The organism is Pseudidiomarina aestuarii, from assembly GCF_048263735.1.
In the GTDB taxonomy this organism is placed as follows: domain Bacteria; phylum Pseudomonadota; class Gammaproteobacteria; order Enterobacterales; family Alteromonadaceae; genus Pseudidiomarina; species Pseudidiomarina aestuarii_B.
Window position 1 is genome coordinate 401700 of the sequence record NZ_JBLXDX010000003.1, and the last position, 55595, is coordinate 457294.

The window sequence follows — 55595 nt, forward strand, 5'->3', positions numbered from 1 at the left end:
AATATCCATCATGAGTCGTTGAAAACGTCGACGCGCAAGACCGCGCATACTTCCTACTACAAAGCGTGCGGCTAGCTGGTGCTGTAACTCTGTTGATTGATAGTTCATCGTTGTAAGCACCTCTTCAGACTTTCCAGACCTCTACGGATCCAACTCTTGACTGAGCCGAGCGCTTCACGTAAGTGACCACTCACTTCTTGGTGGCTTAACCCATACACGAAGGCAAGTTGAATGGCTTGTCGGGTGGTCGGTTGCAGCTCGTCCATACACACCCGGAGTTGCTTACTGTCTGCCAGGGAATCTAGGGAGGAATCCAAGGTATCGGCAGCAGGTATCTCATCAAAGTCGTCAGTTGAAAGCTCTTGGTTAGCGCGATTACGTAATAGATCAATCGACCGATAACGCACCATGCTAATTAGCCAGCTCATAACTGAGCCTTTCGCTACGGTATAATCCCCCGCTCGGTGCCAGACCTTAATGAATGTGTCTTGGAGTGCCTCTTCCGCCCAATCGGTACGTCGCACAATCGTCAAACTGACGGAGTACAGCTTCGCCGAGGTGGCCTCGTAGACACGCCGAAACGCGGCGGTATCGCCGAGCGCGATTTGTTGTAAATCACGCTCGAGTGTTTGTGGTGTCGTCATAACAGGGGATCCTTGTTGCTGCGGTTATATAAATATTCGTATAACTCGCGCTTTTGGATGCAAACATTCACAATTATTCTTGCACTGGCGGTTTGCGGACAAACCAAGCAACTACCGCAGATGTGATGATTCCCATAACGAAGGCGCCAACAACTGCTTGCAAGAGATAACTGTCTAACGAAAAGTAAGCGACAGCATCTGCTTGGCTCATTTTGTCGTTTGCTACGGCATAATCAATGGCATTGGTAAAAAAGTGCGGTGTAATGAATGTATGGGTCAGGTACTGTCCCAGCGGCGTTAATAGTGTCACTACTACGGTGATTATCAGGCCAGACAGGAACCCTTGCTGCCACGTCATCATGCCGTTTAATTGGCTGCGTTTTTGTCGCAGTGCGACTACATAGATAGATATCGCGATGATGGCAAATAAGTTGGTCCAGATAGGATGTTGGTCGATGTGGGTGCTGTGCAGACCTGCTACGCGCTCAATCAGCATCCAAAGCAGCATGGCGACCATAAAGAGGACGCCCCATTTGATTTCTAAAGCATAATTTTTCATGACTCAATACTCGCTTCTTGTTGTTGTTATTAGAGAAGATTCGAGCTTGAGTATAGCCAAAAACTACAAATTGCGTACTCGTGATTGAATGCGCTTAATGGCTTGGCTGTGTAATTGCGACACGCGCGATTCAGTCACGTCGAGTACCGCGCCGATCTCCTTCAAGTTGAGCTCTTCCTGGTAGTACAAAGTGATGACCAGCTGCTCTCGTTCTGGGAGGGTTTCGATGGCATTGATCAGTAATTGTTTAAGCTGAGCTTCCGTGACCTGCTCGGCGGGCGTATCCACACCTTCTTCGGTCGTGGTTTCGCCACCGGGAGCTTCTAGCACAACCTCGTCGTAGGAGAGCACCAAGCCGCTATTCGTATCTTGCAGCAACTGATGATAGTCCTCGATAGACATCTCAAGCTCAGCGGCTATCTCACGCTCTTCAGGGCTACGACCAAGCCGTTGCTCTAAACGCCGCATTGCTTGTTCAAGTTCGCGCCCGCTCCGCCGGACACTGCGTGGAATCCAATCGCGACTGCGCAGCTCATCAATCATCGCGCCTCGCACGCGTTGATGTGCAAAAGTCGAAAACGCCACACCTGCTTCAGGGTCAAACCGGTCGACACAATTCAGTAGGCCTTCCAGACCGGCCTGAATTAAATCATCGGTATCAACTCCAGCCGGCAATCTCACCTGTAACGCCAGCGCTTGGCGGCGCACCATAGGGTAATATTGTTCAACAATGGTGTTGCGGTTTATTTTGCCTTGAGACGTATACATATCGTCCTTTGCCTACCCGTCCTGCGGTTCACGAATAATCAATAATTCAATATCAAAATAGGTTTGAGCAATGTGTTGCACATTACTTAATAAACCTCTGCGAGACGTCATCGCCGGATGCACTGCCAACACTCGTTGGTGGCGCACACCCGCTGCTGAAAGAGCTCGCAACGCCTGATAAGCGCGATAAAAGCTATCAAGGTCTGTATCAATCCACAGCCCCAATCGAGGGTAACTCTGTACCACTTTATCTAACTGCGGGTAGTCAGTGGCTACCGGTATGATTCGCCAACGACTGGCATCGCCAACCCAACGCTTGCCAACTTGCTGCCAGCGTTCGAGCACGCCTTCAACGCGTTGCAGTTGTCCAGGTCCTAGCTGTGGCAAACCGATCACGACCAAGTCTTCTGGCTCACTCAGAAGCGCAGAACCATCGTCGCGCTCTTGTGCCCACTGTCGTAATCCTGCCGCTTGATCAGTCATGTTGCGACCAACCCCTCACTGATTCCGTTTGAATGCCTGCTGAGACTTCACGTAATGCCTGATGTGCAGATAATACTCGAATCATTCCACTCACTAGTTTACTACCATCAACTCGACCCCGTTTACCACTTAACGCCAGCAAATCAGCTCGCAATCGTGCCGCCTGGGGTTGTAACGAATATTCCAAATGAATGGCACTCGCTGCAATGGCTCCAGCTAACCAATGCCGTAGCTCGCTCGGTGCGCCATCAAGCTGCTGCCATGCAAACCGCTGCAGCCGGCCTAGCTCTTCTAGTTGTAAACTATACGTAGTCCGCGCAACCAAGTCATCCACGCTGGCCTGCGCATCGAGAATCCAGTAACGGCGTTGTACGGCTGCTTTGCCCTTGCCACCTTGCAATTCACCGTAACACAGCTGCCAAGGAGCGTCGCTAGCAACGCCATCAACCGCTGCAATTTTGAGCCTTAACGTCCGCGTTTCGCCGCGATAGATTAATTTTTCAGCACCTTGCTGAAGTGGCACGCCTTCGCGCTTAATGATATCGCTGGCCGATCGTACTTGCCCCTGCTGCGCCAACCGATGATTCACATTGACCGCCGCCAGCCACCCACGGCCGCGACTGGTTAACGAGGACAACTCAGTGACTTCCGGCAAATAGTCGAATAATTGTAAGTCCGCTGTCTGGAATTCAGGTACGTCATACCAACTGGCACTCAACATTGGCAAACCACCTTGCGACAACGCCACCGTAGCAGTGCGTTGAGACCAACCTTGCAACGGTTGTGGTGCAGCCCATCGAACTGCTGGCGGCGTGCGTTCCGTGCGTGGTGGTGGTACCTGTCCGTGTTGGTAGGCTTGGGTTACCAAATTGAAATCTGGAATCAACTGCTGGAGCCCAGCTAACGCTGATTGCAAACTTTGTCCCTGATCGACGAGCCGACTCGCATTCAACTGCTGCGGTAACTCCAACTGCCACGCTTGTTGCTCTAGCGCACTCGCTGTTGTTGCATCGCCTAACGCGCAGTTCAGCAAGCTCTCTAGATGAGGCGGCTCGAAATCCTCGGGCACCCGCTGACCACTAGAGATAGCTTGTACTTGAAACTGATGTCGACAAATCACGTCGAGGACACCACCACTATGCGTGCATTCATCGACTTTCGTAATAATACAGTCATTGATTTGGAGGTCACTTTCTTGCGCTATGCGTCGATAAATACGCGCCACCTCGTCCAGCGTCGTTGGTTGTGCAGCCGCATTGAGTAGTAACACTAACTGCGAGGACTGCGACTGTTGTAACGCCGCAATTTTACTCGGCAAGCGCTGATCGCGCTGGCTCATGCCAACCGTGTCCACCAAGATTAACCGCTTACCTTTCATCGGTTCAGCCAATGCTGACAACGAGTCACCGTCACGCAGCGGATGCATGTCGACATTCAAAATATCTGCGTAGACTTCTAACTGCTGTTGAGCACCGACGCGATAGCTATCGGTGGTGACCAACAACAAACTATCGGCACCATGACGCATCACGTACTGTGCTGCCAGCTTTGCTGTCGTCGTGGTTTTTCCCACGCCTGTTGGACCGACCAACGCCACCACACCCGTGGCATCGAGAATAGGCCAGTTCACCTCAGCTACAGCAATTCGTGCACTAATTTGTTCCCGAACCCAACGCTCGATATTAGCCTGAGTAGCACTCGCTACATTCAATGAACTGGGCATATGCGACACAATCTGTCGCGATAACTCATCACTGAAGCCACCGGTTCTTAAACGCCGATATAGGCGACTTCTCTGATCTTCTTGGGATGCCGTTTCGTGAGCGCCAATAGTCGTAGTTTCACGCAATTTAGCTACTTCCGCTCGCAACGCCTGCATTTCTGTCAGTAATTGCTGGGTAATCGAAGCAAAATCCAGTGGTGCAGCAGCCGTCTCTGGCGCGAGTTGATCTAAATCCGCTTCAAGTGCAGCAAGTACGAGCACTCCCTGAGCGTCCGGGCGCGTGCTGAGAATCACCGCATCGTCACCAAGCTTTTCACGAACTTGTCGCATGACATCACGCTGGTTGGCTGCGATAAACTTTTGCACCAAAGCCATTATTGACCACCGCCTTGATTCGCCTGCGCACCAATCACACTAATGACTTTAATAGTGCGGTCGTCTGGGATCTCCGCTTGTGATAACACCGCTAAATCCGGTAACTGGCGGCGCAAGAAATGCGCCAGCAAACCGCGTAAATGATGCGGAGCTACGAGAACTGTCGGAAGCCCCATAGTTTCGAGTCGCTGCATAGCTTGTTGCGTTTGCTGCGCCAATGTATGCGCGAGGCCTGGTTCCAACGAACTGTTTTGATTTAATGCTTGAGTCAACATTTGCTCCAGCTGCACGTCCAAGCCAATCACTTGCAGTTCCGAGGTGCCACCAAACCACTTCTGCGTAATGGCTCGACCTAAGGCCAAACGCACGCGTGCGGTAAGGTCATGCACGTCGGTTTGCTGGCCTTCAAACTCCGCAAGCGTGTCGAAAATGGTGCGTAAATCGCGAATCGAAACATCTTCATTCAGCAAATTCTGGAGCAGTCTTTGCAGCGTCGTTACCGTCACGCACTTCGGCACCACATCTTCTACTAAGGCTTTATTCTCTTCTGCTAGCTTATCAACCAATTGCTGCACTTCCTGACGGCCGAGCAAGTCAGCTGCATAGCGTTGCAACAAATGATTCAAATGGGTGGCAACGACCGTACTCGCATCCACGACGGTATACCCATAAATTTGTGCGTGCTCACGCTGGTCGGACTGAATCCATAGCGCTGGTAGGCCGAATGCAGGGTCTTTAGTGGCAATGCCCTCTACCGAGCCAGTGACCTGACCTGGGTTAATGGCTAACCAGCGGTCCGGCTGGATATCGGCACGGCCAACTTCGCCACCTTTCAAAGTAATGCAGTAGGTTGTCGGTGGTAGTTCCAAGTTATCGCGAATATGCACCACCGGCGGCAAGAAGCCGACCTCCTGGGCGAACTTCTTCCGAACACTTTTTATCCGCCCCAGCAATTCACCATGCTGGGTATCATCAACCAAGGTTATGAGGCGATGCCCTACTTCCATACCCAGCGTATCGACCAGTTGCACGTCCTGCCAGCTTGCCTCTGGCGAACTAAAACTTGGTGCTGGCGTCGCAGCTTCAGCCGCTTGTACCAGCGCTTGTTGCGCTTGATTCTTCTGCAAATACCAACCAATGCCACCTAATAGTGCGGCAAATAGCAGGAAGATAAAGTTTGGCATGCCAGGGATAGCACCCAGCAAACCAATGACGCCAGCAGCTAACCACAAAACTTTAGGGCTCACAAACAGCTGCTTTAAAAGTTGCTGCCCGACGTCTTGGTCGGTGTTCACTCGAGACACGGTAACACCGGCCGCTGTAGAGATAATCAGCGCTGGAATCTGTGCCACTAGACCATCACCAATGGTCAGCAAAATATAGACTTGAGCCGCGTCGCCGAAACCCATGCCGTGCTGCATGGTTCCGATCAAAAGACCACCGATGATATTCACAATCATGATGATCATGCCGGCGACAGCATCGCCACGGACGAACTTACTCGCACCGTCCATGGAACCGTAGAACTCAGCTTCCTGGCCAACCTCTTGACGCCGACGCCGTGCTTCATCCTCACCAATTAGTCCTGCATTCAAATCCGCATCAATGGCCATTTGTTTGCCCGGCATCGCATCCAAGGTAAACCGTGCGCCAACCTCTGCAATACGGCCCGCACCTTTGGTAATAACCATAAAGTTGATGATCACGAGAATCAGGAATACGACTAAACCAACCGCAAAGTTACCGCCAACAAGGAACTCACCAAACGCTTCGATCACTTTACCGGCCGCATCGCCGCCGTTGTGTCCTTCCATCAAGACCACACGCGTCGACGCAACGTTGAGTGACAAGCGCAACAATGTCGTAAAGAGCAAAATGGCTGGAAACGCTGCAAACTCGAGCGGCTTTTCGGTAAACATGCTGACCAACAGCACCATCAATGACAAGGCAATGTTGAAGGTGAACAGGAAGTCGAGAATGAAAGGCGGTAATGGCAGTACCATCATCGCCAAAATCATTAATATGAGTACTGGGCCAACCAAAACCTGCAGTTGGGTGCCATTGATTTTGCCCATGCTCGTTAAGAGGTTCATGAGGCCTCCACTTGCATGTTTTCAGGCACCAAGATGTTGCGCGGTGTCGGCGGGAAAACGCCATCGCCACGCGCTGCTTTCTTCAATTGGAACGCCCACGCCAATACCTCAGCAACGGCGGTGTATAGATCAGCTGGAATTTCACGTCCAATGTCCACATGACGATTCAATGCCCGTGCGAGTGGCGGAGCTTCTAACAACGGCACATCATGCTCGGCGGCTATTTCGCGAATACGTTGTGCAATTAAGTCGGTTCCTTTTGCCACCACTTTCGGTGCGCCACTACCAATTTCGTCATACTTGAGTGCCACAGCATAGTGTGTCGGGTTGGTCACAATCACATCCGCACTGGGCACATCGACCATCATACGGCGGCGCGCCATGGCTTGTTGTTGCTGCCGAATTTTCGCTTTTAGGTGCGGGTCACCCTCGGTTTCTTTGTTCTCACGCTTCACTTCGTCTTTGGTCATCCGCAGCTTTTTGTTGTGCGTAAAAATTTGATACGGAACGTCGAATAGCACCACAACCACCAGCACCATAACCATCAGTAAACACGCCAGTGCTGCCAGTTCCAGCGCGCTATACAGTGCCTCTCGAGTTGGCAAGGTCATTAATCCCATGAACGTTTCACGATTCGACCACAAGAACAGGCATAACACACCGCCGACCAAAATGGTCTTGGCGATAGCCTTACCTAATTCAGCAAGTGACTGGCTAGAGAAAATACGTTTGAGGCCTTTGGCTAAGCTGAGTTTATCGAGCTTTGGCTGCATTGATTTAGCGGAGATTAGCCAGCCACCCAACAATGCCGGAGCCACCAACGCCAGCACTACCATCACGACGAATAGCGGCAACAGCGCGAATAAAGCCTGCTCCGCAAGCCCTAAGGTGTTGGTCAGCATGGGACCGGGTTCTGTTACCGCTAGCCGCTCAAATAGAAAAGCTTGCTCCATGACTGTGCCCAGTCGAGCATAAATATCGGAGCTCATTCCCCACAACGCAATAAGCCCGCCGAACAGCAACACAAAAGTGGTCAGCTCGCGCGATCGCGCAACCTGACCTTCATCCCTCGACTTTTGTATTCGTCGGGGTGTGGGGTCTTCTGTTTTTTCCTGATCGCTTTGCTGTTGCTCGGCCATCTCACTTTTCCAACAGGGACAATTCGGGACTCTGTTGGCTAGTGTGCCGCATAGCAATTAAAAATGAATGGTGGAATAACGGTGTTTTGGCCGCTTATTTCAAGCTTTCTAGTTGGCTCCGGTCGGCGCAGTCATAGTGGGACCTGCTCCATCAGTCGGCTCACTCAAAATATCAAACTGATCGCCTTTGAAGAAGCCCTGTTGCTTGATGAACTCAGCAGATTCAGACGTGTGTACCACGAGTGTAATACGCCGATTCATAGGGTCGTTTGCTGCCACATCTTCCATCGGGATCCGATCCGCAACGCCCATCACCAGCAACAATTTCTCGGACATCAGTCCACCCTGAACCAGTTCGATTCGCGAGGCATTGGCTCGGTCCGACGATAGCTCCCAGTTGCTGTAACCGACTTCGCCACCCGAATAAGGAATACTGTCTGTGTGACCACTGATGGTCACTTCATTTGGAATTTCGTTCAATAACGGTGCAATCGTCCGCAACAACTGTCGCATGTAAGGTGCTACTTCATCACTGCCGAGTTCAAACATCGGTCGCTGTTCCGAATCGACTACCATAATGCGCAGGCCCTCACGGGTAATGTCGAAGCGCAACTGATCACGAATACTCCGCAGCTCAGGATCAGCATTCACTGCACGTTCGACGCGCTGGCGAAGGTTTTGAAAGTGACGGCGAACGTCAGATGGACGCGTCTCTCGACGCAAATCGATTCGGGCTTGCTCGCCTTCAGCATGAGACGGGTCCGCACCACCGCCCTGGATTGCTGATGCTGCCGCGGAATTTCGATCGCCACTACTCAAAGCGACGACTAATGGTGTGCGAAAATATTCAGAGATGCTCTGCCGATCTTTCTCGCTCGACATCGACAAAATCCACATCGTCAAAAACAACGCCATCAACGCGGTCATGAAGTCTGCAAGCGCAATCTTCCAACTACCGCCGTGGTGCTTCTTGACGATTTTTTTGCGTCGAATAATTATCGGGCGTTTGTCATCAGACATGGTTAGGCTTCCGCTTTCGCTCCGCGAACGTGATCTTCAAGCTCGTTGAAGGTTGGACGCTCGGCAGTGTGAAGTGCTTTACGACCAAACTCGACGGCTAGTTGTGGTGCATAGCCATGCATGCTTGCGAGTAATGTGACACGGATAGTCTGCAGTGCCTTCACGGCCTCTGCAATTTGGTGTTCGAGTCGACTCGCAGCTGGATTGATGAAGCCGTAACCCAACAAAATACCCAGGAACGTTCCGACCAATGCGTGCGCGATCATGGTCCCCATAACATCAGGTGGCACATCCGCAGCACTGAGCGCTCGGACTACACCAAGTACAGCTGCGACGATACCAAAGGCTGGCATCGCATCGCCGACCTTAGTCAGTGCCTCAGCAGGAATTTCTGCTTCTTGCTCAAAGGTTTCAATTTCATGCAGCATCAGCTCATCGAGCTCTTGCGGGTTCATGTTGCCGGAAATCATCAACCGCAGATAATCGTTGATAAAATTGAGCATCATCTCGTCTTCAAGAATATCTGGATGCTCAGTAAAAACGGTACTTTCTTGTGGATTCTCGATATCACGTTCAACGGCTAACATGCCGTCGCGACGCATTTTATTGAGGAGTTTATAGAGTACCGCTAGTAATTCGAGGTAGGTTTCGCTGTTGTATTTTGACACGCGCTTCAAACGACTAAAGGCCTTGAAGGTAGCCTTGATGGCTTTGCCATTGTTTGCCGCAACGAAAGCGCCAACGCCTGCACCACCTATGATCAGCAGTTCTAGCGGCTGGAACAGGGGACCTAAGCTGCCGCCTGCCATCGCAAAACCACCAAACACCGAAAATATAACGATGATAAAACCTATCGGTATCAGCACGAGCGTCTTCCTTAAGTAATGAAACGTCTTCTATGCTGTTTGTATCGGCGTACTAGCGAGAAACTTGAGCTTCTTTTACAGATTTTTCGCAGTCTTTGATAAGCGGCTTACCCGCTCGAGAGGGAGGTTGGCAGACACCACAGACGTAGTCGCTGTCCGGTGTATGCGCGTGATTCACAAAGTTGAGCTTACAACTGGTGCAAGTGGACAGTTGGAACATGTCGCTTTCAAAAAAGCGCACTAATGTCCACGCGCGAGTGAGCGCGAGTACTTCTTCACTGCCCGTGCCACGCAAGTGTTCTTGATACATGCGATAAGCCTTGATAAAGGCTTGCATGCGCTCCAACCCCTGCTGATTGTGGAAGCGATCATAAATCGTGTAGAAGAATGATGCGTGTATATTCGGCATCCAGGTTAAGAACCAATCGGTCGAAAACGGAAGCATTCCTTTCGGTGGCGACTTCCCAGCAACTTCTTTATACAACCTGACCAAACGGCCACGGTTTAAAGCAACTTCTGATTCAAGCACTTGAAGCCGCGCTCCCAATTCGATCAACTCGATTGCGAGCTGAACTTGGTTGAGTTCGTCTAAAAGTTTGGTACTGGATTGACTTGTCATGGTTACGCCGTTGCCATCAACATTGCTAAATGGGTTTCCTGTAAACCGGTATCCCGTTTATTTTCAAATACTGCACGCAATTGTTGGGCTGACGCTAACTGGGGGCGCAATACACTTTGTTGCTGACGAGCCAATAATGTCATCTCACGAACGGTCAGATTAGCGAGCAAATCGGCAAGATCAGCGTCTATTTTTAAGCGAAAAATCGCCGTTTCACGATCTTCTAAGATCAGTTTTTGTACTAACAGCAAGTAGCTCAGATTCAAATCTTGGAGTTCTTCGAGGGTTCGGCTCTGAGACATTGGTTAAAATTCCTACAATTAGACAGTTACATGATCTTACAGGATGACTTTTACCAAAGAATTACAATGTTGGTCAACCGTAAAGAGAAAAGAATTTTACGATCGTAATCATACTAAATACGATCAAAATTGTTGAATTGTAGGATTATGAAGATTAGGATATTTGATTTCTCTCGACATTTCGAACCCATACCAACAACTCCGAAACAATATCCCAGAGCATTTGCGGTACATAGTCATCTAAGTCGAGTTGACACAATAAATCGACCAACTCCGGGTCGTCATGAATAAAGACTCCATGAGCGTGAGCGGTTTCGATGATCTTTATAGCTAATTCCCCCTCGCCTTTTGCGATAACTCGCGGCGCTTGGTCGAATGCTTGGTAGCGCAAAGCGATTGCGCGCTGCTTACGTTGGTCTGAATCACTCATGCTCACCTCCTCCAGTCAGCGCTGAACCAGCCACAACCACTGGGTCCAGTTGCAATCCAAGATTCTTCAACCGCTGTTCCAATGATTCAAGCTCCGTTCGCAATGCACTGACATGTTCATCGGCAACTTGTAACTTCAATTGCAGATGTTGCGGCTGCCAACGAATCGATGCGCGCACTTCACCGAGTTGCGGCAGCGTAATTTTCAATTGCGTGGACCAAGTTGGTGTTTCTACCTCGGCATTATTCTCATTGCGTTCGCGCCAGCGTTTGATCAATGGATGCGGGTCCACCTGCACCGCCAATTGCAACAACGCATGTGGCCAAGGTTCAACATCCCAGCGCAGCACACCGTGTTGAACCAACTCCAGTTGTTGTTGCAGCAGTGGCTGATTTTGCGCAGCGGGTTGCTGCATTTGCGGTTGTCGCATCAATTGTGGCATGGGTAGTTTGCCCTGCTGCCATTGCTGCACTGCACGCTCGTAAAATAGCCCCGACTTTTCCATCGTCTGCCGAAGTTGCGACGATAGTCGTGGCGCATCCAGGTTTTCACTGGCAGGAAAAAGTGGTGTAGTTGGTTGTTGCGCTCGGGCGGAACCTGCTGAGGGTTGTTGTTGGTGATGTTGAACGAGCGTAAGAAAGCGGGCGAGTTGTTGGCCAGTGGCACTAAATTCAGTTGCTGTGCCTGTTGGTACCGCAGCTTGCACCGGCAACATTTGCCGCGGCATTAAAACGACTTCTGTACGTTGCTTCATCACTTGATGAACCAACGTATCGAGAAGTGGTGTGATGCTACTCAATTGCGATAACTATGCTCGAGCTTTTGCTTTTTCTGCATGCTGAGCAGAGTCTCTTCAAGTTTTGCACGGCGGGCAATCAAGCGTTCACGAATTTCGCGGTCTTGATCCATGATTTTATGTAGCAACTGCAATTTTTGAAGTTGCTGATCATCGTCCAACTGCACATGCGGCTCATGCTGGCTCAAACGTTCTACTTCACGAACGTAGTTGACTTCCGTTTCTATCAGCGCATCCCAATCTTCGTTGCGAACGTTCGCAAGCATTTGATTGGAATGTTCTAAGAGAGCCTGATACGACATAACAACCTCCATTGGCGTCATATATTTACATTGTACCTGCGGCTGCGCATTCATGAGCTTACGCGCCTTCTACCTCGGATCCGATCTCTTGCCAAGCGGAACCGATATCGTTTAAGAGACGCGCCGCCTCTTCTAATAACTGCGCATTATTGTGCAGGTTTGCACGCAACAATAAGTCACTGACGTAGTGATAAAGCTGCTCGAGTTGCAGGGCAATATCACCACCCTTTTCTTTATCTAATGCAGCGAGTAGGCCTTGATTGACAATATCTAAAGCCTTACCAATTGCTTTACCTTTTTCACTGGTATTGCCATTTTCTAGATGCAGTTGCGCTGCTTTGATTTGCTTTTGAGCTCCTTCGAACAACAACGCAATCAATTTGTGCGGGCTTGCTGAAAGCACATGACTTTCAACACCAACTCGACCGTATGCCGCTGCTCCACGCATTCCGTACATGAGAAGACCTCGCTCTTATCCTTTACCTAGCTGTGCATCCATTGCAGCAAACTGCTGCCCCAGGTACGCGCTGGTTGAATTCATACTGGCAATCAGACTATCCAGCTGCGCAAACTGTTTGCGATAACGCTCGACCGTAGTCGCAATCAAATCTTCTTCACGAATGAAGCGATCTTCAAGACGATCGATTTGGCTTTTGAAGCCTTCAGTACGAGTCGCTATTGGGCCATTGTCAGCCAACAGTTGCTCAAGTGCTGTCGACGTTTGCTTCGCAAAGCCATCTGCCGTTGCAGTACCTGCAAAGAATGTCGTTACCTTGGCTAAATCAGTGGTACTTAGTTCTGCTAATCGCGCTTCGTCCACTTCTAATTTGCCGCCTAATTGACGGGAAATGCCGAGGTCACTTAAACGGGAAAAATCACCCTCAGCTACCTGATTGCCGAGAATCGAACGCAGTGCGCTCTCTACAGATCGTAAGCCGCTATCGCCGAGTAATTGACCAGCAACACCGGTTTCAACATCAAAATTATTGAGCGACCCAATGGTGTCCTGCAGCTCGTTATAGGCATCAACAAATGCGCTGATCGAGCCTTGAATAGTTTCTTGGTCACGAACAACGTTTACGGTTCCCGTGCCTGCGGTGGTCAAACTCAACGCAACACCTTCAATCGCACCTTCCACTTGGTTGGTTTGGCTGGAGATGGTGATACCATTCACACTCAGTGAAGCATTTTGTGCAGTAATCTCGGTGCTTGCATCAGTCCCCATGGACAATGCTAAATCACCGGTATAGGCCAAGCTGGTAATGGCTGCGTCAGTACCCGTTTGAGCTGAACTCAACACTAAACGGTAAGGCGTGCCTGATCCGTCGTTGACGATGGATGCTCGAACGTCGGACTGCTGGGCATTGATGGCATCGCGTACATCAGCCAATGAACTCGAGGCTGCATCTACTGCAACGCTGAATGAGGTCCCATTACCCAAAGCAATATCAACTGAGCCAGCACCTAATTCTGCGGTGTCATCGGCGACACCAAAGCTCGCAATACTATAGTTGCGCGCTAAATTATTGACCGTGACAGCATAGCTGCCCGGAGCAGCAGTATTGTTTGCTGCTACGCTAATTCCATCAAATGAGGAGTTGCTGGTGGTTGCCGCGAAAGTCTCCGCAGTACTTAACTTAGTGGCCGCCTCTTGGAATGCCGACAGTGCACCCTCAAGCTTGCCGTAAGCAGAAATCTGCGCTTCGACACTACGCCGTTGTTGCGTGATCGGCTGCAGGCGTTGCCGTTCAGCTGCTTCAAGCTGATTCAGCAATCCGTTCAGGTCTAACCCCGAACCTACTCCCAGTGATGAAATTGAAGCCATAATTCATGTTCCTGTTTAACTGACTTGATGATGCCCGACTTTTGCACCATGCAAAGCCAATAAAAACCGCGTTAAAAATACGCATTTCAAGTTATCGACCAACTAAAGCAAAACTTTAGAAGTTTTTTGAAACACGTAGTCCATGTTTAAAACTAGTAATCAGGGGCAATCACATCGACGATGCGACCGACTTCTTGTAGCGACGCAAGCTCAACCGCATCGCCGAGCTTATCGTCTGGTGCGCCTTTGTGCGGCGTCAATCGAACGTGGGATATCCGTCGTTGCTTATCCAAGCCGACCACCCAAGCCAATTGCCCGTGTTCAAACTTAACCAAAGTACCGATCGGAATTCCACCAAAATGTTGTTGATACTTATGTATCCAATTCGCGTCAAATTCATCAGGCCTTGCGTCAACAAATTTCCATGCAGATACAGTTGACAGCCCCTTACGATCAGGACGTCCGCGTTGCAAGGCATCTATCACATCGACTACGGCAGCGGCGCGCGCTAATTGCCCCAGTTTGTCGCTCCGACTCTCCGCAGGATATCCAGAGCCATTGAGGCGCTCGTTAATCTGCTCGATTACATTAAATTGAATTACTGGCGACAACCACTTGCACGTAGTCATCTTGTCCATCAGCATCATGACGTGGGTTTGCATCTGCTCATAAACCTCTGTGCTCAGCGTTGTTGCACGCCATATTTCAGCAGGTAGTAAGCCCTTACCGATATCATGAATCATGGCGCACGCAGCCACGGCTTTACGAACATCTCGCGGTACCTTCGTCGCACTCAACAAATCGACCAAGCGCACAGCAACCGCTAGACCATGACGAATCCACCGTGACTCCCGGTGAATACAATGCACGGCAAACAGGGCTTCCTCGCGGCTATCATCAAGCATGTCGAGCAGGCGATCAGCGTGCTGTGACAGTTGACTGGAATTCATGGGTTGGCCTTGCCGCAACGAGACCATCTGACTGTCGAGGTACCCCGCAATTCGAGCTAACCGGCGTGCCATTGGGGTCGCATAGGCATGTCCTTGCCGGCGACCAAGCTTATTCTCATCACCTTCTTTAACTTGGAATAGCTCTGAGGGCTGCCGATTGTTATCACCCTCAATAGCATTGCGACTGGCCTCGCGTTCAATTTCGCGAACAAAATCCCAGAGCTGCCGTTCATCTGCTTTGCTGATGTTGTCGAATTCAAAGCCTACCGCTAACACTTGCCGATCATTGTCGGTGCGGATGTGCTTCACGACCGACTTCACTTCAAAACGTGATCCATTTGGGAAATACAGCTCGATTCCCGTTTCTAAATTAGGCAGTACTTTCGATACACCATCTTGAGCAAAGAACTCCGCCAAGCAACCGGTTGCTGACAAATCCTTTAGGTCACCTTGCAGCTCTACCTCTTCGCCCTGCTCGTTATCGCTACTCCGCAAGATAACGCCGACATCCATACCCATGCGCAGCGTTGCCCGGAAGCTAGCACGACGTTGTTGTACATTGATCTCGGTTGGCCAGTCCGCATAAGCAAACAACCGACCTTCTACGGTGGTTAATTCGCGCATCTTCATGGGATTTGAACGAACGAGGCCACCAGGGGTGTAGCCTTTCAAAAGAAACGTTACGCCACGCCGCAAAGGTGGAGCTAAATCGCGAACCGCGGTCAAGTCAAATAAGAGGTAATCCTCCTCTTCTTGCTCGAGCAAAATGACCGGGTGATCATCAGAGCCTTGTGTTGTGAGCTGAATCGACGCCACGCCCGGTTGGCTCAGCGCCTCATAATAAGTCGCGAGCTCAACCACACTATTAACGGGTGTAAATTCAATTTCAGTCACAATTCTTTTCCATTCAGGGTAGCGCTCAATATATCGGCTCATAGCGCAGAAACTTTAGAAAGCGCGTCGATTTAACCTGCTTCGTAAAATTTATTAAAGGTTTTTTTTGGCAGACCGATAACAGCGGATGACGGCAGGCCATTTTGGCAGCCCTCTTTTCGAAACAAAAGGAAACGACTATGTCAGTCATCAATACCAACATTACCTCGCTGATTGGTCAGCAGAATCTGCAGAAGTCGCAGTCATCGCTGCAAACTTCGATGGAGCGTCTGTCTTCGGGCCTGCGTATTAACAGCGCCAAAGACGATGCTGCTGGTCAAGCCATCGCGAACAAAATGACCGCGCAAATTCGTGGTCTATCTCAAGCACAACGAAATGCCAACGACGGTATTTCTTTGGCGCAAACCGCTGAAGGTTCATTGAACCAAATCAACGATAACTTGCAGCGTATTCGTGAGTTAACCGTGCAAGCACAAAACGGTACTAACTCTGCCGACGACGTGACTTCAATCCAAGCTGAAGTAGATGAGCGCTTAGCTGAAATCGCACGTGTAGTTGACGAATCTGAGTTCAATGGCAACGCATTGTTTGACCCAGCTGCAGACTTCGATATTCAAGTTGGCGCTAAAGACGGTCAGGTGATCACTATTGCTGCAGCAACCTTAGCCTCAGCAGCGTTTGATTTAGGTACATTTGATGTATCTGGTGCAACGGCTGGTGATGATTTGGCAGCACTTGATACAGCAATCGGCGCTGTTGATGGCACGCGTTCTAACTTAGGTGCGGTGCAGAACCGTCTTGAGTCAGCTATCGATAACATCAGCACTACCGTCGCTAACTTGTCAGCTGCACGTTCACGTATCGAAGATGCGGACTATGCGGTTGAAGTCAGCAACATGACTCGTTCACAGATTTTGCAACAAGCAGGTACTTCGGTCTTAGCTCAGGCTAACCAGGTTCCACAGGGCGTGTTATCACTGTTGGGTTAATCCCAGCAGTGATGCGCTTCTTTTACTAAGAGGACATTACTATGTCAGTTATTAATACCAATATCACTTCGTTGATTGGTCAGCAGAACCTGCAGAAATCACAGTCAGCTCTGCAGACTTCTATGGAGCGTTTGTCATCAGGTTTGCGCATTAACAGTGCCAAAGATGATGCAGCGGGCCAGGCTATCGCGAACAAAATGACGTCACAAATTCGTGGCTTAACTCAAGCCCAGCGTAATGCCAACGATGGTATTTCACTCGCACAAACTGCTGAAGGTTCATTGAACCAAATCAACGACAACTTACAGCGTATTCGTGAGTTAGCAGTTCAGGCTGAAAACGGTACCAACTCGGTAGACGACGTTGCTTCGATTCAGGCAGAAGTTGATGAGCGTTTAGCTGAAATTTCTCGTGTTGTAACTGAGTCTGAGTTCAATGGTAATGCATTGTTCACAGCTGGCGCCGACACTACATTCACAATTCAAGTGGGTGCTAAAGACGCACAAACGATTGACGTTGTAGTCGCTGACTCAGCCGACTATAACCTCGCTGCATTTGCAGTTGGTACTGATACGCTTGCCACACTAGACACAGCTATTGCAGCTGTGGATAGCACGCGTTCAAACCTCGGTGCGATCCAAAACCGGATGGAATCAGCTATTGATAACATCAGCACCACGGTCGCTAACTTATCTGCTGCTCGGTCACGTATCGAAGATGCTGACTATGCTGTAGAAGTAAGCAACATGACCCGTTCGCAGATCTTGCAACAGGCAGGTACTTCAGTATTAGCGCAGGCGAACCAGGTACCACAGGGCGTATTGTCACTGTTGGGTTAATTCCAATAGCTTGATAATCGACCTTAATGATCAGCCATCCACTTGTGGGTGGCTGATTTTTTTATCCTTTTCAAAATTTTTTCTAAAGTTGTCTATTTACGTGCCGATAATCATTGGTAACAACAGAACAATGGTTCAAGAGGAACGTAATTATGTCAGTCATCAACACCAACATTACCTCACTGATTGGTCAGCAAAATCTGCAGAAGTCTCAGTCGTCACTGCAAACTTCGATGGAGCGTTTGTCGTCTGGTTTACGCATCAACAGCGCCAAAGATGATGCTGCGGGTCAAGCCATCGCGAACAAAATGACCTCACAAATTCGCGGCTTATCTCAGGCTCAACGTAACGCGAACGATGGTATTTCGTTAGCACAAACAGCTGAAGGCGCTTTAAATCAAATTAACGATAACGTTCAGCGTATTCGTGAACTGACCGTGCAAGCGCAAAACGGCACTAACTCAGCTGATGATGTTGCTTCTATTCAAGCGGAAGTAGACGAGCGTCTCGCAGAAATCGTACGTGTAGTTGATGAATCTGAATTCAATGGTAACGCATTATTTGACCGCGCAACCGACGGCTCAGCTGACTTTGATATCCAAGTGGGTGCAGATGATGGTCAAGTGATTACCATCGAAGCTGCAACATTAGCCTCAACAGACTACAACGCATCATTAGCTGGTTTTGACGTGGCAACTGGAACCTTAGCAACGCTTGATACTGCTTTAGCATCGGTAGATGGCGCTCGTTCTAACTTGGGTGCGGTGCAGAACCGTCTTGAGTCAGCTATCGATAATATCAGCACTACCGTCGCTAACTTGTCAGCTGCGCGTTCACGTATTGAAGATGCGGATTATGCAGTAGAAGTCAGCAACATGACTCGTTCACAGATTTTGCAGCAGGCTGGTACTTCAGTATTGGCTCAGGCGAATCAGGTTCCACAGGGCGTGTTGTCACTGTTGGGCTAAGCTTTATCATCTCCCATGCGTTCGTAACACGCATCTCAGCTGCTTACTCGTGAAAACGGTAAGCAGCTTTTTTATACCTGCATATTCATAATTTCTTTATAAGCACCGACTAGGCGGTTGCGAACCTGCACGCCCATTTCAAAAGCCAATGAGGCTTTCTGCTTATCAATCATGACGTCATTCAGAGAGACGTTAGGGTCGCCTAACTGAAAAGCTGTAGTCTTTGCTGCTGCGGTTTGCTGCAGTTCGTTAATGCGCTCGATGGATTGCTTTAACTCGCCGGCAAACCCACCTTTTTCGACGGTAGCTGGAGCCGTAGCAGGCTCAGCTCTGGTCTGCGCTTGCAGGCTTTGCATTTGTGCTAATGCGGTTTGAATAGCTGGAACACTCATGGGTTTTCTCCACTTTTATCGCAGCTTAATGTATCAGCCTCAACTTAAAGCGAATGGATTAAATAACGCCCTAAAAGTTGCTTTTTCTCCCCTTTGACTTGACCCCGCATGCGCATAATAGCAATCAGAAAAGTCTCTGCAAGAAGCGATTATGGAAGCAACACAGACAGCTACAGCAGGCGCTGGCAACAGTGCCAACCAATGGATCGGGAAGCTCAAAGCGAGCAGCCTGGTACCGTTGCTATTGGGCGGCGCTGCCTTTCTTGGGCTCATTATCGCATTGTCGTTGTGGGTCAGCGCACCGGAATATCGAGTCCTGTATAGCAACCTCAGTGAAGCTGACGGCGGCCGCATTGTGAATGAACTCGAAGCGCGCCAAATCCCCTATCAATTGAATGGCACCAATACTTTGTTGGTGCCGTCTGAAGAGGTACACCGACTCCGTCTGCAATTAGCGGAACAGGGTTTGCCCCAAGGTGGCAACGCCGGATTCTCGTTAATGGACAATCAGGCCTTCGGAATCAGCCAATTCGCTGAGCAAGTGAACTTCCAGCGTGCTTTAGAGGGTGAACTTGCGAGTTCAATGGAGTCATTAGGCCCCGTTGCCAAAGCTCGGGTGCATTTGGCAATGGCGAAAGCTTCTGTATTCGTGCGCGAGCGCGAACCCGCCAAAGCTTCGGTCGTTTTGACCCTGCATACCGGTCGCACAATGGGTGACGGGCAAGTTAACGCCATTATTCACATGGTATCCAGCAGTGTTCCAGAGTTAACCCCTGACAGTGTCACTGTCGTCGACCAACACGGCAATTTGCTGTCAGACAACAATCGCGATGATGCACTGAGCGGAACCAAGCTAAGTTACATTCATCAAGTTGAAAAGTCTTACCAAGAACGTATTGAAAGCATTCTCGCCCCATTCTTGGGTCGCGAAAATATCCAAGCGCAAGTAGCCGCCAGTATCAACTTTGCGACTCGCGAAGCAACTGCCGAGCGCTACACCCCGAATCAAACTCCGGAAACAGCCGCGATTCGTAGTATCCAACGCAACCTGTCCATGCAAGGCATGACCGATGGTGCTGCTGGCGTTCCTGGCGCATTGTCCAATACACCGCCTGGTGTCGCCGCCTCTCCAATCGAAGCCGGCCCTGCTGACGCTGAAAATAATGCCGGCACGGTTGCCAACGGTAATGCAGTCAATAACACCATGCAGCAAGACCAAGTGGTGAATTATGAAGTCGACCGCTTAGTTGAACATGTTCAGCATGAACGTGGTGAACTCGAACGGATCTCCATTGCTGTTGTTGTGAACCATCGTCAAACCACTGACGAAGAAGGCACTGTCAGTTGGGTACCGCGCAGTGATGAAGAAATCGATTATATCAACCGCTTGGTGCGTCAAGCAGTCGGTTTTAGTGCAGAACGCGGTGACCAAATTGAAGTTGTGAATAGCCGCTTCATGCCGGTCATTGAAGATACAGAATCTGAAGTGTCCGGCTGGCAAGATCCTGCTACTCAACAACTGGCTTTCACCATTGGCAAGTACGTCGCAGCAGGACTCGGAATTTTACTGTTCTATCTATTGATCATGCGCCCGCTAATTAACCGCCACGTGCAAACGCCAGTAGAATCTCAATCCAATGGCACCAGCTCAGTCCGTACGAACGGACGCGGCAACCTTCGCGCTGTAGTAGGTGATGATGACGATGACGATGGCCAACGCCGCAGCAGCCGCGGAGCCAGTGGCAGCGACCCGGCCGATGAAGAAGAGCTGGATTGGCCGGACAAAAGTAGTCAGCCGAATTACACGCGCGCTTTGAACAAAGCCAAGCAACACGCTTCTGAGAATCCGAAGCAAGTGGCTCGGATTCTACAGAACTGGATCAGTAAGGATGACGCTAATGGCAACTCCTAACGCAACGCCTATGACCGGCATGCGCCGTGCTGCCATTATGCTTTTGATGCTTGAAGAAGAAGCGGCATCAGAAGTGTTCAAGCATTTCCCGCCGACCTTGATCCAGAAAGTCAGTAAGGAAATGACGCGACTAGGTGACTTGTCTCACAACGATATCAAGATAGTGTTGGATGATTTTCATACTGAAGTCACCAACAGTCCATCCATGGACCGCTATGACGATTACATTCGTTCAGTACTAACCAAAGCGTTAGGTAATGAGCGCGCGAGCAGTCTCATTGAAGATGTCCTTGACCAGCGCCATGGTGGCGTTGGTATCGATGCATTGAACTTGATGGACACGCCGGAAGTCGCGGAAATGATTCGCGATGAACATCCACAAATTATTGCGACCATTTTGATTCACCTTGACCGCTCTCAAGCAGCAGGCGTGCTCGAACTGTTCGACGAACGTTTGCGCAACGATGTCGTGCTCCGCATTGCCACCTTCACTGGCGTTCAGCCAGCAGCGCTGCAAGAACTGACTGAAGTTCTTGGTGGCATGCTTGATGGCCAGAACTTGAAGCGCAGCAAAATGGGTGGGGTTCGCACAGCAGCAGAAATTCTTAACCTCCTCAGTGCAGGCCAAGAAGATACGGCGCTGGAGAATATCCGCGCTTACAACGACGAATTGGCACAAAAAATTGTCGACGAGATGTTCCTTTTCGAGAACCTGCTGGATCTCGACGACCGCAGTATTCAAGTGGTGCTTCGACAAGTCGAAACAACTGCCTTGGTGGTTGCGCTCAAGGGCGCCGAAGAACCATTGGTCGAGAAGTTCTTACGCAATATGTCGCAACGTGCAGCGCAACTTATTCGCGAAGAAATGGAAACCCGTGGGCCCATTCGTTTGTCGCAGGTTGAAGCCGAACAAAAAGCTATTTTGGCGGTGGTCCGTCGTTTAGCCGACAGTGGCGAAGTCATGCTCAACAGCGGAGACGATACCTATGTTTAAGCCGTTCAGCGTAGCCGCCAAAGTCAATGATGATGCTCCTGCAGCTCCTCAACTTGCCGACGACCCAGAGCAATGGCAGAGCTGGCGTCTCGGTGCCTTAACCACGCGTAAAACGCAGTCACCGCGGGTTCATGTGGATGCTACTGACATTGAATTTGAGCAACAGTCTGAGCTACGTGTTTTACGCGAACAAGCCTATCAAGAAGCGTATAGCAAGGGCCTCGCTGCAGGACGCGAAGCGGGTCACAAAGAAGGTTATGACCAAGGCTATGCGGAAGGTCAGGAACTGGCTCAGCAAGAACTGCAGCAGCATATCGAGACCGCCGTCACGCCATTACAGAATTTGGTTAAAACATTCGAAGAAGCACTGAGTGAAGTCGACACAGCGGTTGCCGAGCACCTGGTGCATTTAGCGCTGCAAGCCGGACGTCAACTGGCAGGTGATGCGCTGACCGAGAAACCTGAAGCGGTGCTAGAGATTGTTCGCGAGTTGTTGCAGCAAGACGAAACTCTGTATAGCCCCGCCATTGTTCACTTGCACCCAGATGACCTCGAGCTCGTCAAAAGCCATATGAGCGCTGACATTGAGCGCGCGCGTTGGCAGTTACAAGCAGATCCTCGGCTGACTCGCGGCGGTTGCCGTGTGGTGAGCAAAGCCGGAGAGCTTGATGCCAGCATGGAAACCAGATGGCAACTGATTCAGCAACAATTGCGAGGCCGTACCTAACATGACGACCTCGAGCGCAGCAAAATCACTACAGCACAGCTGGCAAGCCGCTTTAACGAGTGTATCGGACCGTGTCGGTCACGTTGCACCGTGGCAAGCCAGTGGTCGTTTAGTGCGCGCAACAGGTATGGTTTTGGAAGCTGTGGGTGTGCAATTGGCCGTGGGTAGTGCCTGCATGATTGTGACCGATCAGCAACGCATTGAAGCTGAAGTGGTTGGCTTTGCGGGTGACAAAACCTTTTTGATGCCAATTGACAGTGTACAAGGCCTTACACCGGGCGCACGGGTTCTCCCTTTGAATAGCGGTGATGATCACCATCGTCGTTTCCCACTTGGTCGCGCACTCCTCGGCCGTGTTTTAGATGGCTCGGGGCGCCCACTAGACGGTAAACCACTACCAGAGCGCTGTGAGTTTGGCAGCCTCCATGGGGCAACCATTAATCCGCTCAAACGCGCGGCTATCGATACGCCCATTGATGTTGGCATTCGTGCCATCAACGGCTTGTTAAGTGTTGGCCGTGGGCAACGCATGGGCTTGTTCGCTGGCTCTGGTGTGGGTAAATCGGTACTGCTCGGCATGATGGGACGCTTTACCAAAGCAGACGTCATTGTCGTGGGGCTGATTGGTGAACGGGGCCGTGAAGTACAAGAATTTATTGACCACATTCTGGGTACAGAAGGCATGGCTCGCTCTATAGTGGTAGCAGCTCCGGCTGACTCAACGCCTCTGCAGCGCTTGCAAGGAGCTGCCTATGCCACGCGTTTAGCTGAAGATTTTCGTGATCAAGGCCAACACGTGCTGCTGATCATGGATTCGCTGACACGCTATGCCATGGCCCAACGCGAAATTGCCCTCGCCATTGGTGAACCGCCAGCAACCAAAGGCTATCCACCTTCTGTGTTTGCCAAATTGCCCGCTTTAGTTGAACGCGCCGGTAATGGTGAACCAAATGGCGGATCGATTACTGCATTCTATACGGTGCTGACTGAAGGCGACGACCAGCAAGATCCTATCGCAGACTCGTCGCGCGCTATTCTGGATGGCCACATTGTGCTGTCACGTGAACTCGCTGAGTCCGGCCATTACCCAGCTATTGATATTGAAGCCTCAATCAGCCGCGTGATGCCTTCGATTGTGAGCCAAGAGCAAGTGTTACACGCACAGCATTTGAAGAAATTGTTCTCTACTTATCAGCGCAATCGCGATCTGATTAGTGTTGGTGCTTATAGCCCAGGCCACGATCCATTGCTCGATAAGGCAGTGCAGTTTTTCCCGAAACTTGAACGCTATTTGCAGCAGGGCATGCAAGAAGAATGTCAGCTTAGCCAGTCACAACAAGCACTGGCAACAGTGATTGGAGGTCAGTCATGAACCAGTCTACGCTCAGCTATTTGACGGAACAGGCTAAAACGGCTCGCGATGACGCGGCCAAACTACTTGCTACCGAACGTCACAATAAGCAACGCATTGCACAACAATTAGAAATGCTAAAAAGCTATCGCAATGACTACGCAACCGAACTACAAAGACAACTTTTAGACGGTTTAGCACCTGCAACTGTCGCAACCTTTCGTGCATTTCTGACCAGTCTCGAAGATGCCATTGAACGCGCAGAAGCGACATTAATGCAGCAAGATCAGCGGCTCGACAAATCACAAAGTCACTGGCAACAACAGCAGCAAAAATTACAGTCATTCAACACGCTACAAAGCCGACAATCGAGTCGTGCCATGCGTGATCGGGTGCGGGCTGAACAGCGCCTCGCCGATGAATTTACAACCAACCTTACCGCACGCCGTATTGTCGGCGCGGGCAATGGGTAAGGAGTGGGAGGCATGATATCAATGACCAATATTCAACAGCTCTTGCAACGCGAACCCGCAGCACCTACAGCCTCAAGCAGTGCTCAATCGGGTTTTGCTGAAACCTATGCTCAAGCAGCCGAATCAGCCTTACAGAACGCAACGACAACGCCACGTGAACAATCGGCGGCATCAACCTCTGATCGTCCAGTTGAATCGACACAGCAACTGCACAACCGTCCGAAGTGGATGGCTCTGTTCAACGACGAAGCGCCGGCACCCAGCGTTGCACCAGCACCGTTAATGACTGAGCAACCTATCGACCCGGCGCAAACCGATGCAACATCGACTCTGCAAGCAGTTGCTGTAGCAGCACCACAACTTGCACCAACGAATGCTAGCAAGCCGGTAGCTGGGCAGCCAACCATGACCGAACAACCGGTTGTGACCAGTCAGACAGATAAAGTTACTACAGACTTGAAGGCTACGGTTACGAATCCAGCTCAAGCGGTAGCGGTTGCTTCGACGAAAACTAATGCTGAACAACCGGTGATGAAAGAACACGCTAAAGCAGCCACTGCCACAACGCAAAAGCTCACCGCTGAGCAGATTGCAACTGCTACAGAAGTTGCAACAAAAGCTGTTTCCGGTACAGCCACTTCAACCACTCAGAATACACAAGTGGTAATGCAGGCAGCGGCACAAGCCAAAGTTAATGAGGGTGAGCTAAAGTTCACGAATCATGCACCGACCAAAGCGAACCCAACGGCACCAGTCGAGCAAGTGGTGTCCTCAGCTACTGCGCCAGTACCGCAAGTAGCTGCAGTCAAAGTGGCTCCGATGCCAACACAAACGTCGCATGCTGAGCCTCCGCCACCGTTAACACCAGCCGCCGCACAGCCGATGCCGCAACGTTCAGACTTGGCTATTGAATTGCCGCAAGCACCAGAACTGATGCGCCAGAACGCCACTGCTGCGACTCCGCAGGAGCAAATGCTCACCGCTCAATTAGCAAAAGAACTGCCTGTTACTGAATCAGCGAAGTTCACTATTGCCGACGGTGCGAACCCGAACAGCATGAACGCGACACAATCTGTCGCGCAATCAAGCTCAATGAGTCAGCAGTCTTTTGTTGCGGACACTGCAAGCACGGCGCCGCAATTAACAGCGAAGCTAGGCACTCAAGCTTGGCAACAACAGTTAAGCCAGCAAGTTTCACAGTTAGTTTTGCAGAGCGATCAGTCCGTTGCACTGCGGTTGCATCCCGCTGAACTTGGCTCGCTAATGGTGCAAATGAAAGTCGACGATGGCGCCGCACAATTGTCTATTCAGTCTGGTAACGCTCAAGTTCGGCAAGCGTTAGAGCAAGCACTGCCGCAGCTTCGTGAAGCCTTGGCGAACCAAGGTATCGATCTTGGCCAAACCCACGTGGGTAGCCAGTCTGCTCGAGACTTTGGACAGCAATCTGAGCGTCATCAGGCAGGTCAGCACGAAAATGCTTCAGATTCGCTGATTGCGGCCGATAACACCGATAATGATCCGACTCCCGTGGCACCCTCAAAAGCGCCAGCGGGAACTTTGGATCTCTACGCCTAGCACCTAGTACGCTGAACAATTATGCAGAGGATAAGTAACAATGGCGCGTAAATCGGATACTCCCGCTCCAGCAAGCGGCAGCAACAACTTAGTGATCTATGTTTTATTGTTTCTCGCTATCGCGGTAGCCGGAGCCAATACCTACTTGTTAATGGACACACGGAATATTGCCCTAGCAGCAGCCAACGGCGAAGTCATGGAAAAAGAGCAAGAAGCTTTTGAGCCGGTATTCGTCAGCATTTCACCGTTTACTGTGAACTTACGCAGCGATCAGTTTGGCCCGCGTCTGCTTTATGCTGGCTTAACGCTGGAAGTACCAGATGAGAAGGTGAAGCAATTACTGTTGACCAACATGCCGCAAGTTCGTAACCGCTTGCTGGTGCTGTTGTCTGGGCAAGATGCAGACAACATCGTGAATTCCGATGGCAAAAAGACCTTAGCAGCTTCTATTCAAGCAACGCTGCAAGCACCGTACAAAGGTGACGAAGAAATTGCCATCAATGACGTGTTATTTACCGAATTTATTGTGCAGTAAGGACTTATGGCAGACCACGACTTAACTCAAGACGAACTCGACGCACTTCTTGCCGGTCAACCGGACGAGAAGCCTAGCAAGGCGCGCCAACGCGACGCCGACGATGATGTCGTGGTTGACTCACCGAAGCCTCGCCCTGGCGGCGAAGTGCACACCCGCGATCGGAAAGAGCAGCGTCCCTTTGACCCAGGTTCCCAAAATCGTGTTGTCCGTGAACGACTGCATACGTTAGAGGTTATTAACGAGCGCTTTGCGCGACAATTCCGCATGAACTTGTTCAACCTCTTGCGGCGGAACGCCGACATCACGGTTGAATCTGTTCGCTATCAGCGTTTTAGTGATTTCGCAGACGCGATTCCAACGCCAACCAATCTCAATATCATCGCCATGAAACCGCTGCGTGGAACCGGCCTCGTGGTATTCCCACATGCCATGGTATCAATGATTGTCGAGAACCTGTTTGGTGGCGACGGACGGTTCATTACCCGCAATGACTCGCGTGAGTTTACCGGTACTGAGCAACGCATTATTCAACGCGTATTAAACCTGGCTATTGACGCCTATCAAGAGTCTTGGCGCTCAGTCTACCCGCTCGATATCAACTTTATTCGCAGTGAAATGCAGCCCAAATTTGCGGCTATCACCAGTTCTCCGAGTGAAATTGTCGTCAACACCACGTTTCACCTCGAAGTCGGCAACTTAGAAAGTAATTTTAAGATTTGTATGCCGTATTCGATGATTGAACCATTGCGCGACAAGCTCACGAACTTGCGTGCTGATGCAGGCGGCGGGAATGACAAACTGTGGCGCCAACGCATAAGCCAGGAACTCCAATCATCCTCCATTGATTTGGTTGCTGATTTCGTCGATATCCCGTTGCGGTTGCCACAAGTGATGTCGCTTAAACCAGGGGACGTGATCCCTATTGAATTACCGAAAAACGTCACCGCTACGGTGAATAATCTACCGGTTCTCGAATGCGAGTTTGGTAGCGTCAATTCACACCGAGCGTTAAAAGTGACCAAAGTGTTGGAGAATCAAAAGTTCTCCAGCCCGTTCCAGTCGCAGGAGTCAGACTATGACAAACGATTCTAATGAACACACTGGCGAGCAGCCAAACGAGCAAGACCCATGGGCTGATGCACTGGCCGAAGAAGAGCAAACGCAACCGCTTGAAGGCGATGCTGGTAATGTATTCAAGCCGCTCGATTCGACCGCGAAAGGTGGCTCATTGAATGATCTGGATATCATTATGGATATTCCAGTTAAGCTTAGCGTCGAGCTTGGCCGCACTCGTATTACCATCAAACAGCTGCTGGAGCTGGCACAAGGCTCCGTCGTTGAGCTGGACGGCCTAGCCGGTGAGCCAATGGATATTCTCATCAACGGCTATTTAATAGCTCAAGGTGAAGTAGTCGTCCTCGACGACAAATATGGTATTCGCATCACCGAAATTGTCACGCCATCTGAGCGTGTGCAAAAACTGAATCGATAAGAGCCCAGCCACATGACCACCAATGCAGCCACACAAGCGGCAGAATTAAGTACTGACGGCATGGCCTACGCTGGCCAAGTTATGCTTGTGCTGTTGTTTGTTATTGGTTTGATTTTGCTCTGTGCGTGGCTCTTTCGGAAACTCAGCGGACAATATCAAGGAGTTCAAGGCCAATTGAAGGTGGTCGGTAGCGTTGCGGTCGGTAGTCGTGAACGAGTTGTGATTGTATCGGCCGGTGATACTTGGCTGGTACTCGGCGTAGCGAATGGCAGCGTCAATAAACTCCATGAAATGCCACCACAAGCCACTCCCGAAGCTCCGACAGGTGATTTCAAATCCCGCTTACAACAGGCGTTTCGCCAACAAACCGGCAACCGCAAGGACTCGCACTCATGATGCGATGGTTGTTGCTTGCCAGTATGCTGCTGTTACTTCCTCTGGATGCACTGGCACAAAGTATTCCCGGTGTCGTGACCACCCCGACTGAAGATGGCGGCCAACAATGGTCGTTATCACTGCAAACATTACTATTCCTGACCAGCCTCGCTTTCTTGCCAGCGATGTTGCTGATGATGACGTCATTTGTTCGGATCATCATTGTCATGAGCTTGCTGCGCACCGCTATGGGTACGCAATCAGCACCGCCGAATCAAGTACTACTGGGTCTCGCACTGTTTTTGACGTTTTTCATCATGGCACCGGTATTCGGGCAAATTTATGATAAAGCGTGGGTGCCGTTCAGCACCGACGCTATCGATTTTGAGACCTTTATCGAACTCGCTTCCGGCCCCATGCGCGAATTCATGCTAGCGCAAACACGCGAGCCCGATCTCGCTTTGTTCGCCGGTCTTGCCGATGTCGGGCCAATAGCTAGCCCCGAAGAAGTGCCGTTTCATGTATTGGTGCCTTCATTCGTGACCAGTGAATTGAAGACCGCGTTTCAAATCGGTTTCACCATCTTTATCCCGTTTTTGATTATCGACCTCGTGGTTGCCAGCGTACTGATGGCACTGGGTATGATGATGGTTCCACCTGCAACGATTTCGCTGCCATTCAAGCTGATGCTGTTTGTGTTGGTTGATGGCTGGCAACTGCTGATTGGCTCACTCGCCAATAGCTTTTACGTGTAGGGGGCACCATGACACCAGAAACAGTCATGACGATTGCCTATCAAGCCATGCAAGTGACATTGTATCTGGCGGGGCCTTTGTTGCTGACAGCGTTACTACTAGGTCTCCTGATCAGCTTGTTCCAAGCGGCGACACAAATTAACGAAATGACCTTGTCATTCATCCCCAAAATTTTGGGTGTTGTGGTTGTGCTCGTGGCTATCGGTCCCTACCTGTTGCAGCTCATCATCGACTTTACTCGGCGCCTATTCACCAACATCCCCATGATGATTCAGTAGGTCACGGCTATGGTGTCCGTAACCTTCGCGCAACTTGAGGCTTGGATCAGTCTCTTTCTCTGGCCGTTCTGCCGATTTAGTGGTCTGCTCCTCATTGCACCGGTATTGAGTCACAGTAGTCTCCCGAACATGACCAAATTGGGTCTTGCCGCTATCTTCACCATTATTATTGCACCCATGTTGCCGGCACTACCTGATGTGCCGCTTTTCTCGTGGGCGAGCTTCGGCATCATGTTGGAGCAGATTATTATTGGTGTGGCAATTGGCTTTGTGATGCAGGTTATTTTCGCCGCTATTCAAGCCGCTGGTGAGTTTATCGGCTTACAGATGGGTCTCGCCTTTGCGACCTTCTTTTCGCCCGACAGTGGCGCTAATACGATGATTCTATCGCGGTTACTTTATGTCTTTTCAACCTTGATGTTCTTAGCCATTGATGGGCACTTGATCCTCATCGAAATCCTCACCAACTCGTTTTTTACGCTGCCGATAGGAAGCCTCGGACTCAACGCCGGAGCGTTTGAGCTGATCGCTCGTTTCGGGACCGTTATCTTTAGTTCGGGGATTTTGCTCGCACTACCAGTATTTGGAGCGTTATTGATTGTGAATCTCACTTTAGGCATTCTCAATCGCTCAGCACCACAGCTGACCGTATTCTCAGTGGGTTTCCCGATGTCTTTATTGCTGGGTTTGGTGCTATTGATGGTGTTGATGACCGATTTGGGTGGTTATATGCAGAAGTTATTTAGAATGGGATTGGCGATGATCGAACAGACCGTCGCCACACTCTAAAGATAGGTTTTAACGAAGCATATTGAACAAGCTTAGATCTTTCATATCCACAAACGCTTTCTGCGCTGCTTGTAGACCGACCATGCGCATACTGTATTCTGACGCCGCTTCTACATAGTCTAAGTCAACCAGTGACGATAACGTTTGCTCATAAGCCAGCATCCGGTTGGACGCGATAGTCTCTAAAGTATCGAGCTCATTCAGACGCGCACCCACTTCAGCACGAACCGTCAACACGTTATCCATACTGTTATCAAACTCGTTCATCACAGTATTCAATGTGTTGCGTAATGCAGCACCCGCCTGTGGCGTATTTGAAGGCGTTTCAAGTGCAGCAATCGCTTTCTCAAAAGTACGGAATACATCGGTATTCCCTGCTGCAGCTGGGCTCATAGTCACTTGATCACCAGGCTCCGGCGCACCCGTTAATTCGATTTGCAGCCCGCCCACTTGGATATCGGTAGGATCCGTATAAGCCACTGCTGCGCCGCCGTTGATGGAATAAGTCGGTGCTGCTGCGGTGCCGCCAAAATCAATGGTAAACGTATCACCATAGTTCGGATCAGTAGAATTAATCACATTCACGCTGCTGTAGGTCACCGAACCTTGGTTGGTTGCCGCCGCAGAAGCTAAATAATTAGTACCACCGCGCACACTGCGAAAGACATCATTAGCGCTATGCCCAATCGGCATAGTCCGGTCACCGTCAATACGCTGCTCGCGCACATCAGTGCTGCCGACAAACTCAACGGTTTCATCCGGATTACGAATAAAAGGCGCAGAGCCATCTTCATAACCACCAAATAAGTAAAGTCCGTTGCCATCGCGACTGTTACCGAGACCCACGAGAGATTCGTACAAGCCGCGCATTTCGCTCGCAACCGCATCACGGTCGCCGTCACTCAAAGTGCCGTTAGACGCTTGCACCATTAGGGTTTTTGCGCGCGAATAAATGTCGCTCACGCTATTCAATACGCTTTCTTCTTGGCCTAGAGCGTTACGCACACCAATTCGCGCATCCGTGTATTGTTGCGTCACTGCTTTCGATTGACCGACATTCAGTGCTTGCGCCATAGCTTGCGGGTCATCAGAAATATTCACCACGCGCTTACCACTGGCAATTTGTTGACCGACTTTCATGAAGTCAGCCTGCTGCCGATTCATAGCTGTGGTGTTCTGGTTGTAGATAGTTAACGTACTGATGCGCATGTCACACTCCGTGCTTCACTTAGCGAAGACTTAAAATGGTATCGAGCAACGTGGTGCCCGTTTCAATCACTTTGGCGTTGGCTTGATAATATTGTTGGAAGCGGACTAAATTTGCGGCTTCCTCATCTAAGTTCACACCTGATTCCGACTGCTGCAAGGCCTCGAGCTGAGACGTCAGCCCTTCTTGCGCAGCTAAATTAGCCTTCACAACACTCATTTTGTTGCCAACCGTACTGACCATGCCTGCATAGGCTTGGTTAAACGTAGCGGTGCCACCAATTGTTTTCTGATTCTGTAATTCCAGCATTGCGAGTGCATTGCGATTGTCGCCACTGCCAGTTGACTGCGCGGCAGCAATTTCAGCGCCATCATTCAGTTCAAATGAGAAGGTACTGGCAAGACCTTTCAAGGGTTCGACACGGAATGCATCGTTGGTATTGGGGGTGCCACTTAACGTCATTTCGACACCGGCGAAACTCAAAGTATTGGTGCCTGCATCAAAGGTAGCGGCCACTTCACGGCCATTGTCCGCGCGGGTGACCGTGAATGTCGCATCATCATTGGTGCGCACATTAAAGCCCGTCGCCAGCAACGCATCGCTATCCGTAATAGTCGCAGTGGCCGTAACGGTGCTCGTATTGTTGGCATTCATAAACACTTGTGGCGAGCCGATGCTAAACATCTCAGCACCCGGCTGTTGGTTCAAATCCAATCCTTGGGTGTGTTGTTCATTCATAGCAGTCGCAAAGCTATACGCCAGCTGACCGAGTTGATTTTGGAGTTTATCCAGTGAGTCACGCCGAAATTCCATCAAGCCGCCCAAGGTTCCGCGTTGGAAGTTACGCTCTTGTAATTCGCTGAAGTTGCCAGCTGGATCGGTATAACCAACCATCACTTGGGTAGGGTCATTGGCTCCAGGACGTGCGGTCAGTTGATAGGTGCTTTCACCGTTGACCAACGGTAAGCCGCTCGACAACGACACACTATAAGCACCAGAACTATTCTCATTGACACGAATATCGATGCGCTGGCTGAGTTCGTGCACTAGTTGATCACGTTGATTCGCTAAATTGTTTGGCGTTTTACCATCGAAGCCACGAGCTAACACAATCTCTCGGTTCAAGTCTGCGATTTGCTGCGTGTAGGTATTGACCAGTTCTACTTCTGCTTCTAACTGCTGGTTTACACTCCGGCCAATATCTTCCGCATATTCGTCTAGCGAGCGAAATTGCGCCACCATGGTTTGTGCCGCACCCATCACCCCTTCACGCGATGCTGGATCAGATGGGCTGCTGGCCATTTGGCTCATACTGGAGAAAAACTTTTGCATCATTGGGGCGAGACCAGCGGCCTCATCAGACAGCAGATTATCAATCTGCCCGAGCTCGTTTTGGTAGGCTTCTAAAGAAGACAAAGTGCCTGCCGCTGCATTTAACCGAGTCGCGACAAACTGATTGAATTGACGCTGAACGTCAGTAACGCGTACGCCGTTGCCGTTACTTTCGGTCATCATCACAATCTCGCGATTATAACCGGGCGTATAGACGTTGGTGATGTTGTTACTGGTGGTATAAAGCGCTTGTTGTGCTGTTGACAACCCGCTCAATCCAATCGAAAAAATGCTCATTTCTGATCCTTCTGCTGATACCTTTAGCTATCGGCATCAACCGCCAAAACTTAAGTGCAATTTTACGCGAAATGCTTATTTACTTGGGGTTTTCTGCAACTGCTGCAGCAGTGTGTCGGCCAAGCCGATACCCTTGCTCGCTAATTCGTTAGATAGCTGTGCGTCGAACATTTCGGTGTAGGTTTTCATGGCATTGCTATCAAAAAATACAGACTCACCGCCTGCCGCGCGCATCGACTTCATCATCTGTCCAACAAAGAGCGCTTCAAATTGCTTTGCCGCCGCTTCTGCGGCTTGATCGGGCCGCTTCGAGCTGGCGGTTTTCAAATCATTCAGCTGTTGTGAATCGAAGGCTAACCCAGGAATACTACTCATTAGATAATCTCCAAATCAGCACGCAACGAACCCGATGCCTTCAACGCCTGTAAAATAGCCATCAGATCTGCTGGAGTAGCGCCTAAGCTATTCAGCGCTTGCACCACGTCCATGAGTTGTGTTCCCTCAACGGCAAGTAGCGAGGCTTCTTCTTCAATAATGTCGATATCCGCCGCATCTGCGGTAACGGTCTGGCCCTGGCTGAATGGTGCGGGTTGGCTTACCAACGGTTGTGACCGAATAGTGACCGCCAGATTGCCATGTGCAACCGCAGCTTCACGCAAAGTGACATTTCCAGTTAACACAATAGAACCCGTACGCGAATTTAATACCACGCGAGCGGTCGACTGACCTGGGTTGACCTCAATGTTCTCAACCTGCGCCATAAACGCGACGCGATTGTTCGGATCTTGCGGACCTTGCAGTTGAATCACGCCCGCATTGATTGCATTGGCTACCTTAAAGCCAAAGGACTCATTCACTCGCTCAACAACCCGTAATGCGGTCGTGAAATCGGCTTCATCGAGTTGCAACGTCAGCAGGCCGTTATCTCGACCTAAATCAAGCTCAACACTGCGCTCAATGGTGGCACCCGCGCTAATGCGGCCCGCTGCTTGATGGTTGACCACCGCTGACGAACCCTGTGCTTCAGCACTAATGCCATTAATGAGTAAGTTACCTTGTGCGAGAGCATAGACATTGCCGTCTGCACCTTTCAGTGGTGTCATAAGTAACGTGCCGCCGCGTAAGCTCCGCGCGTTACCTATAGAGCTCACCACCACATCGACCTGCTGTCCAGGTTGTGCAAAAGCTGGAAGTTTTGCCGTGACCATCACCGCTGCAACGTTACGCAACTGCATATTGGTTCCAGCAGGAATAGTGACACCAAGCTGATTCAGCATGTTTGTCATGCTCTGACCGGTAAACGGCGCCTGCATGGTTTGGTCACCCGAACCGTCGAGTCCAACCACCAAGCCATAACCCACCAGGTCATTGCTGCGCACACCGGCAAAACTCGCAATATCTTTGAGGCGTTCAGCTGCGGCGGGCATGCTTAGCATACTTAGTAGCAGTGCTATTCCTATCAAACGAGTCCATTGTATGTTCGGCACGAATCTATCCTCTTAAAACGGTGCGATTTTATTGAAAAAGCGCTGTAACCAACCCATCCGCTGCGCATCGCTGATATAGCCGTCGCCCATGTATTCCAAGCGCGCGTCAGCTACTGCCGTCGACATCACGGTATTGCTGCGATTAATTTGACGCGGATTCACAATGCCCGAGAAGCGGATGACCTCAGTGCCTTGGTTGATCGCAATTTGTTTTTCACCGCGAATTCGTAAGTTGCCGTTGCGGAGCACTTGCAGCACCGTGACCGTGATCGTTCCTGAGAAGCGGTTGTTGGCGCTGGACCCGCCACTACCGCTGAAGTCATTGTTACTGCCAACGGCAAAACCGTATTCGGCAAGTTCTGCCAGTGCGTCTGGCAAACCTTCTAAATCCACGCCAACATTGCTGGTTCTGGACGCATTCGATGAAGCACTTTTCGTCGCACTAACTTGCTCTTCCAACACCACCGTCAGAATGTCGCCAATGCGACGCGGGCGCTGATCTTCAAATAGGGGAACGTAACCTTGTTGCGCTTGGTAAATAGAGCCATTGGCTTCGCCTTGCGGCAGATCCGGAATCGAAACCTCTTCATAGGGCTCGACAACAACTGGCTCAGGCACGCTACTGCATGCTGCCAATCCAAGTGCGAGAAGACTCACCGCTACCGCTTTCATCTTAGAGTTGTCCTAACCGCGCCAGCATTTCATCACTGGTTTGAACCGCACGACTATTGATTTCATAAGCGCGCTGGGTCTGAATCATATTGACCATTTCTTCAACGACGTTCACGTTAGAAGCTTCAACAAATCCCTGATACAAGCGACCTGCACCGTTGACGCCAGGCAGTGCTTCAGTTGGCGCGCCAGATGATGCTGTTTCAACGTATAAGTTGCCGCCTATGGCTTCTAGGCCCGCATCATTCATGAAGGTAGCAAGACTGATTTGTCCCACTTGCTGGTTTTGAGCGATACCGGGTTGTTTCACCGAGACAATACCATCCTCACCAATGGTGACACTCAACGCATTGGCAGGCAGGAAAATAGCGGGCTCGAGTGGCTGCCCACTGGCGGTAACCATTTGTCCGTCCTGGTTGATTTGAAAGCTGCCATCACGAGTGTAAGCAATGTTGCCATCTGGCAGTAACACTTGGAAAAAGCCCTTGCCGTTAATCGCCAAGTCATTGGAGTTTTCGGTGTTGCTTAAATTTCCCTGAGTGTGCAAGCGTTCGGTTGCTGCGGCGCGAACACCAGTACCAACTTGCAAACCTGACGGCAGCGCGTCTTGCGCATTATTCATTGCGCCAGGTTGGCGCATATTTTGATACAACAAATCTTCAAACACGGCTCGTGAGCGTTTGAACCCCGTTGTATTGACGTTGGCCAAGTTGTTGGTGATCACGTCTAACTGCTGTTGCTGTCCAGTCAAACCTGTTTTTGCAATCCATAATGACTTAATCATAATGGCTTTCTCCCGTTAGCCGCGCACAGACAACAGGCTATTGGCCTGCTGCGCTGTTTCGTCAGCTTTATTAATCACGCTCATATTGAGTTCATAACGGCGCTGGTTATCAATCATGGCAACCATTGCATCAATGGCATTGACGTTACTGCCTTCGAGCGCACCAGAGCGAACTTGCGCTGTCTCTGATGCCGCCAACGGTGCATTCACCGGACTACGAAACCAACCATCTTCGCTACGCATCAATTGCTGCGGTTCAGTGACATCCACCAATTTCAAACGGTCCAGTGGCACCAGTTCGGTCGGATTACCACCCATGCCGATGCCTGAAACGGTTCCATCGTTGCCAATAGACAGAGAGGTACCGAGCGGCACCTGAATGGGTCCGCCTTGACCTAACACAGGCATACCGCCGACGGTCATTTGACCTTCAGCGTTTACCTGCAGGTCACCGCGTTTGGTGTAGGCCTCGCCGGCTGGGGTTTGCACCGCCAGCCATGCGTTGCCTTGCATTGCCACATCGAGATCACGTTCGGTGGTTTGCACCGTTCCAGAGCTTGTATCAAACAAGCCCGTTGCAGAAACCGCGGCCACTCGCGTGTCGTGAACGCCAGCTCCGTTTACTGGAACAGCGCGCGCGGCGGCGAGCTGAGCTCGAAAACCACTAGTCGATACGTTGGCGAGGTTATTGGTCACCACCGCCTGTTCGTCCAGCGTTTGCCGCGCACCATTCATGGCTGTATATAAAATGGCATCCATGAGCTGTTCCTCTTAACGTTTACTGTTTAACTATTAACGTAACTGCATGGTGGTCTGCAGGGCTTCATCCTGAGACTTGATGCTTTGTGCGTTAGCTTGGTAGTTACGTTGTGCAATAATCATGGCAACCAGCTCTTGCGTCAGATCAACATTCGACGCTTCCACTGCACCGGCCATAATATTGCCGAACTGGCCCTGACCTGGCACCGATACAATCGGCTGTCCAGATTCAGTGGTCTCACGCCAACCGTTATCACCCGCCGGCTGCAAGCCTTCTAAACTCTGGAAGTTTGCCAATGCGATAGTACCTAGTACCCGTTCTTGTTCGTTCGAGTAGGTTCCAACAATTTCGCCAAGTTCATTGATATTGACCTGCATCAATGTTCCCGAAACGTAACCGTCTTGGAAAATTTCAGCTAGTTCAAATTCATTAGCGAACTGAGTCGAACCTTCAAGCTCCATGCTTACAGTCATTGGATCCGAACCGTTCGGTGGTGCAAAAGTAAATGCATCTAGTCCCGTAACTGTATCCAACAAACCATTTCCATCGAAGGTCAGTTGGCCAATTTCAGGCGCAACTTCGTTGTCTCGCACAAGCCGCACTTCCCAGGTATTGATTGCGGTTTTAGTAAAGTACATCTGGCTCTGATGCGGAGTACCTAATGAGTCATACAAAGTCACACTGTTGGTGTAGGAATAGGAGTTCGCATTGGCTGGATCAAAAGGAATCGCTCCACGGTTAACAATTGCTGAGCGTGTGTCCATATTAAATGTGGCTTCGATCGAGTTCGTTGCATAAGCAGGCAAGCCCACCGATGGAATCTGCATGACTTGTGGCTGACCACCGAAATCGATACCTGCAGGATAACCGGTTAAGCGTGCACCTGAAGCGTTGGTCAAGTAGCCACTACGATCCATAGTCAACTGACCATTGCGCGAATAAATAATTTCTCCTGCCGCTTCAAAGCGGAAGAAGCCCTTGCCCGATACCGCTAAGTCTAAGCCGCGGTCGGTGGTTTCAATGTTACCGTCGCTGAAATCCTGAACCACGCCAGCAAGGCGCGTACCTAGACCAACTTCAGCATTGGCATAGATATCGGCAAACTGTGCACGTGAACTTTTAAAGCCAACAATTTGTGAGTTGGCTACGTTGTTACTAATAACGTCAAGGTTAATGGCCGCAGCGCGTAAACCTGAGAGTGCTTGTGAAAAACCCATAATGAGCTCCTTAAATAATTTGACGAATATCTTCGAGTCGGACTGGATCGAGAATACCGCCGAGATCAAGTCGTGGACCGTCTTTGTAGTTACTGACTGCCAGCACTTGAGCGTAATTCAATTGCTCAACACTGACTGACTTACCGTCATTGACGGCTTCAACACTGAATCGATAAGAACCTGGAGGAGCGGCGGTGCCGTCATCCATCAAGCCATCCCAGGTGTAAGAATGAGAGCCACTGTTGGCGGACCCTAAATCAAAAGTGCGTACGAGCATGCCGCTTTCGTTGAAAACTTTGGCCGTCATTTCGCCAACCGGTGACTGTAATTCCAGACCAAATGGCGTGGTGTCGCCCGCTTCACCAACCAGCAAACGATCCCCTGGCACTAGCACAGCTTTGCCAATCAAGCCGGCGGCTTGGAGTGAACGTTGCGCATCAATTTGGCCATTTATGTTCTGCATGGTGTCGTTGAGTGACTCAATACCGCTTACGGTATTGATCTGGGCCAGCTGCGCAGTCATTTCATTGTTTTCCATCGGGTTCAATGGATCTTGGTTGTTCAGCTGTGCGACCAACAAGGTCATAAAGTTATTGCGCATCTCTTCGCCATTCGAAGCGACTTGTCCACCACCGCGGTTGGCCTGAGTCACAACATTGGCATCAATGGTATTGCCTAACATGTTTTACTCCTTAACTGCGGCCGATGGAGAGCGTGCGCATCAGTAATTCTTTACTGGTATTGAGCACTTCTACGTTGGCCTGATAAGACCGCGCCGCCGAAATCATATTGACCATTTCAGCAACGGGGTCGACATTGGGTAAGGTCACGTAACCTTGGTCGTCTGCCAGTGGGTGTCCTGGCTGATACTCGCGCCGCGCTGGCGCTTCCGACTCAACCACTTGCTGCACCTGCACACCACCAACACCTTGGTTTTGCAGCTGCTGTTCAAAGATTACTTGCTTCGCTTTGTAAGGTTCGCCATTAGGGCCGGCAACGCTGTTCGCGTTTGCCATATTGCTCGCCGACACGTTCATGCGCTGTGATTGCGCCGTCAGTGCTGAGCCAGCAATATCGAGAATGGAGAAGTTAGTCGCCATCATATGCTCCGTTATTGTTCAGGTTGCATGGCTTTGCGTAAGCCACTGATGCGATCATCAAGGAACTGAATATCGGCTTGATAGCGCAGTGAATTGTCGAGGAACTGAGTACGCTCGATATCCATGTCGACGGTATTCCCGTCTAATCGAGATTGTGTTGGCGTGCGATACTGCAACTGCGCCGTGACCGTATTATTAGCACCCAGCTGTAAATGACCCGCATGCGTTTTAGTCGGCTGCGTGGTGCCTTGTATTGACGCACTCGCCCGTTGCAGCTCGGCACTAAAGTTAATGTCGCGTGCTTTAAAGTTGGGTGTATCTGCATTGGCGATATTATTCGCGATCACTTCTTGCCGCTGTTGCCGAAGCGACAGCGCTTGTTGGTGAAACTGCAGAGACTGACTCAGTTTATCGATCATCCCGGTATCCTCGATCCTCGCGATCCTCATTTCGATCGCTTTTTTCTCACGGTCTAGACTAGACCCGCTGCTGACAAGACAAAGGGACAAAAAAGCGCCTTTTTTACCCTTAATTCTGCGATTAGAGAAAATTTGAGGTCGTTATACTGGCCTTTCACTAGGGTATAAGTAGAGATCCGTGATCATGAAGTTAAGCCGACTGCTACTGATTGGTTTGAGCTTGCACAGCGCTGCGCTGTTCGCGAGCACGCCACCTGTGCCTGCAATGCCACAGTGGGAACGCCAATTGCGGTCGGAACTCGCCATGCCGTTACAACGGTTAGCGGACGACTACGAATTGACATTAAGTTGGTCCGACGCACGCAAGCAGCAGTTGAATGATTGCGTTGTTACGAGTTTTTCCCTTCCAGAGGATGCGCAGTTGCGTCGCGGTCGAGCACTGGTATCAGTTACCTGTGAAGACTCCCCACGACCGCATTATGTGCCCGTGACCATCACTCTGTTGGGAACCTATTATGTTCTCGCCGACTCGGTTTCTGCAGGCGCTCGCATCACCGCTGAACATATTCAAGCCGTACAAGGTGACCTGACGCGATTACCACACCAAGCAGTGCGCGATCCTGAACTTATTATTGGTCAGCAAGCGCGGCGCTCTTTGGTTGCTGACACGGTCATTCAAGCAAGTTTTTTACAAGCGCCGGTTGTCGTAGAGCGCGGGCAAAACGTTACCGTGATTGCCTCAGGTGCTGGATTTGAGTTGCGCCAAGAGGGTCAGGCGCTTGATGCAGGAGGCGTGAATGAGATTATTCGCGTTCGACTAGAAAACAAGAACTTACTATCGGTCAAAGTGACAGGTCCTGGACGTGCGGTACCTGCATCATGACCGTCTCTCTAGAGAACTATCTATAGATAACTATGAATTTTTTGCACATTCGGTTAAAGTTTGGTGGTGTACTGCCGATAACTCAGGTAGACATAAATGAGTGAGGTATTTCCTGTGAAAGTGAATGGATTTCAGCCACTGCCCGGTACCAACCAAACGGAATCGAACCGTTCGGCGAAAACGGGTGCGCCTTCGACTGAGTCTAGCCAATCAGCTAGTTCAGCGGACGTCGTCACTCATTTTAGTCAACTCCCGCAAGATCAGAGCCAAGATATCGATACCGCGAAAGTCGATTCTATTCGACAAGCGATTCGTGACGGCCAACTGACCATGCGTGCTGACCAAATAGCCGAATCCTTGTTGCAAAGTTTAACTGAATCATCCAGCAACACTGATTAGGATTTATGGGACTACAGACGCATTTAAACGCACAAATTACTCGCCTGACTAATTTGCAACAACTGCTTGAACAAGAGCAGTCGATGTTGAGTGCCGGCACTATTGATGGCGCTGAACTCGAGCGTATCGCACAAGCCAAAACGGCACTTCAGCAAGAAATCGAAACCGCCGAAGAGCAACGCCGCACTGCGCAACACAAACTTGGATTTGCTGCTGATAGCAAAGGTGCGCGCAAAGCTGCTCAACAAGCAGGCTGTATCGATACGTGGGAAACCTTACTGCAAGCTGCAGAGCGTGTGGCAAAAATGAACCAGCTGAATGGCGAGCTCATTCAGCATCGGTTACACCACAACCAACACATGCTCAATATTCTGCGCGATGCCAGTGGTGGCGGCCAACTGTATGGCTCCGACGGTAATCAACCCACTCGCCCGCAGCGCATTAACTCCAAAGCTTAATCTTGATAGATACCATCGAGGAGCGCGGCTAAACGCTGCGCGCCCATTTGCATCCGCTGCTCTAAAATAGGTCCATATTGAGCCGTGTAATTCTCTCCTAAGCGTTGTTGCGGTGCATAATCAGAATAGATTCGGCGAGTAATCGCGGCCGATTCGTTGGCCCACCCCAACACCAAATCCTCGCTGTATTGCAATAGCGGCAGCGGCTCTAAACCTTGACCCAAACTATCGGCTTTAGCCTGTGGTGGCTCTCCTTCGCGGCGCAATAACATGCCGGTGTCCCACAGCCAATGCAAATTCCGTTCTTCATCAAAGTAATACAGATTGGCGCGATTGCCGCCTAAGTCATCTGCAAAACTGACATGCATGGGTTGGTGTAAGTCACCGATATAATGGGCGAGGAACGCGAGTGCATCCCAGCTCTCTGGGTTGTTGGTCAACACGCTGTAGTGATGCTGAATAGCCGACAAGATGCAGCCCTGTGGTGGACAGGCATCCGCTGTAACTTGCGCTTGATTACGAGCGAAATTGACATAGTGGTGGGGTTTTGCCCAATCCCATTTGTCATCGCTTTTAATGTGATCAGCCCAACTACAAATTGCGCCAAAAGAGTCGTAATCCGGGTGCTCTGCGACCATCGCATCAAGACGTTGACGAGTTGCCGGCGACACCAATTCATAAGTCATCTGACAAAACACGGCATGCCCAGTGCCACCGTAACTATTGGCGGCAGGACTGAACGCAAGCACGCTCAACAGAATCAAAATCAGTCGCATAAATACTCCTTTTGACAGTGAACAGCAAATAGTGAAACGTGAACAGAAATGCCCGAAACACCCACCCAACCTATTGTTTTGTGTTCACTGTTCTCTATTCACTTTTCACTGGTTAAAGCGATTAGTTTGGCTTTTGGTGAATCTTCCAGGATGTAGAGCCGGCCATCGTTGCCGCTCGCTACTGCGCGGTAACGTGTCTCGCGTTCTTGTAGGAAGTCTTGTGGCTGTTGCCATTTGCCATCCACAAAGCGAAAACGCTGTAAGCGCTGACCTGCCAAGTGCGCTACCCACAAATCACCTTGATGTAGGGTTAGACCAGCGGGCGCTAACGATGGCGTCCATTGTAATAGTGGTTGAACGGTGCCGGGCAAATTTTGCAAGGGACTTACATAAGCACCCGTGTAATCAATACCGTAAGTAACCAACGGCCAGCCGTAGTTCTTGCCTGCCTCAATTTTATTGAGTTCATCACCGCCACGAGGGCCATGTTCATGCTGCCATACCGCATCACGTTCAGCGTCATAAACAATGCCTTGCACATTCCGATGGCCGTAACTGTAGATTAGCGGTGCTGCTTCTTTGTGTTTAAACGGATTATCTTCAGGCACGCTGCCATCGGCATTCATGCGTACTATTTTGCCTAAGTAACTATCCAGATTTTGTGCTTGCTCGCGATAGTCAAAACCGTCACCAAGTGTCAGTAACAAGGTCGCATCCGGCAGCCACGTCATTCGACCACCGTAATGTGCTGCGCCCTCTTTATCGGTGCCACTAAAAATCAATTCAAGATTGCTCACTTCCGTGGCTTCTTGATTCAACGTTCCAACACTCACGCAGGTGGTATTCTGTGGCGCGGAGCCGCAGGCATAGCTGAAATAGACCTTCCGACTTTGCCCAAAATCTGGTGCCAGCAACACCTCAAAAAGTCCAGCCTGAGCTTCAGCGAACAAGTCAGGTAGATTAAGCGCGACAGTTTGTGTCGCATTAGAGCTAGCGTCGATGTGTACGAGTCGGCCACCTCGTTCTGTGACTAACCAACTTTGATCAGGAAGCTGTGCCAACCCCCAGGGTTGATTCAAATCATCCGCAATTATTGACAAGGTAATCTCTTCGTCCGCGAACGCCGCTCCAGCGTAAAACGCCAGACTCAACACACTCAGTGATAGTGCCTTCATGCTGTTACTCCTTCACCTTGGTGGTTCGAATGACCGCTGACCTTGCTGATTCTGGCAAACAAATAACCTGCGAAGCCACCACACGCCACCATACTCAGCAAGCCCGGAATCGTTCGATTCACAGCTATCAGTGTTGGCATGGGGAGTAATGCATCGACAATCATAAAGGCAACCCACAACCCAACCGCTCCGCCCACTAAAAACCAAATCGGTTCCGGATTCGGGCGCCGACGGTCAATAAAATAGGCTATGGGGAGAGAAAAAAGCAGCGAAGTTCCGAGAATAATCGCGAACGTCGGTGAAAAATTTAGAATATCGTGAAAAGTGGCTTCTTTGCGCAGCGCTAAGTCAATCTCAACAGACCAATCCTGCAGCGCAGCGATATTAAATTGGGTTTGGATAATTGATGCGGTGATGCTGGCAACCACTAACGCAATCAGAAAAGCTATCGCAATGCGTATCATATTGCTGACTCCGAGTTCGAATGAAAGATGGGACGCTCACAGGCTACGCCCCATGTGTCAGCCTAAAATGACACTTCGAGCCAGTCATCCGCAGCTTGAAATGTCAGACTTTGAAGCGTTCCACGTCCTTCAATATTAACCAGATTTTGCTGCGACGCCCAGATATCTTGCAGTGCTTGGTGTTTTAACTTGAGGCCAGACAGCGACTCTGGAATAGCAACCTCTTGATAAACCCAGATATTAGCGCCATCAATTTGCTGACCAACCGGTGCTAACACTAAGCGCTCACCTGCAAGTGTCGCCAATTGAAACCGCTCCATGACATAACTGGCAAATTGCTCGCGCGTTTCTGCGTTGTCATGAATATCAGCGCCTTTGGCATCAAACAACACGCCCACCGCATGCTCTGCATCATGTAAGTTAAAGCGATGCATTACCTCAATATTGCCAGTTCGTTCATTAAACAAAACCGTTGTTACTGCGGTTTTTAGCTGATGGGCAGTTGCACTACCCATCATCACTAGAACAAGAGCTGTCGCTATCAAAACTCTCATTGATCGTCGTTCTCGGTTTCGTCTTTGCTATCTTCTTCATCATCAGTTTTCAGCTTAGACTTCGACTCTTGCATCAAGTCGCGACGAATATGGTCAGCCGGCCAATTGCCTTTGTAGGCCTCAATGCGCGACGGAATAATGCGGCGTGGATAATAGTTGTTTGCAATATCCACATCTGCTGTTTCCCATTGTGGATCCACTGCAAAGTCAGTGACTTCTTTGTCGGTCACAATCAGCTTGCTGACGTTCTTCGCATTGCGACGCCAAATCTCAGCAGGAATATGCATCGAATCCGTGGTGCCATCGGCATAAGTCCATTCCAGCAAGATTGGCATCACCAGTCCGCCCAAATTACTGAAATCTAGAACGTAATAGTTTTTATCTTCGCTCACAGCGCGGTCAAATACGCGACGTTCCCACGGCTCAAGCTTCTCTAAGAAACTCTGATAAGCATTACGCTGCTTATTGGTTACCGTAAACTCGTCGTTCTCATCGTAAAAGTCCGTCACTTCTGGGTTTAATTCAACCCAAGTTTTGCGGCCTTCGGCTTGGTTACGTTCCACGAACAGTGACGTTGGCTTATTCGCTTCTTCTTGACGACGACGTTCCCAATCAATATCCGGATCTTTCGTATCCATCCGTAATTTGTAGACTCGGTCCAAACTGATATCGACATGGTCTGTTGAATAGAACCAGCCACGCCAGAACCAATCTAAATCGACACCTGAAGCTTCTTCCATGGTCCGGAAGAAATCCGCTGGCGTAGGTCGTTTGAACATCCACCGGCGCGCATATTCTTTAAATGCGTAATCAAACAGCTCTCGGCCCATAATCACTTCACGTAAAATATTCAAAGCAACTGCGGGTTTGGTGTAAGCATTAGGACCCAAATTTAGAACGCTATCTGACTGCGTCATAATGGGTACTTGGTTGGTCGACTTCATGTAATCAATGATGCCTCGCGCTTCAACACCCCAAGGAATATCAGGATCCCATTCACGCCCTGCAACTGCATCTAAGTAGCTATTTAGACCTTCATCCATCCACGTCCACTGACGCTCGTCAGAATTCACGATCATTGGGAAGTAGATGTGTCCAATTTCATGAATGACCACACCAATCAAAAAGCGCTTTTCTGCTAACGAATAAGTGCGGCTGCCGTCATCTTGAAGTTCAGTACGCGGGCCATTAAAGGTGATCATCGGGTATTCCATACCGCCAACAGGTCCATTCACTGACTGAGCGGTTGGATAGGGATAATCAAATGAGAAGCGAGAATACACTTCCATAGTGTGAATCACTGAAGCGGTCGAATATTTCTCCCATAGCTCGCCGCCTTCTTTAGGATAAAACGACATCGCCAGCACTTCCGGCATGACGTTGCCGCCTTGCTCATACACTTGTGCATCCCAAATGAATTTACGCGACGAAGCCCAGGCAAAATCACGGACATTTTCGGCAACGAAACGCCATGTTTTCATTTCGTCAGTGGCTTCTTTCTCGTTCTCGAGAGCTTCCTCTGGCGTCACTACAAACACTGGACGTTCAGCGCCTTTCGCATCGTCTAAACGCTCTCGTTGTGTTGAGGTCAACACATCACGTGGGTTTTGTAAGACACCTGAAGCTGACACAATGTGATCAGCCGGCACGGTGATCTCAACTTCAAAGTCGCCGAATTCCATAGTGAACTCGCCGCTACCCAAGAATTCTTTATTGGTCCACGCTTCATAGTCGGTAAATGCGGTCACTCGCGGATACCACTGCGCCATTAAAAAGATGTCGTTTCCACCTTCCCGCTCGTCATCAGGGAAGTGCTCATAGCCCGAACGCGCGCCAACCGCATCGGACTCGACAATATTGAAACCGAAATCAATGCCGAATTCTGTTTTTTGCCCAGGCTTTAATGGCTGCGGTAAATCCAGTCGTAACTTGGTACCCACCACCACAAAATCCATGCCTTGACCGCGGCTATCACTGATTTTCTTAATTTCGAAACCGAGCTCGTTGTCAGCCATAAACTGTTGCCGACGCAACTGCCCTAGACTGATCCGTGCTGGCTTATCAATGCCGTTCAGGTTCTGCTCAGGTCTGCTTGAAAATGTGCTGCTGCGCTCTGCCATGGAGTCGTTGCGAAAGATGTTCTGGTCTAATTGAATCCAGATGTAACGCAAGGTGTAAGGTGAGTTGTTGTGATACGTAATGGTTTCTGAAGCATCAATTCGGCGCGCTGCTTCATTCAATGTGACATCAATATCGTAGTCTGCTCGCTGTTGCCAGTAATTCTCCCCAGGTTCACCCGCCGCACTGCGATACACATTCGGGGTGGGTAACGTTTCATCCAATTGGCGAAACTTATCTTGATAACTGCCTTTGGTTTGTTGAATGGCTGACTCAGCATTAGCCGTAAACGGCATGACAAAAGCGCCGATCAGCACACTCGCGCTAATCCAAATAGTCGAATTTTTCATGAAGGGAACCTGTAGGTCATACAAAAAATGATTACTTTGGAGCATAACAATTCGATGGCATACCTACTATTGCGTTAAACATGAAAAAGTGACACTTTGTCGAGAGTTACACCTTTTTCACCAACAACTTGTACGTACCAATGACACTAACACCCCGATCGCTTGCTCGTTATAGTTTATTTATTGCGCTGTGGTTATTGGTTTGGCGCCTTTCTGTACTCATGGAATATCAACCCCATGCGAGCCTTTGGTTTCCACCAGCAGGTCTAAGCTTTGCAGCATTTCTATTACTCGGTTGGCGAGCATTAGTACCGGTCTTCATTGCTTCTTTTTTATCAACTTTTTGGATGTATTGGCTCGATAGCAACGTCATTTCGACTCAGCAGCAGCTAACGAGCGCACTATGGTTTGGATTAGCTCATATTATTGCTTACGGATTCGGCGGCGCCCTGTGTGGTTACTTTTTGCAGCGTGAGCATCGCCAAAACTTTCCTAAACAGATTTATATATTTTTGCTAGTCGGAGCAGTAACAACTTTATTGGCCACATTCTCTGGCATTATTGCTCTACATTTAGCTGATCCGCAGCTCGAAATAGACTTTATGACAACCTGGCTACCATGGTGGATTGGCGATTTAGCTGGCACTTTTGTGATGGCTCCCATATTTATTATTGTCATCATGAAAATCTGGCCTCAACTGACAGATTGGACAGGTATTTATCAACAGACAAAAGCGTCGAAAGTAACATCGAAAAGTCAGTTCATGTTTAAGCTAGTGGTGCTGCAATTATTACTCGCGGTGGTGATGATTGCAGATAGCTCATTAGAAAATCCAGCACTGGCATTCGCCGTCTTTTTCTTGAGCTTGCCGCAAATGTGGATCGTATATTCCGAAAGCTCTATGCGCGCCACTGTGAGTTTAGCTCTAACCAGCCTCGCGATAGCTTTATGGGTGGGTATTTTGGGTATGAGCGATTCAGCAATCACTTATCAATTTGCGCTGTGTGTGATTGCGGCAAACGCCTATTTTGGCATGGCTGTCCCCAATCTTGCGCAACAAAATCAAGTACTCTATCAGCAGAATATCACCGATGGGTTAACCGGTATCATCACTCGCCAACACTTTATCGAATGCACCGAAAAAGTGCTGAAACGACAGGTGCTCAATCACCAACCTGTAAGCTTGTTGATTTTCGATCTCGATCACTTCAAAACTATCAATGATACCTATGGCCACTCGGTTGGCGATGAAGCTCTCGTTTCTGCAGCCCAAGCAATCAAAAAACTAATTCGTGAAGATGACTTAGTGGGTCGATTTGGTGGCGACGAATTTCTTGTTCTGCTGCCTAACCAGAGTTTAAACGAAGCCGAAGCCACCGCACAGCGATTGAAACGTGACTTACCCGCTATTCAAGTCAATGAGCTACAATTACCTTTAACAGCTAGTTTTGGCGTCATTGAATTTCAATCCCATGAAACAGTACAGCACGCACTCGTTCGAGCTGACGACGCTTTACGCCAAGCTAAACATCTCGGTCGCAATAAGGTAGCTACAGCACCATGAATATCGACATCTTAGTCGCCACCACCTCCGGCAACACCGAATACCTTGCCGATCAAATCGCTGAACAACTGCAGCAAGCAGGATTCACCACCAGCCTGCATTACGAGCCTGACTACAGTGATTTGCTTGAAGCATTACGGCAAAGTACCGAAGAAACCTTCTGGTTATGCTGTGTGGCTAGTCATGGTGCCGGCGAATATGCTGACTCAATGTTGGACTTTGCTGAGCAAATACATGCTGAAAAGCCGCAACTTGATGAACTTAATTTTGCCGTTATTGCTGTTGGCGATAGCTGTTATGACACGTTCTGCTCAGCGGGTCGCGATTGTGATGCTTTACTGGATAAGCTGCATGCCAAACGCGCGGTTGAACACCTCGAAATAGATATGGCAACGGAAGATCCAGAAGAAAAAGCCGCAGAATGGCTTCCTAAACTAATCACATGGTTAAATAATAAACAGTCGTAAATGTGTATAACCTCTGTTTAAGATCCCCTAAGCTCTGTTTACTCCCCTGTGATAACTCTGTGTATAACTATCATTGTGGATAACTACCGATCTTATCCACCGTTTGATCACGGGAACGATCATCATCTGATCACAGGGAATGAGATCGTTGTGATCCTTGCTGAATAAGCGCTACAAACGCTTATCCACAGAACTTCTTTCCTTAGTAGTAGTAGTAATAAAAGATCAAAAACAAGATCAAAACCTTTTATAAGATCTAACCCACTACAATCCCGCAGCATTTAAGCGTTTTGATCTGGATCAATTCACGCTAAAATATACGGCTCTGTGATCCTTGCTAGGATCCTAAATTTTTTGAGACACCGAGACGAATCACTATGAGTAACCAGCACAACTTTCACCAACATTATGACGTCATTGTCATTGGCGGTGGTCATGCCGGAACTGAAGCCGCATTGGCTGCAGCACGCATGGGTTGTCAAACATTGCTGCTCACGCACAACATCGAAACGTTAGGCCAAATGTCCTGCAATCCAGCTATTGGCGGTATTGGTAAAGGTCATTTAGTCAAAGAAATCGATGCATTAGGCGGTGCAATGGCTATTGCAGCTGATCGCGCTGGTATTCAATTTCGAACGCTCAATTCTTCTAAAGGTCCCGCAGTACGTGCTACGCGAGCTCAAGCTGATCGTGTGTTATATCGAGCAGCTATTCGTGAACAACTCGAGAATCAAGAAAATCTGAGTTTATTCCAGCAAGCCTGTGATGATCTCGTTGTTGAAAACGATCGCGTGATCGGTGTAGTGACCCAAATGGGTTTAAAGTTTTCTGCCAAAACCGTTGTTTTAACTGTAGGTACTTTCCTGGGTGGCCAAATTCATATTGGTCTGGACAATTACCAGGGTGGTCGAGCCGGTGATCCACCAGCGAATGCTTTAGCCAAGCGTCTCCGCGAGTTACCGTTACGAGTAGATCGACTAAAAACCGGTACACCACCACGAGTGGATGCAAAAACGATTGATTTTTCAGTCATGCAAGAACAACCCGGTGACTCGCCGACACCTGTATTTTCGTTTATGGGTGACGGATCCGATCATCCTCAACAAATTTCGTGTTACATCACTCATACCAACGAACAAACACATGAAATTATTAAAGGCGGATTAGACCGATCGCCCATGTACTCTGGTGTGATTGAAGGTATTGGGCCGCGTTATTGCCCGTCAATTGAAGACAAAGTAATGCGCTTTGCGGATAAGAATTCGCATCAAATCTTCGTTGAGCCAGAAGGTTTAACCACCAATGAAGTCTATCCAAACGGTATCTCAACCAGCTTGCCGTTTGATGTACAAGTTCAGTTGGTGCGTTCCATCAAAGGATTTGAGAACGCGCACATTACCCGACCCGGTTATGCCATCGAATATGATTATTTTGATCCACGGGATCTGAAGCAATCACTCGAAACCAAATATATTCATGGACTGTTTTTTGCTGGGCAAATCAACGGCACCACTGGCTACGAAGAAGCGGGTGCGCAAGGTTTGGTGGCGGGTTTAAATGCAGCTTTGCAAGCGCAAGACAAAGAGTCTTGGGCACCACGTCGTGATCAAGCCTACATGGGCGTACTGATTGATGACCTATCAACACTGGGTACCAAAGAGCCGTATCGTATGTTTACGTCACGTGCTGAATACCGGTTGCTATTGCGTGAAGATAACGCGGATATGCGGTTAACCGAGCAAGGTCGTCAGTTAGGTTTGGTTGATGATGCTCGCTGGGCACGCTTCAGTGAGAAAATGGAAGCCATTGAGCAAGAGCAACAACGGTTGCGCAGCTTGTGGATCCATAAAGATCATCCCGCTGTTGAAAGTGTGAATCTGCATGTCAAAACGCCGATCACGCGTGAAGTGAATGGTGAAGACTTACTGCGCCGTCCAGAAATGACTTATGACGTGATGATGTCTATTCCAGCGTTAGGACCAGGCTTAACAGATCAGCAAGCTGCTGAACAAGTTGAAATTCAGACCAAATATGCTGGTTACATTCATCGTCAACAGGATGAAATTGCGAAGCAGCAACGTCATGAAAATACTAAGCTTCCGCTTGATTTTGACTACAAATCAATCAAAGGCTTATCGAATGAGGTAGTGGCCAAACTCAACCAGCATCAGCCAGAGACAGTGGGTAAAGCGGCACGAATTTCAGGCATTACTCCCGCTGCTATTTCGATGTTGTTGGTCCATCTGAAAAAACAAGGATTGTTGCGCCGCAGCGCATAATAGAAACCTTATGCTAGATATTTTAACGCGCTTGATTGATCAATCAGGGGTGCCTGTTTCGGCCCCACAAGCCAAAACGTTGCTGACGTTAGTCGAACAGTTGAACAAGTGGAATAAGGCTTACAACTTAACGTCGGTGCGTGATCCTCGGCAGATGCTGAGCAGGCATATTATCGACAGCATTGTGATCAAACCCTACCTCCAAGGACAGCGATTTATTGATGTTGGCACAGGACCTGGATTACCCGGATTACCGCTCGCCATTATTATGCCTGATTGTCATTTTACATTGTTAGATTCACTGGGTAAGCGCATCCGTTTTATTCGCCAGTTTTGCCATGAAAATCAAATAACTAATGTTACTGCAGTGCAAAGCAGAGTCGAAGATTTTGAGCCTGAACAGAAATTTGATGGCGTGATAAGTAGAGCCTTTGCCTCGCTTAATGATATGCTCACTTGGTGTCATCATTTACCAACCGAACAGGGGCGCTTTTACGCCTTAAAGGGACAATACCCAACCGCTGAACTGGCCCAATTGCCAGCTGGGTTTGTGGTCGAGCAGTTAGAAAAGCTGCAAGTTCCCGAAGCCGATGGCGAGCGTCATTTGGTATTGATTAGAGCTGCAAATTAAAGCAAGCCAAGCAAAATAAGAGGTTATACCGGTGGGAAGAATCATAGCCATAGCCAATCAAAAAGGTGGGGTCGGTAAAACGACCACAGCAGTAAATTTGGCTGCCTCCATGGCCGCCACTCGGCGCAAAGTGCTATTGATTGACCTCGACCCGCAAGGCAACGCTACTATGGGTAGCGGCATTGATAAATACGATGTCGAAAACACTGCCTATGAATTATTGGTCGACGAAAAGCCTGCCAGCGAAGTCATTATCAAAGAAACCAACGGTAAGTATCATTTGATTGCTGCCAATGGAGATGTCACTGCGGCCGATATCAAATTGATGCAGGCCTTTGCTCGCGAACAACGTCTCACCAATGCACTAAAACCAGTACAAGATCAGTACGACTTTATCTTTATTGATTGTCCTCCTTCACTGTCCATGCTGACCGTGAATGCTATGGCTGCTGCTGATTCAGTATTGGTGCCGATGCAATGCGAATATTATGCATTGGAGGGTTTAACCGCCTTGATGGATACTATCGAACGTCTTGCATCAGCAGTGAATCCACGCCTGACCATTGAAGGCATTTTACGCACCATGTATGACCCGCGTAATCGCCTTGCGAATGACGTGTCTGAACAATTGAAAACGCATTTTGGTGACAAGGTTTACCGAACTGTGATCCCGCGTAACGTGCGCTTAGCAGAAGCGCCAAGTTTTGGTGCTCCGGCCATGTATTACGATAAATCATCAACGGGTGCCAAAGCCTATTTATCGTTGGCTGGCGAATTGATTCGCCGCGCAGAACAACAAAAGAAAGCCGAATCAACGGCTGAAGCCTGAGGAAGAACAGTGCTATGTCTGTGAAAAAACGAGGATTAGGGCGCGGCTTGGATGCCCTGCTAACCAACAATAAGCAATCACGTGATGCGGAGTCCAACGAGGCACAGCAAACCGAATCACCGGTACAAAGTGACCTACGCAAACTCCCTATCGAGTGGTTGCAACCCGGCAAGTATCAGCCCCGTAAAGATATGTCACCTGAAGCACTTGAAGATCTTGCCGCATCGGTAAAGGCACAAGGCATTATTCAGCCGATTGTTGTACGTGAAATCAGCCATGAACGGTTCGAAATTATTGCTGGAGAGCGACGTTGGCGCGCTGCTCAATTAGCCCGCTTAAGTGAAGTGCCAGTGCTCATCAAACAAGTTCCTGATGAAGCAGCAGTAGCCATTGCACTGATTGAGAATATTCAACGCGAAGATCTCAATGCCATGGAAGAAGCTACCGCATTGCAACGTTTGTTGGATGAATTCCGGCTGACTCATCAAGAAGTCGCTGATGCTGTGGGGAAATCTCGGGCTACGGTCACTAACTTATTACGCCTAAACAATCTTGAAAAAGAGAGCAAAACATTGCTTGAGCGTGGCGACATTGAACTCGGGCACGCAAAATTATTACTGGCGTTACAAGGCGACGCGCAAAGTGACGCTGCGCGAGTGATCGCCGCCAAGGCCATGACCGTAAGAGAAGCAGAAAAATTAGTCCGTAGTTTGTTAGAGCCGGGCAAACCTAAGCCTGAACCGAAACAACCGGATGTCGACATTCAGCGCCTCGAACAACGTTTAAGTGAACATCTTGGCGCAGCCGTTGCAATCAACCATGGGCGCAAAGGCAAAGGTAAAGTTGTAATTAATTACAGCAATTTGGACGAGCTCGACGGAATTTTGCAGCATTTGCAGCTTTCAGACAGCTAACAAGTTTGCAATTAAACCGCAAATCTTTATACTATCGCGGGCTTTTCAGCGAGGTTTTAGGCCCGTGACGAATACAATTAATAGCACTGGAAAACAGCTCGCTGCTCGCTTGCTTCGTGTGCAAGCTGGAGCGATTTTTTTATTGGCGTGTGTGTTCTCGCTAGTGCAACCCATTAATGGGTATCTTTATTTCTGGGGCGTGGTTGGCGGCGGCATAGCCGTGATGATCCCAACCGCACTCTTCGCATGGCGTGCATTTGCTTCAGGCGGCGCGCGTGCAGCACAACAGGTTGTGTCGAACTTTTTTGCAGGTGAGGCGATTAAATTGACCCTTGCCGTGGCCCTGCTGGTGGCTTTATTGGTGTTTACCACGCTCCCGTATAGTGCGGTTTTGAGCGGTTACATCATCACCTTGTTTGTGCAGTGGCTAGCACCGATTTTGTTTTTAAAATCAACTTAAAATTGTGGGAAATTAAGATGGCTGCAGAAGAGGTAACACTCACGAGTCATATCCAACACCACTTAACGAACGCAAAGATGTGTGTCGCTGATGACGGCAGCTTTGTTTTCAATAAGGCATGTGAAAATGCAGGGTTTTGGGCATGGCACATTGACACCCTCGCTTGGTCGATTGGACTGGGCATCTTATTCTTAATGTTGTTCCGTAGCGCGGCGAAAAAGGCCGATACGGGCGTGCCTGGCAAATTCCAATGTTTCATTGAAATGATCGTTGAATTTGTGGCGGGCAACGTGCGCGACACCTTCCATGGCAAAAGTAAACTCATTGCCCCACTGGCTCTCACCATCTTTGTCTGGGTATTCCTGATGAACTTGATGGACTTGATTCCAGTTGATTTCCTGCCGTCATTTGCCGGTTGGATCGGTTCCACATTCTTCGGCATGGACTCGCATGACGTCTACATGAAGATTGTACCGACCACAGACATTAATATGACTGCGGCGCTGGCTATCGGTGTGTTTATGCTGATGATTGGCTACAACATCCGGATTAAGGGTGTGGTTGGCTTTATCAAAGAATTGACGTTACACCCGTTTAGTTCAAGCAACATGTTTGTGCAGATTCTTCTGATTCCGTTTAACTTCTTGCTCGAAGTGATTGCCCTTATCGCGAAGCCGTTCTCACTGGCACTGCGTTTGTTCGGTAACCTTTATGCAGGTGAATTAATCTTTATTTTGATTGGTGCGGTCGGCCTGATGCAGTTGCCATTGCACTTCATTTGGGCGGTATTCCATATCCTAGTCATCGTACTCCAAGCCTTCGTCTTCATGATGTTGACGATTGTGTACTTGAGTATGGCTAGCTCGGAAAGCCACTAAGTTTTTTGTTTTACGTGTTTTAACTTTTACTTTTAGCTCTTAACTTTTATTGGAGAAAACAATGGAACTAATGTTAGGTCTTAAATTTATCGCAGTTGCTCTGTTGATCGGTTTCGGTGCAATCGGTACTGCTATCGGCTTCGGTAACATGGGTGGTAAATTCCTGGAAGCGTGTGCACGTCAGCCAGAATTAGCTCCTTCACTGCAAGTTAAAATGTTCATCTTGGCAGGTCTGATCGATGCGGTAGCAATGATCGGTGTTGGTATCGCCATGGTCCTGTTGTTCGTTCTGTAAGGCTCGATACACATTTTCGAACAATGAACGAATAGGAGGGTGGGTCTATGAACATTAATATGACCCTGATCGGTGAATTAATCGCGTTTATCGTCTTTGTGCTGTTCTGCATGAAGTTTGTTTGGCCACCGCTGAACAATGCGATTGAAGCTCGTCAAAAGAAAATTGCTGACGGTCTTGCTGCGGGCGAACGTGCCGAGAAAGACCTCGAATTGGCGCAAGCCAAAATCGCTGACGAACTGAAAGAAGCGAAAGCGCAAGCTGCCGATATCATCGCCCAAGCGAAAAAACGCGCGGACGAGACCATCGAAGACGGCAAGAAACGTGGTGAGCAGGAGCGCGAGAAAGTTGTTGCTGCAGGTCACGCAGAAGTCGAAGCAGAGCGGAATCGCTTACGTGAAGAATTGCGCAAGCAAGTAGCTGTGTTAGCTGTTGCCGGTGCAAGCAAAATTATCGGGCGCGAAATTGATAAAAACGCCCACAGCGACATTGTTGAAAAACTGGTCGCTGAACTCTAACCAAAGGGGTTTGTGCAAATGTCAGAATTGACTACGGTTGCTCGCCCCTATGCAAAAGCAGCTTTTGATTTT

At 49.5% G+C, this 55595-nt stretch carries 65 protein-coding genes (2 of these 65 cut by a window edge); 30 read left to right on the forward strand and 35 right to left on the reverse strand.

The annotated features are described in order from the left end of the window. From ACN0S4_RS09015 to ACN0S4_RS09100, 18 genes are all read right to left on the reverse strand, one after another. Window positions 1-108 carry the 5' end (the start) of an anti-sigma factor domain-containing protein gene (locus ACN0S4_RS09015; protein WP_417657354.1) on the reverse strand. 570 nt of this gene lie to the left of the window's left edge, so the window shows 108 of its 678 coding nt (coding positions 1-108); its start codon is at window positions 106-108; its stop codon lies beyond the left edge, outside the window. Beyond that, window positions 105-644: a sigma-70 family RNA polymerase sigma factor gene (locus ACN0S4_RS09020; RefSeq protein ID WP_417657355.1), complete on the reverse strand. Its 540-nt coding sequence runs from the start codon at window positions 642-644 to the stop codon at window positions 105-107. Before ACN0S4_RS09020 ends, ACN0S4_RS09015 begins: the two co-directional genes overlap by 4 nt. Before the next feature lie 73 nt (window positions 645-717). Beyond that, window positions 718-1203 (reverse strand): DUF4199 domain-containing protein, encoded by a 486-nt coding sequence (locus ACN0S4_RS09025; protein ID WP_417657356.1) that lies wholly within the window; start codon window positions 1201-1203, stop codon window positions 718-720. 63 nt (window positions 1204-1266) lie between these two features. Continuing rightward, window positions 1267-1971: an RNA polymerase sigma factor FliA gene (locus tag ACN0S4_RS09030; protein ID WP_169930849.1), complete on the reverse strand. Its 705-nt coding sequence runs from the start codon at window positions 1969-1971 to the stop codon at window positions 1267-1269. 12 nt (window positions 1972-1983) lie between these two features. Beyond that, window positions 1984-2454: a hypothetical protein gene (locus ACN0S4_RS09035; RefSeq protein WP_417657357.1), complete on the reverse strand. Its 471-nt coding sequence runs from the start codon at window positions 2452-2454 to the stop codon at window positions 1984-1986. After that, window positions 2447-4552 carry a flagellar biosynthesis protein FlhF gene (gene flhF / locus ACN0S4_RS09040; RefSeq protein WP_417657358.1) on the reverse strand — a complete coding sequence of 702 codons (2106 nt, stop codon included), beginning with the start codon at window positions 4550-4552 and terminating at the stop codon, window positions 2447-2449. The genes ACN0S4_RS09035 and flhF overlap by 8 nt, the downstream gene beginning before the upstream one ends. Continuing rightward, window positions 4552-6645 carry a flagellar biosynthesis protein FlhA gene (gene flhA / locus ACN0S4_RS09045; protein ID WP_417657359.1) on the reverse strand — a complete coding sequence of 698 codons (2094 nt, stop codon included), beginning with the start codon at window positions 6643-6645 and terminating at the stop codon, window positions 4552-4554. The genes flhF and flhA overlap by 1 nt, the downstream gene beginning before the upstream one ends. Then, entirely contained in the window at window positions 6642-7784 is a 1143-nt protein-coding gene (gene flhB / locus ACN0S4_RS09050; RefSeq protein ID WP_417657360.1) for a flagellar biosynthesis protein FlhB, read from the reverse strand. Before flhB ends, flhA begins: the two co-directional genes overlap by 4 nt. Before the next feature lie 108 nt (window positions 7785-7892). Continuing rightward, window positions 7893-8804 carry a flagellar motor protein MotB gene (gene motB, locus ACN0S4_RS09055; protein WP_417657361.1) on the reverse strand — a complete coding sequence of 304 codons (912 nt, stop codon included), beginning with the start codon at window positions 8802-8804 and terminating at the stop codon, window positions 7893-7895. A 2-nt stretch (window positions 8805-8806) separates the two neighbouring features. After that, window positions 8807-9670, reverse strand: a complete 864-nt coding sequence (motA, locus tag ACN0S4_RS09060; RefSeq protein ID WP_417657362.1) for a flagellar motor stator protein MotA — start codon at window positions 9668-9670, stop codon at window positions 8807-8809. A 52-nt stretch (window positions 9671-9722) separates the two neighbouring features. Then, window positions 9723-10289 carry a flagellar transcriptional regulator FlhC gene (flhC, locus tag ACN0S4_RS09065; protein WP_169930856.1) on the reverse strand — a complete coding sequence of 189 codons (567 nt, stop codon included), beginning with the start codon at window positions 10287-10289 and terminating at the stop codon, window positions 9723-9725. Window positions 10290-10291: 2 nt separating this feature from the next. Continuing rightward, window positions 10292-10591 (reverse strand): flagellar transcriptional regulator FlhD, encoded by a 300-nt coding sequence (locus tag ACN0S4_RS09070; RefSeq protein WP_169930857.1) that lies wholly within the window; start codon window positions 10589-10591, stop codon window positions 10292-10294. A gap of 154 nt (window positions 10592-10745) precedes the next feature. Next, window positions 10746-11021, reverse strand: coding sequence for an EscU/YscU/HrcU family type III secretion system export apparatus switch protein (locus ACN0S4_RS09075; protein ID WP_417657363.1), 276 nt, complete (start codon window positions 11019-11021; stop codon window positions 10746-10748). After that, entirely contained in the window at window positions 11014-11775 is a 762-nt protein-coding gene (locus ACN0S4_RS09080; RefSeq protein WP_417657364.1) for a flagellar hook-length control protein FliK, read from the reverse strand. Before ACN0S4_RS09080 ends, ACN0S4_RS09075 begins: the two co-directional genes overlap by 8 nt. Window positions 11776-11816: 41 nt before the next feature. Next, window positions 11817-12119, reverse strand: a complete 303-nt coding sequence (gene fliT, locus ACN0S4_RS09085) for a flagellar protein FliT (RefSeq protein WP_169930860.1) — start codon at window positions 12117-12119, stop codon at window positions 11817-11819. Between the two features lie 58 nt (window positions 12120-12177). Further along, window positions 12178-12576 (reverse strand): flagellar export chaperone FliS, encoded by a 399-nt coding sequence (fliS, locus tag ACN0S4_RS09090; RefSeq protein WP_417657365.1) that lies wholly within the window; start codon window positions 12574-12576, stop codon window positions 12178-12180. A gap of 15 nt (window positions 12577-12591) precedes the next feature. Then, window positions 12592-13944 carry a flagellar filament capping protein FliD gene (fliD, locus tag ACN0S4_RS09095; RefSeq protein WP_417657366.1) on the reverse strand — a complete coding sequence of 451 codons (1353 nt, stop codon included), beginning with the start codon at window positions 13942-13944 and terminating at the stop codon, window positions 12592-12594. A gap of 152 nt (window positions 13945-14096) precedes the next feature. Continuing rightward, window positions 14097-15788 (reverse strand): HD domain-containing phosphohydrolase, encoded by a 1692-nt coding sequence (locus ACN0S4_RS09100; protein WP_417657367.1) that lies wholly within the window; start codon window positions 15786-15788, stop codon window positions 14097-14099. 179 nt (window positions 15789-15967) lie between these two features. On the opposite strand from ACN0S4_RS09100, the gene ACN0S4_RS09105 reads away from it, so the two are divergent. The 3 genes from ACN0S4_RS09105 (at window position 15968) to ACN0S4_RS09115 (ending at window position 18584) form a co-directional block, all read left to right on the forward strand. Next, on the forward strand, window positions 15968-16777 hold the full coding sequence (locus ACN0S4_RS09105; RefSeq protein WP_417657368.1) for a flagellin: 810 nt from the start codon (window positions 15968-15970) through the stop codon (window positions 16775-16777). Window positions 16778-16818: 41 nt separating this feature from the next. Continuing rightward, window positions 16819-17616: a flagellin gene (locus ACN0S4_RS09110; RefSeq protein WP_417657369.1), complete on the forward strand. Its 798-nt coding sequence runs from the start codon at window positions 16819-16821 to the stop codon at window positions 17614-17616. Window positions 17617-17768: 152 nt separating this feature from the next. Further along, window positions 17769-18584 carry a flagellin gene (locus ACN0S4_RS09115; RefSeq protein WP_417657370.1) on the forward strand — a complete coding sequence of 272 codons (816 nt, stop codon included), beginning with the start codon at window positions 17769-17771 and terminating at the stop codon, window positions 18582-18584. 71 nt (window positions 18585-18655) lie between these two features. Here the strand turns inward: ACN0S4_RS09115 and fliE are convergent, their stop codons facing one another. Next, window positions 18656-18976: a flagellar hook-basal body complex protein FliE gene (fliE, locus tag ACN0S4_RS09120; RefSeq protein WP_417657371.1), complete on the reverse strand. Its 321-nt coding sequence runs from the start codon at window positions 18974-18976 to the stop codon at window positions 18656-18658. 151 nt (window positions 18977-19127) lie between these two features. Here fliE and fliF point away from each other — a divergent pair, with 151 nt between their 5' ends. The 13 genes from fliF to fliR are packed head-to-tail and all read left to right on the forward strand — an operon-like array spanning window position 19128 to window position 30235. Beyond that, window positions 19128-20888: a flagellar basal-body MS-ring/collar protein FliF gene (gene fliF / locus ACN0S4_RS09125; protein WP_417657372.1), complete on the forward strand. Its 1761-nt coding sequence runs from the start codon at window positions 19128-19130 to the stop codon at window positions 20886-20888. Then, window positions 20875-21882, forward strand: coding sequence for a flagellar motor switch protein FliG (gene fliG, locus ACN0S4_RS09130; protein ID WP_417657373.1), 1008 nt, complete (start codon window positions 20875-20877; stop codon window positions 21880-21882). Before fliF ends, fliG begins: the two co-directional genes overlap by 14 nt. Next, window positions 21875-22609: a flagellar assembly protein FliH gene (locus ACN0S4_RS09135; protein WP_417657374.1), complete on the forward strand. Its 735-nt coding sequence runs from the start codon at window positions 21875-21877 to the stop codon at window positions 22607-22609. Before fliG ends, ACN0S4_RS09135 begins: the two co-directional genes overlap by 8 nt. A gap of 1 nt (window position 22610) precedes the next feature. Continuing rightward, window positions 22611-23981: a flagellar protein export ATPase FliI gene (fliI, locus tag ACN0S4_RS09140; protein WP_417657375.1), complete on the forward strand. Its 1371-nt coding sequence runs from the start codon at window positions 22611-22613 to the stop codon at window positions 23979-23981. After that, a complete protein-coding gene (gene fliJ / locus ACN0S4_RS09145; RefSeq protein ID WP_417657376.1) occupies window positions 23978-24433 on the forward strand; it encodes a flagellar export protein FliJ in 456 nt (151 codons plus the stop codon). The genes fliI and fliJ overlap by 4 nt, the downstream gene beginning before the upstream one ends. A 12-nt stretch (window positions 24434-24445) precedes the next feature. Beyond that, complete coding sequence (locus ACN0S4_RS09150) at window positions 24446-26008, forward strand: flagellar hook-length control protein FliK (RefSeq protein WP_417657377.1); 1563 nt, start codon at window positions 24446-24448, stop codon at window positions 26006-26008. A 40-nt stretch (window positions 26009-26048) separates the two neighbouring features. Continuing rightward, entirely contained in the window at window positions 26049-26543 is a 495-nt protein-coding gene (gene fliL, locus ACN0S4_RS09155) for a flagellar basal body-associated protein FliL (protein WP_417657378.1), read from the forward strand. A gap of 6 nt (window positions 26544-26549) precedes the next feature. Continuing rightward, window positions 26550-27638: a flagellar motor switch protein FliM gene (gene fliM / locus ACN0S4_RS09160; RefSeq protein ID WP_417657379.1), complete on the forward strand. Its 1089-nt coding sequence runs from the start codon at window positions 26550-26552 to the stop codon at window positions 27636-27638. Next, window positions 27622-28038: a flagellar motor switch protein FliN gene (gene fliN, locus ACN0S4_RS09165; RefSeq protein WP_417657380.1), complete on the forward strand. Its 417-nt coding sequence runs from the start codon at window positions 27622-27624 to the stop codon at window positions 28036-28038. The genes fliM and fliN overlap by 17 nt, the downstream gene beginning before the upstream one ends. Before the next feature lie 12 nt (window positions 28039-28050). Further along, on the forward strand, window positions 28051-28434 hold the full coding sequence (gene fliO, locus ACN0S4_RS09170) for a flagellar biosynthetic protein FliO (RefSeq protein WP_417657381.1): 384 nt from the start codon (window positions 28051-28053) through the stop codon (window positions 28432-28434). Beyond that, window positions 28431-29168: a flagellar type III secretion system pore protein FliP gene (gene fliP, locus ACN0S4_RS09175; protein WP_417657382.1), complete on the forward strand. Its 738-nt coding sequence runs from the start codon at window positions 28431-28433 to the stop codon at window positions 29166-29168. The genes fliO and fliP overlap by 4 nt, the downstream gene beginning before the upstream one ends. Window positions 29169-29176: 8 nt before the next feature. Then, a complete protein-coding gene (gene fliQ, locus ACN0S4_RS09180; RefSeq protein WP_169930878.1) occupies window positions 29177-29446 on the forward strand; it encodes a flagellar biosynthesis protein FliQ in 270 nt (89 codons plus the stop codon). Between the two features lie 9 nt (window positions 29447-29455). Further along, window positions 29456-30235 (forward strand): flagellar biosynthetic protein FliR, encoded by a 780-nt coding sequence (gene fliR, locus ACN0S4_RS09185; RefSeq protein WP_417657383.1) that lies wholly within the window; start codon window positions 29456-29458, stop codon window positions 30233-30235. A gap of 9 nt (window positions 30236-30244) precedes the next feature. Here fliR and flgL read toward each other — a convergent pair whose 3' ends face one another. From flgL to flgB, 11 genes are all read right to left on the reverse strand, one after another. Further along, window positions 30245-31444, reverse strand: a complete 1200-nt coding sequence (flgL, locus tag ACN0S4_RS09190; RefSeq protein ID WP_417657384.1) for a flagellar hook-associated protein FlgL — start codon at window positions 31442-31444, stop codon at window positions 30245-30247. Between the two features lie 19 nt (window positions 31445-31463). Continuing rightward, window positions 31464-33071 (reverse strand): flagellar hook-associated protein FlgK, encoded by a 1608-nt coding sequence (gene flgK / locus ACN0S4_RS09195; RefSeq protein ID WP_417657385.1) that lies wholly within the window; start codon window positions 33069-33071, stop codon window positions 31464-31466. Between the two features lie 75 nt (window positions 33072-33146). After that, complete coding sequence (locus tag ACN0S4_RS09200) at window positions 33147-33446, reverse strand: rod-binding protein (protein WP_169930881.1); 300 nt, start codon at window positions 33444-33446, stop codon at window positions 33147-33149. Then, the gene (locus tag ACN0S4_RS09205) at window positions 33446-34498 is read right to left on the reverse strand and encodes a flagellar basal body P-ring protein FlgI (protein ID WP_417657386.1); all 1053 of its coding nucleotides are present in this window, start codon (window positions 34496-34498) and stop codon (window positions 33446-33448) included. The genes ACN0S4_RS09200 and ACN0S4_RS09205 overlap by 1 nt, the downstream gene beginning before the upstream one ends. A gap of 72 nt (window positions 34499-34570) precedes the next feature. Further along, window positions 34571-35230: a flagellar basal body L-ring protein FlgH gene (locus ACN0S4_RS09210; protein WP_417657387.1), complete on the reverse strand. Its 660-nt coding sequence runs from the start codon at window positions 35228-35230 to the stop codon at window positions 34571-34573. A gap of 1 nt (window position 35231) precedes the next feature. Then, a complete protein-coding gene (gene flgG / locus ACN0S4_RS09215) occupies window positions 35232-36014 on the reverse strand; it encodes a flagellar basal-body rod protein FlgG (protein ID WP_417657388.1) in 783 nt (260 codons plus the stop codon). Between the two features lie 15 nt (window positions 36015-36029). Next, entirely contained in the window at window positions 36030-36773 is a 744-nt protein-coding gene (locus ACN0S4_RS09220; RefSeq protein ID WP_417657389.1) for a flagellar basal body rod protein FlgF, read from the reverse strand. Between the two features lie 33 nt (window positions 36774-36806). Then, entirely contained in the window at window positions 36807-37991 is a 1185-nt protein-coding gene (gene flgE / locus ACN0S4_RS09225) for a flagellar hook protein FlgE (RefSeq protein ID WP_417657390.1), read from the reverse strand. A gap of 10 nt (window positions 37992-38001) precedes the next feature. After that, on the reverse strand, window positions 38002-38673 hold the full coding sequence (locus ACN0S4_RS09230) for a flagellar hook assembly protein FlgD (protein WP_417657391.1): 672 nt from the start codon (window positions 38671-38673) through the stop codon (window positions 38002-38004). Between the two features lie 10 nt (window positions 38674-38683). Continuing rightward, window positions 38684-39094, reverse strand: a complete 411-nt coding sequence (gene flgC / locus ACN0S4_RS09235; protein WP_417657392.1) for a flagellar basal body rod protein FlgC — start codon at window positions 39092-39094, stop codon at window positions 38684-38686. An 8-nt stretch (window positions 39095-39102) separates the two neighbouring features. Further along, a complete protein-coding gene (gene flgB / locus ACN0S4_RS09240; RefSeq protein WP_417657393.1) occupies window positions 39103-39510 on the reverse strand; it encodes a flagellar basal body rod protein FlgB in 408 nt (135 codons plus the stop codon). A gap of 184 nt (window positions 39511-39694) precedes the next feature. Between flgB and flgA the strand changes: the two genes are divergently transcribed. The 3 genes from flgA to ACN0S4_RS09255 all read left to right on the forward strand — a co-directional run bounded on the left by flgA (window position 39695) and on the right by ACN0S4_RS09255 (window position 41250). Continuing rightward, window positions 39695-40393, forward strand: coding sequence for a flagellar basal body P-ring formation chaperone FlgA (gene flgA / locus ACN0S4_RS09245; protein WP_417657394.1), 699 nt, complete (start codon window positions 39695-39697; stop codon window positions 40391-40393). A gap of 96 nt (window positions 40394-40489) precedes the next feature. Continuing rightward, window positions 40490-40792: a flagellar biosynthesis anti-sigma factor FlgM gene (flgM, locus tag ACN0S4_RS09250; RefSeq protein ID WP_417657395.1), complete on the forward strand. Its 303-nt coding sequence runs from the start codon at window positions 40490-40492 to the stop codon at window positions 40790-40792. A 5-nt stretch (window positions 40793-40797) separates the two neighbouring features. Further along, a complete protein-coding gene (locus ACN0S4_RS09255; RefSeq protein ID WP_417657396.1) occupies window positions 40798-41250 on the forward strand; it encodes a flagella synthesis protein FlgN in 453 nt (150 codons plus the stop codon). Here ACN0S4_RS09255 and ACN0S4_RS09260 read toward each other — a convergent pair. The 5 genes from ACN0S4_RS09260 to ACN0S4_RS09280 form a co-directional block, all read right to left on the reverse strand. Beyond that, on the reverse strand, window positions 41247-42026 hold the full coding sequence (locus ACN0S4_RS09260; RefSeq protein ID WP_417657397.1) for a S1/P1 nuclease: 780 nt from the start codon (window positions 42024-42026) through the stop codon (window positions 41247-41249). The genes ACN0S4_RS09255 and ACN0S4_RS09260 overlap by 4 nt on opposite strands. 98 nt (window positions 42027-42124) lie before the next feature. Then, window positions 42125-43201: a PQQ-dependent sugar dehydrogenase gene (locus ACN0S4_RS09265; RefSeq protein WP_417657398.1), complete on the reverse strand. Its 1077-nt coding sequence runs from the start codon at window positions 43199-43201 to the stop codon at window positions 42125-42127. Next, entirely contained in the window at window positions 43198-43665 is a 468-nt protein-coding gene (locus ACN0S4_RS09270) for a hypothetical protein (RefSeq protein ID WP_417657399.1), read from the reverse strand. The genes ACN0S4_RS09265 and ACN0S4_RS09270 overlap by 4 nt, the downstream gene beginning before the upstream one ends. A gap of 62 nt (window positions 43666-43727) precedes the next feature. Next, entirely contained in the window at window positions 43728-44219 is a 492-nt protein-coding gene (locus ACN0S4_RS09275; RefSeq protein WP_417657400.1) for a DUF6702 family protein, read from the reverse strand. Beyond that, on the reverse strand, window positions 44216-46687 hold the full coding sequence (locus ACN0S4_RS09280; RefSeq protein ID WP_417657401.1) for a M1 family metallopeptidase: 2472 nt from the start codon (window positions 46685-46687) through the stop codon (window positions 44216-44218). Before ACN0S4_RS09280 ends, ACN0S4_RS09275 begins: the two co-directional genes overlap by 4 nt. A 140-nt stretch (window positions 46688-46827) precedes the next feature. Between ACN0S4_RS09280 and ACN0S4_RS09285 the strand changes: the two genes are divergently transcribed. The 11 genes from ACN0S4_RS09285 to atpH all read left to right on the forward strand — a co-directional run. Further along, on the forward strand, window positions 46828-48252 hold the full coding sequence (locus ACN0S4_RS09285) for a diguanylate cyclase (protein ID WP_417657402.1): 1425 nt from the start codon (window positions 46828-46830) through the stop codon (window positions 48250-48252). Beyond that, window positions 48249-48719: a flavodoxin domain-containing protein gene (locus ACN0S4_RS09290; protein ID WP_417657403.1), complete on the forward strand. Its 471-nt coding sequence runs from the start codon at window positions 48249-48251 to the stop codon at window positions 48717-48719. The genes ACN0S4_RS09285 and ACN0S4_RS09290 overlap by 4 nt, the downstream gene beginning before the upstream one ends. 377 nt (window positions 48720-49096) lie before the next feature. Continuing rightward, window positions 49097-50998: a tRNA uridine-5-carboxymethylaminomethyl(34) synthesis enzyme MnmG gene (gene mnmG / locus ACN0S4_RS09295; protein ID WP_417657404.1), complete on the forward strand. Its 1902-nt coding sequence runs from the start codon at window positions 49097-49099 to the stop codon at window positions 50996-50998. A 10-nt stretch (window positions 50999-51008) separates the two neighbouring features. Next, on the forward strand, window positions 51009-51629 hold the full coding sequence (rsmG, locus tag ACN0S4_RS09300; RefSeq protein ID WP_417657405.1) for a 16S rRNA (guanine(527)-N(7))-methyltransferase RsmG: 621 nt from the start codon (window positions 51009-51011) through the stop codon (window positions 51627-51629). A gap of 31 nt (window positions 51630-51660) precedes the next feature. Then, window positions 51661-52458, forward strand: coding sequence for a ParA family protein (locus tag ACN0S4_RS09305; RefSeq protein ID WP_169930900.1), 798 nt, complete (start codon window positions 51661-51663; stop codon window positions 52456-52458). A gap of 14 nt (window positions 52459-52472) precedes the next feature. Continuing rightward, on the forward strand, window positions 52473-53372 hold the full coding sequence (locus tag ACN0S4_RS09310; RefSeq protein ID WP_417657406.1) for a ParB/RepB/Spo0J family partition protein: 900 nt from the start codon (window positions 52473-52475) through the stop codon (window positions 53370-53372). Window positions 53373-53436: 64 nt separating this feature from the next. Then, a complete protein-coding gene (locus ACN0S4_RS09315) occupies window positions 53437-53832 on the forward strand; it encodes an ATP synthase subunit I (protein WP_169930902.1) in 396 nt (131 codons plus the stop codon). A gap of 17 nt (window positions 53833-53849) precedes the next feature. Beyond that, the gene (atpB, locus tag ACN0S4_RS09320; RefSeq protein WP_417657407.1) at window positions 53850-54710 is read left to right on the forward strand and encodes a F0F1 ATP synthase subunit A; all 861 of its coding nucleotides are present in this window, start codon (window positions 53850-53852) and stop codon (window positions 54708-54710) included. A gap of 61 nt (window positions 54711-54771) precedes the next feature. After that, window positions 54772-55005, forward strand: a complete 234-nt coding sequence (gene atpE / locus ACN0S4_RS09325) for a F0F1 ATP synthase subunit C (RefSeq protein WP_108602479.1) — start codon at window positions 54772-54774, stop codon at window positions 55003-55005. 47 nt (window positions 55006-55052) lie between these two features. Beyond that, the gene (atpF, locus tag ACN0S4_RS09330) at window positions 55053-55523 is read left to right on the forward strand and encodes a F0F1 ATP synthase subunit B (RefSeq protein ID WP_169930904.1); all 471 of its coding nucleotides are present in this window, start codon (window positions 55053-55055) and stop codon (window positions 55521-55523) included. An 18-nt stretch (window positions 55524-55541) separates the two neighbouring features. Beyond that, window positions 55542-55595: the beginning of a F0F1 ATP synthase subunit delta gene (gene atpH / locus ACN0S4_RS09335; RefSeq protein ID WP_417657408.1), read on the forward strand. Its footprint extends 480 nt past the window's final position; the window shows 54 of its 534 coding nt (coding positions 1-54); it begins with the start codon at window positions 55542-55544; its stop codon lies off the right edge, out of view.

Bases quoted from the DNA above. Each gene is read 5' to 3' on its own strand.
- atpB (WP_417657407.1), top strand. From the start codon at position 53,850: ATGGCTGCAGAAGAGGTAACACTCACGAGTCATATCCAACACCACTTA.
- flhA (WP_417657359.1), bottom strand. From the start codon at position 6,645: ATGAACCTCTTAACGAGCATGGGCAAAATCAATGGCACCCAACTGCAG.
- ACN0S4_RS09035 (WP_417657357.1), bottom strand. From the start codon at position 2,454: ATGACTGATCAAGCGGCAGGATTACGACAGTGGGCACAAGAGCGCGAC.
- ACN0S4_RS09285 (WP_417657402.1), top strand. From the start codon at position 46,828: ATGACACTAACACCCCGATCGCTTGCTCGTTATAGTTTATTTATTGCG.
- rsmG (WP_417657405.1), top strand. From the start codon at position 51,009: ATGCTAGATATTTTAACGCGCTTGATTGATCAATCAGGGGTGCCTGTT.
- fliT (WP_169930860.1), bottom strand. From the start codon at position 12,119: ATGTCGTATCAGGCTCTCTTAGAACATTCCAATCAAATGCTTGCGAAC.
- flgG (WP_417657388.1), bottom strand. From the start codon at position 36,014: ATGATTAAGTCATTATGGATTGCAAAAACAGGTTTGACTGGACAGCAA.
- atpE (WP_108602479.1), top strand. From the start codon at position 54,772: ATGGAACTAATGTTAGGTCTTAAATTTATCGCAGTTGCTCTGTTGATC.
- flhF (WP_417657358.1), bottom strand. From the start codon at position 4,552: ATGGCTTTGGTGCAAAAGTTTATCGCAGCCAACCAGCGTGATGTCATG.
- motB (WP_417657361.1), bottom strand. From the start codon at position 8,804: ATGTCTGATGACAAACGCCCGATAATTATTCGACGCAAAAAAATCGTC.
- mnmG (WP_417657404.1), top strand. From the start codon at position 49,097: ATGAGTAACCAGCACAACTTTCACCAACATTATGACGTCATTGTCATT.
- ACN0S4_RS09205 (WP_417657386.1), bottom strand. From the start codon at position 34,498: ATGCCCGCCGCAGCTGAACGCCTCAAAGATATTGCGAGTTTTGCCGGT.
- ACN0S4_RS09115 (WP_417657370.1), top strand. From the start codon at position 17,769: ATGTCAGTCATCAACACCAACATTACCTCACTGATTGGTCAGCAAAAT.
- fliJ (WP_417657376.1), top strand. From the start codon at position 23,978: ATGAACCAGTCTACGCTCAGCTATTTGACGGAACAGGCTAAAACGGCT.
- fliM (WP_417657379.1), top strand. From the start codon at position 26,550: ATGGCAGACCACGACTTAACTCAAGACGAACTCGACGCACTTCTTGCC.
- fliR (WP_417657383.1), top strand. From the start codon at position 29,456: ATGGTGTCCGTAACCTTCGCGCAACTTGAGGCTTGGATCAGTCTCTTT.
- fliG (WP_417657373.1), top strand. From the start codon at position 20,875: ATGGCAACTCCTAACGCAACGCCTATGACCGGCATGCGCCGTGCTGCC.
- ACN0S4_RS09210 (WP_417657387.1), bottom strand. From the start codon at position 35,230: ATGAAAGCGGTAGCGGTGAGTCTTCTCGCACTTGGATTGGCAGCATGC.
- flgB (WP_417657393.1), bottom strand. From the start codon at position 39,510: ATGATCGATAAACTGAGTCAGTCTCTGCAGTTTCACCAACAAGCGCTG.
- fliE (WP_417657371.1), bottom strand. From the start codon at position 18,976: ATGAGTGTTCCAGCTATTCAAACCGCATTAGCACAAATGCAAAGCCTG.
- ACN0S4_RS09080 (WP_417657364.1), bottom strand. From the start codon at position 11,775: ATGAAGCAACGTACAGAAGTCGTTTTAATGCCGCGGCAAATGTTGCCG.
- ACN0S4_RS09290 (WP_417657403.1), top strand. From the start codon at position 48,249: ATGAATATCGACATCTTAGTCGCCACCACCTCCGGCAACACCGAATAC.
- ACN0S4_RS09220 (WP_417657389.1), bottom strand. From the start codon at position 36,773: ATGGATGCCATTTTATATACAGCCATGAATGGTGCGCGGCAAACGCTG.
- ACN0S4_RS09135 (WP_417657374.1), top strand. From the start codon at position 21,875: ATGTTTAAGCCGTTCAGCGTAGCCGCCAAAGTCAATGATGATGCTCCT.
- flgK (WP_417657385.1), bottom strand. From the start codon at position 33,071: ATGAGCATTTTTTCGATTGGATTGAGCGGGTTGTCAACAGCACAACAA.
- ACN0S4_RS09030 (WP_169930849.1), bottom strand. From the start codon at position 1,971: ATGTATACGTCTCAAGGCAAAATAAACCGCAACACCATTGTTGAACAA.
- ACN0S4_RS09025 (WP_417657356.1), bottom strand. From the start codon at position 1,203: ATGAAAAATTATGCTTTAGAAATCAAATGGGGCGTCCTCTTTATGGTC.
- fliS (WP_417657365.1), bottom strand. From the start codon at position 12,576: ATGTACGGAATGCGTGGAGCAGCGGCATACGGTCGAGTTGGTGTTGAA.
- fliN (WP_417657380.1), top strand. From the start codon at position 27,622: ATGACAAACGATTCTAATGAACACACTGGCGAGCAGCCAAACGAGCAA.
- ACN0S4_RS09275 (WP_417657400.1), bottom strand. From the start codon at position 44,219: ATGAGAGTTTTGATAGCGACAGCTCTTGTTCTAGTGATGATGGGTAGT.
- ACN0S4_RS09260 (WP_417657397.1), bottom strand. From the start codon at position 42,026: ATGCGACTGATTTTGATTCTGTTGAGCGTGCTTGCGTTCAGTCCTGCC.
- flgC (WP_417657392.1), bottom strand. From the start codon at position 39,094: ATGATGGCGACTAACTTCTCCATTCTCGATATTGCTGGCTCAGCACTG.
- fliP (WP_417657382.1), top strand. From the start codon at position 28,431: ATGATGCGATGGTTGTTGCTTGCCAGTATGCTGCTGTTACTTCCTCTG.
- ACN0S4_RS09020 (WP_417657355.1), bottom strand. From the start codon at position 644: ATGACGACACCACAAACACTCGAGCGTGATTTACAACAAATCGCGCTC.
- ACN0S4_RS09270 (WP_417657399.1), bottom strand. From the start codon at position 43,665: ATGATACGCATTGCGATAGCTTTTCTGATTGCGTTAGTGGTTGCCAGC.
- ACN0S4_RS09110 (WP_417657369.1), top strand. From the start codon at position 16,819: ATGTCAGTTATTAATACCAATATCACTTCGTTGATTGGTCAGCAGAAC.
- flgM (WP_417657395.1), top strand. From the start codon at position 40,490: ATGAGTGAGGTATTTCCTGTGAAAGTGAATGGATTTCAGCCACTGCCC.
- fliL (WP_417657378.1), top strand. From the start codon at position 26,049: ATGGCGCGTAAATCGGATACTCCCGCTCCAGCAAGCGGCAGCAACAAC.
- ACN0S4_RS09255 (WP_417657396.1), top strand. From the start codon at position 40,798: ATGGGACTACAGACGCATTTAAACGCACAAATTACTCGCCTGACTAAT.
- fliQ (WP_169930878.1), top strand. From the start codon at position 29,177: ATGACACCAGAAACAGTCATGACGATTGCCTATCAAGCCATGCAAGTG.
- ACN0S4_RS09105 (WP_417657368.1), top strand. From the start codon at position 15,968: ATGTCAGTCATCAATACCAACATTACCTCGCTGATTGGTCAGCAGAAT.
- ACN0S4_RS09280 (WP_417657401.1), bottom strand. From the start codon at position 46,687: ATGAAAAATTCGACTATTTGGATTAGCGCGAGTGTGCTGATCGGCGCT.
- fliF (WP_417657372.1), top strand. From the start codon at position 19,128: ATGGAAGCAACACAGACAGCTACAGCAGGCGCTGGCAACAGTGCCAAC.
- ACN0S4_RS09150 (WP_417657377.1), top strand. From the start codon at position 24,446: ATGATATCAATGACCAATATTCAACAGCTCTTGCAACGCGAACCCGCA.
- flgE (WP_417657390.1), bottom strand. From the start codon at position 37,991: ATGGGTTTTTCACAAGCACTCTCAGGTTTACGCGCTGCGGCCATTAAC.
- flgA (WP_417657394.1), top strand. From the start codon at position 39,695: ATGAAGTTAAGCCGACTGCTACTGATTGGTTTGAGCTTGCACAGCGCT.
- flhB (WP_417657360.1), bottom strand. From the start codon at position 7,784: ATGGCCGAGCAACAGCAAAGCGATCAGGAAAAAACAGAAGACCCCACA.
- fliI (WP_417657375.1), top strand. From the start codon at position 22,611: ATGACGACCTCGAGCGCAGCAAAATCACTACAGCACAGCTGGCAAGCC.
- ACN0S4_RS09230 (WP_417657391.1), bottom strand. From the start codon at position 38,673: ATGTTAGGCAATACCATTGATGCCAATGTTGTGACTCAGGCCAACCGC.
- ACN0S4_RS09070 (WP_169930857.1), bottom strand. From the start codon at position 10,591: ATGTCTCAGAGCCGAACCCTCGAAGAACTCCAAGATTTGAATCTGAGC.
- ACN0S4_RS09200 (WP_169930881.1), bottom strand. From the start codon at position 33,446: ATGAGTAGTATTCCTGGGTTAGCCTTCGATTCACAACAGCTGAATGAT.
- fliD (WP_417657366.1), bottom strand. From the start codon at position 13,944: ATGGCTTCAATTTCATCACTGGGAGTAGGTTCGGGGTTAGACCTGAAC.
- ACN0S4_RS09310 (WP_417657406.1), top strand. From the start codon at position 52,473: ATGTCTGTGAAAAAACGAGGATTAGGGCGCGGCTTGGATGCCCTGCTA.
- ACN0S4_RS09265 (WP_417657398.1), bottom strand. From the start codon at position 43,201: ATGAAGGCACTATCACTGAGTGTGTTGAGTCTGGCGTTTTACGCTGGA.
- atpF (WP_169930904.1), top strand. From the start codon at position 55,053: ATGAACATTAATATGACCCTGATCGGTGAATTAATCGCGTTTATCGTC.
- flhC (WP_169930856.1), bottom strand. From the start codon at position 10,289: ATGACAAGTCAATCCAGTACCAAACTTTTAGACGAACTCAACCAAGTT.
- fliO (WP_417657381.1), top strand. From the start codon at position 28,051: ATGACCACCAATGCAGCCACACAAGCGGCAGAATTAAGTACTGACGGC.
- flgL (WP_417657384.1), bottom strand. From the start codon at position 31,444: ATGCGCATCAGTACGTTAACTATCTACAACCAGAACACCACAGCTATG.
- ACN0S4_RS09075 (WP_417657363.1), bottom strand. From the start codon at position 11,021: ATGAGTGATTCAGACCAACGTAAGCAGCGCGCAATCGCTTTGCGCTAC.